Origin of the sequence: Microbacterium sp. TPD7012 (assembly GCF_003075395.1) — a bacterium.
Taxonomy (GTDB): domain Bacteria; phylum Actinomycetota; class Actinomycetes; order Actinomycetales; family Microbacteriaceae; genus Microbacterium.
Genome location: NZ_QDFV01000006.1, coordinates 1 through 54692, shown reverse-complemented (window position 1 = coordinate 54692; position 54692 = coordinate 1). Strand labels below are relative to the sequence as shown.

60 protein-coding genes, 1 rRNA gene and 1 riboswitch (1 of these 62 running past the window's edge) are annotated in these 54692 nt (G+C 69.8%); of the genes, 49 read left to right on the top strand and 12 right to left on the bottom strand.

The features are described 5' to 3' along the window. The 6 genes in view from DC434_RS16255 to DC434_RS16230 are tightly spaced (at most 37 nt apart) and all read left to right on the top strand, a layout consistent with a single transcriptional unit that may run on beyond the window. Window positions 1-296 carry the 3' end of a type II secretion system F family protein gene (locus DC434_RS16255; protein WP_116636361.1) on the top strand. Its footprint begins 643 nt before the window's first position, so 296 of the gene's 939 nt are visible here — the last part of the coding sequence; the start codon falls outside the window, past its left edge; the stop codon is at window positions 294-296. Window positions 297-316: 20 nt separating this feature from the next. Beyond that, window positions 317-544, top strand: coding sequence for a hypothetical protein (locus tag DC434_RS16250; RefSeq protein WP_243408975.1), 228 nt, complete (start codon window positions 317-319; stop codon window positions 542-544). A 1-nt stretch (window position 545) separates the two neighbouring features. Beyond that, a complete protein-coding gene (locus DC434_RS16245) occupies window positions 546-947 on the top strand; it encodes a TadE/TadG family type IV pilus assembly protein (RefSeq protein WP_116636360.1) in 402 nt (133 codons plus the stop codon). Then, on the top strand, window positions 916-1371 hold the full coding sequence (locus DC434_RS16240) for a TadE family protein (protein WP_116636359.1): 456 nt from the start codon (window positions 916-918) through the stop codon (window positions 1369-1371). The genes DC434_RS16245 and DC434_RS16240 overlap by 32 nt, the downstream gene beginning before the upstream one ends. Next, complete coding sequence (locus DC434_RS16235; protein ID WP_116636358.1) at window positions 1368-1793, top strand: pilus assembly protein TadG-related protein; 426 nt, start codon at window positions 1368-1370, stop codon at window positions 1791-1793. The genes DC434_RS16240 and DC434_RS16235 overlap by 4 nt, the downstream gene beginning before the upstream one ends. Before the next feature lie 37 nt (window positions 1794-1830). Continuing rightward, window positions 1831-2235 (top strand): hypothetical protein, encoded by a 405-nt coding sequence (locus DC434_RS16230; protein WP_116636357.1) that lies wholly within the window; start codon window positions 1831-1833, stop codon window positions 2233-2235. Here the strand turns inward: DC434_RS16230 and DC434_RS16225 are convergent. Continuing rightward, window positions 2232-2792 carry an NUDIX domain-containing protein gene (locus tag DC434_RS16225; protein WP_116636356.1) on the bottom strand — a complete coding sequence of 187 codons (561 nt, stop codon included), beginning with the start codon at window positions 2790-2792 and terminating at the stop codon, window positions 2232-2234. The two genes, DC434_RS16230 and DC434_RS16225, sit on opposite strands and share 4 nt — an antisense overlap. Beyond that, on the bottom strand, window positions 2789-4027 hold the full coding sequence (locus DC434_RS16220) for an MFS transporter (RefSeq protein WP_116636355.1): 1239 nt from the start codon (window positions 4025-4027) through the stop codon (window positions 2789-2791). Before DC434_RS16220 ends, DC434_RS16225 begins: the two co-directional genes overlap by 4 nt. Window positions 4028-4146: 119 nt before the next feature. On the opposite strand from DC434_RS16220, the gene prfB reads away from it, so the two are divergent. Further along, window positions 4147-5256 (top strand): peptide chain release factor 2, encoded by a 1110-nt coding sequence (prfB, locus tag DC434_RS16215; protein WP_116636354.1) that lies wholly within the window; start codon window positions 4147-4149, stop codon window positions 5254-5256. A 71-nt stretch (window positions 5257-5327) separates the two neighbouring features. Here the strand turns inward: prfB and DC434_RS16210 are convergent, their stop codons facing one another. After that, the gene (locus DC434_RS16210; protein ID WP_116636353.1) at window positions 5328-6338 is read right to left on the bottom strand and encodes a DUF2510 domain-containing protein; all 1011 of its coding nucleotides are present in this window, start codon (window positions 6336-6338) and stop codon (window positions 5328-5330) included. A gap of 34 nt (window positions 6339-6372) precedes the next feature. Next, complete coding sequence (locus DC434_RS16205; RefSeq protein WP_133192835.1) at window positions 6373-7752, bottom strand: DUF2510 domain-containing protein; 1380 nt, start codon at window positions 7750-7752, stop codon at window positions 6373-6375. Between the two features lie 176 nt (window positions 7753-7928). Between DC434_RS16205 and ftsE the strand changes: the two genes are divergently transcribed. From ftsE to smpB, 3 genes are read left to right on the top strand one after another with little or no spacing between them, the layout of a single operon-like run. Continuing rightward, window positions 7929-9026, top strand: coding sequence for a cell division ATP-binding protein FtsE (gene ftsE, locus DC434_RS16200; RefSeq protein ID WP_116636351.1), 1098 nt, complete (start codon window positions 7929-7931; stop codon window positions 9024-9026). Then, a complete protein-coding gene (gene ftsX, locus DC434_RS16195) occupies window positions 9023-9937 on the top strand; it encodes a permease-like cell division protein FtsX (protein WP_116636350.1) in 915 nt (304 codons plus the stop codon). Before ftsE ends, ftsX begins: the two co-directional genes overlap by 4 nt. A gap of 58 nt (window positions 9938-9995) precedes the next feature. Beyond that, window positions 9996-10472: an SsrA-binding protein SmpB gene (gene smpB / locus DC434_RS16190; RefSeq protein ID WP_116636349.1), complete on the top strand. Its 477-nt coding sequence runs from the start codon at window positions 9996-9998 to the stop codon at window positions 10470-10472. A 9-nt stretch (window positions 10473-10481) separates the two neighbouring features. Here smpB and DC434_RS16185 read toward each other — a convergent pair whose 3' ends face one another. Both DC434_RS16185 and lexA read right to left on the bottom strand, forming a co-directional pair. Beyond that, window positions 10482-12371, bottom strand: a complete 1890-nt coding sequence (locus tag DC434_RS16185; protein ID WP_116636348.1) for a prolyl oligopeptidase family serine peptidase — start codon at window positions 12369-12371, stop codon at window positions 10482-10484. Between the two features lie 92 nt (window positions 12372-12463). Then, window positions 12464-13150: a transcriptional repressor LexA gene (gene lexA / locus DC434_RS16180; protein WP_116636347.1), complete on the bottom strand. Its 687-nt coding sequence runs from the start codon at window positions 13148-13150 to the stop codon at window positions 12464-12466. 288 nt (window positions 13151-13438) lie between these two features. Here lexA and DC434_RS16175 point away from each other — a divergent pair, with 288 nt between their 5' ends. The 4 genes from DC434_RS16175 (at window position 13439) to hisH (ending at window position 16287) form a co-directional block, all read left to right on the top strand. Further along, the gene (locus DC434_RS16175) at window positions 13439-13819 is read left to right on the top strand and encodes a LysM peptidoglycan-binding domain-containing protein (protein ID WP_116636346.1); all 381 of its coding nucleotides are present in this window, start codon (window positions 13439-13441) and stop codon (window positions 13817-13819) included. Window positions 13820-13955: 136 nt separating this feature from the next. After that, entirely contained in the window at window positions 13956-15029 is a 1074-nt protein-coding gene (locus DC434_RS16170; protein WP_116636345.1) for a histidinol-phosphate transaminase, read from the top strand. 8 nt (window positions 15030-15037) lie between these two features. Beyond that, window positions 15038-15655, top strand: coding sequence for an imidazoleglycerol-phosphate dehydratase HisB (hisB, locus tag DC434_RS16165; protein ID WP_116636477.1), 618 nt, complete (start codon window positions 15038-15040; stop codon window positions 15653-15655). Next, the gene (hisH, locus tag DC434_RS16160; RefSeq protein ID WP_116636344.1) at window positions 15652-16287 is read left to right on the top strand and encodes an imidazole glycerol phosphate synthase subunit HisH; all 636 of its coding nucleotides are present in this window, start codon (window positions 15652-15654) and stop codon (window positions 16285-16287) included. The genes hisB and hisH overlap by 4 nt, the downstream gene beginning before the upstream one ends. 10 nt (window positions 16288-16297) lie before the next feature. Here the strand turns inward: hisH and DC434_RS16155 are convergent, their stop codons facing one another. Then, window positions 16298-17740, bottom strand: a complete 1443-nt coding sequence (locus DC434_RS16155) for an AAA family ATPase (RefSeq protein WP_243408974.1) — start codon at window positions 17738-17740, stop codon at window positions 16298-16300. A gap of 140 nt (window positions 17741-17880) precedes the next feature. Between DC434_RS16155 and priA the strand changes: the two genes are divergently transcribed. The 3 genes from priA to DC434_RS16140 are packed head-to-tail and all read left to right on the top strand — an operon-like array spanning window position 17881 to window position 19841. Further along, on the top strand, window positions 17881-18627 hold the full coding sequence (priA, locus tag DC434_RS16150) for a bifunctional 1-(5-phosphoribosyl)-5-((5-phosphoribosylamino)methylideneamino)imidazole-4-carboxamide isomerase/phosphoribosylanthranilate isomerase PriA (RefSeq protein WP_116636343.1): 747 nt from the start codon (window positions 17881-17883) through the stop codon (window positions 18625-18627). Next, the gene (locus DC434_RS16145) at window positions 18611-19420 is read left to right on the top strand and encodes an SseB family protein (RefSeq protein WP_116636342.1); all 810 of its coding nucleotides are present in this window, start codon (window positions 18611-18613) and stop codon (window positions 19418-19420) included. The genes priA and DC434_RS16145 overlap by 17 nt, the downstream gene beginning before the upstream one ends. Window positions 19421-19442: 22 nt before the next feature. Continuing rightward, the gene (locus DC434_RS16140; RefSeq protein ID WP_116636341.1) at window positions 19443-19841 is read left to right on the top strand and encodes a hypothetical protein; all 399 of its coding nucleotides are present in this window, start codon (window positions 19443-19445) and stop codon (window positions 19839-19841) included. A 114-nt stretch (window positions 19842-19955) separates the two neighbouring features. Here DC434_RS16140 and DC434_RS16135 read toward each other — a convergent pair whose 3' ends face one another. Next, window positions 19956-20354: a DUF1844 domain-containing protein gene (locus DC434_RS16135; protein WP_116636340.1), complete on the bottom strand. Its 399-nt coding sequence runs from the start codon at window positions 20352-20354 to the stop codon at window positions 19956-19958. A 253-nt stretch (window positions 20355-20607) separates the two neighbouring features. On the opposite strand from DC434_RS16135, the gene infC reads away from it, so the two are divergent. The 3 genes from infC to rplT all read left to right on the top strand — a co-directional run bounded on the left by infC (window position 20608) and on the right by rplT (window position 21921). Then, entirely contained in the window at window positions 20608-21234 is a 627-nt protein-coding gene (gene infC, locus DC434_RS16130) for a translation initiation factor IF-3 (protein ID WP_116636339.1), read from the top strand. Between the two features lie 73 nt (window positions 21235-21307). Further along, window positions 21308-21502, top strand: a complete 195-nt coding sequence (rpmI, locus tag DC434_RS16125; protein WP_017828564.1) for a 50S ribosomal protein L35 — start codon at window positions 21308-21310, stop codon at window positions 21500-21502. A gap of 32 nt (window positions 21503-21534) precedes the next feature. Beyond that, window positions 21535-21921, top strand: coding sequence for a 50S ribosomal protein L20 (gene rplT / locus DC434_RS16120; protein WP_116636338.1), 387 nt, complete (start codon window positions 21535-21537; stop codon window positions 21919-21921). Window positions 21922-21929: 8 nt separating this feature from the next. Here the strand turns inward: rplT and DC434_RS16115 are convergent, their stop codons facing one another. Next, a complete protein-coding gene (locus DC434_RS16115; RefSeq protein ID WP_116636337.1) occupies window positions 21930-22382 on the bottom strand; it encodes a DUF2809 domain-containing protein in 453 nt (150 codons plus the stop codon). Between the two features lie 57 nt (window positions 22383-22439). Between DC434_RS16115 and DC434_RS16110 the strand changes: the two genes are divergently transcribed. From DC434_RS16110 to argH, 23 genes are all read left to right on the top strand, one after another. Then, a complete protein-coding gene (locus DC434_RS16110; RefSeq protein ID WP_116636475.1) occupies window positions 22440-23252 on the top strand; it encodes an RNA methyltransferase in 813 nt (270 codons plus the stop codon). 38 nt (window positions 23253-23290) lie between these two features. Continuing rightward, window positions 23291-23962, top strand: coding sequence for a response regulator transcription factor (locus tag DC434_RS16105; protein WP_116636336.1), 672 nt, complete (start codon window positions 23291-23293; stop codon window positions 23960-23962). Window positions 23963-23965: 3 nt separating this feature from the next. Further along, window positions 23966-25339: a HAMP domain-containing sensor histidine kinase gene (locus tag DC434_RS16100; RefSeq protein ID WP_116636335.1), complete on the top strand. Its 1374-nt coding sequence runs from the start codon at window positions 23966-23968 to the stop codon at window positions 25337-25339. Next, a complete protein-coding gene (locus tag DC434_RS16095) occupies window positions 25336-26298 on the top strand; it encodes a TAXI family TRAP transporter solute-binding subunit (protein WP_116636334.1) in 963 nt (320 codons plus the stop codon). Before DC434_RS16100 ends, DC434_RS16095 begins: the two co-directional genes overlap by 4 nt. A gap of 270 nt (window positions 26299-26568) precedes the next feature. After that, window positions 26569-27315 (top strand): amino acid ABC transporter ATP-binding protein, encoded by a 747-nt coding sequence (locus tag DC434_RS16090; RefSeq protein ID WP_116636474.1) that lies wholly within the window; start codon window positions 26569-26571, stop codon window positions 27313-27315. Window positions 27316-27373: 58 nt separating this feature from the next. Continuing rightward, window positions 27374-28279: a glutamate ABC transporter substrate-binding protein gene (locus DC434_RS16085; protein ID WP_116636333.1), complete on the top strand. Its 906-nt coding sequence runs from the start codon at window positions 27374-27376 to the stop codon at window positions 28277-28279. A gap of 62 nt (window positions 28280-28341) precedes the next feature. Then, a complete protein-coding gene (locus tag DC434_RS16080) occupies window positions 28342-28989 on the top strand; it encodes an amino acid ABC transporter permease (RefSeq protein WP_116636332.1) in 648 nt (215 codons plus the stop codon). Then, window positions 28986-29918: an amino acid ABC transporter permease gene (locus tag DC434_RS16075; RefSeq protein ID WP_116636331.1), complete on the top strand. Its 933-nt coding sequence runs from the start codon at window positions 28986-28988 to the stop codon at window positions 29916-29918. Before DC434_RS16080 ends, DC434_RS16075 begins: the two co-directional genes overlap by 4 nt. 105 nt (window positions 29919-30023) lie before the next feature. After that, window positions 30024-30599: a hypothetical protein gene (locus tag DC434_RS16070; RefSeq protein ID WP_116636330.1), complete on the top strand. Its 576-nt coding sequence runs from the start codon at window positions 30024-30026 to the stop codon at window positions 30597-30599. A gap of 51 nt (window positions 30600-30650) precedes the next feature. Beyond that, the gene (gene pheS / locus DC434_RS16065; RefSeq protein WP_116636329.1) at window positions 30651-31691 is read left to right on the top strand and encodes a phenylalanine--tRNA ligase subunit alpha; all 1041 of its coding nucleotides are present in this window, start codon (window positions 30651-30653) and stop codon (window positions 31689-31691) included. After that, window positions 31691-34213: a phenylalanine--tRNA ligase subunit beta gene (gene pheT / locus DC434_RS16060; protein ID WP_116636328.1), complete on the top strand. Its 2523-nt coding sequence runs from the start codon at window positions 31691-31693 to the stop codon at window positions 34211-34213. The genes pheS and pheT overlap by 1 nt, the downstream gene beginning before the upstream one ends. Before the next feature lie 46 nt (window positions 34214-34259). Further along, window positions 34260-34979, top strand: coding sequence for a DUF402 domain-containing protein (locus tag DC434_RS16055; RefSeq protein ID WP_116636327.1), 720 nt, complete (start codon window positions 34260-34262; stop codon window positions 34977-34979). 46 nt (window positions 34980-35025) lie between these two features. Continuing rightward, window positions 35026-35259 (top strand): hypothetical protein, encoded by a 234-nt coding sequence (locus DC434_RS16050; RefSeq protein WP_116636326.1) that lies wholly within the window; start codon window positions 35026-35028, stop codon window positions 35257-35259. Between the two features lie 2 nt (window positions 35260-35261). Further along, window positions 35262-35576, top strand: a complete 315-nt coding sequence (locus DC434_RS16045) for a type II toxin-antitoxin system PemK/MazF family toxin (RefSeq protein WP_116636325.1) — start codon at window positions 35262-35264, stop codon at window positions 35574-35576. Between the two features lie 60 nt (window positions 35577-35636). Continuing rightward, window positions 35637-36605 (top strand): NAD-dependent epimerase/dehydratase family protein, encoded by a 969-nt coding sequence (locus DC434_RS16040; RefSeq protein ID WP_116636324.1) that lies wholly within the window; start codon window positions 35637-35639, stop codon window positions 36603-36605. Between the two features lie 6 nt (window positions 36606-36611). Next, window positions 36612-36705, top strand: a riboswitch (TPP riboswitch). After that, the gene (thiM, locus tag DC434_RS16035; protein WP_116636323.1) at window positions 36697-37545 is read left to right on the top strand and encodes a hydroxyethylthiazole kinase; all 849 of its coding nucleotides are present in this window, start codon (window positions 36697-36699) and stop codon (window positions 37543-37545) included. It overlaps the preceding riboswitch by 9 nt. Continuing rightward, a complete protein-coding gene (locus DC434_RS16030; RefSeq protein WP_116636322.1) occupies window positions 37542-39692 on the top strand; it encodes a bifunctional hydroxymethylpyrimidine kinase/phosphomethylpyrimidine kinase in 2151 nt (716 codons plus the stop codon). The genes thiM and DC434_RS16030 overlap by 4 nt, the downstream gene beginning before the upstream one ends. 271 nt (window positions 39693-39963) lie before the next feature. After that, window positions 39964-41031 carry an N-acetyl-gamma-glutamyl-phosphate reductase gene (gene argC / locus DC434_RS16025; protein WP_116636321.1) on the top strand — a complete coding sequence of 356 codons (1068 nt, stop codon included), beginning with the start codon at window positions 39964-39966 and terminating at the stop codon, window positions 41029-41031. After that, window positions 41028-42185, top strand: coding sequence for a bifunctional glutamate N-acetyltransferase/amino-acid acetyltransferase ArgJ (gene argJ, locus DC434_RS16020; protein ID WP_116636320.1), 1158 nt, complete (start codon window positions 41028-41030; stop codon window positions 42183-42185). The genes argC and argJ overlap by 4 nt, the downstream gene beginning before the upstream one ends. Next, on the top strand, window positions 42182-43099 hold the full coding sequence (gene argB / locus DC434_RS16015; protein WP_116636319.1) for an acetylglutamate kinase: 918 nt from the start codon (window positions 42182-42184) through the stop codon (window positions 43097-43099). The genes argJ and argB overlap by 4 nt, the downstream gene beginning before the upstream one ends. After that, a complete protein-coding gene (locus tag DC434_RS16010; RefSeq protein ID WP_116636318.1) occupies window positions 43096-44301 on the top strand; it encodes an acetylornithine transaminase in 1206 nt (401 codons plus the stop codon). Before argB ends, DC434_RS16010 begins: the two co-directional genes overlap by 4 nt. Beyond that, window positions 44298-45227, top strand: coding sequence for an ornithine carbamoyltransferase (gene argF / locus DC434_RS16005; protein ID WP_116636317.1), 930 nt, complete (start codon window positions 44298-44300; stop codon window positions 45225-45227). Before DC434_RS16010 ends, argF begins: the two co-directional genes overlap by 4 nt. Continuing rightward, a complete protein-coding gene (gene argH / locus DC434_RS16000; protein WP_116636316.1) occupies window positions 45227-46657 on the top strand; it encodes an argininosuccinate lyase in 1431 nt (476 codons plus the stop codon). Before argF ends, argH begins: the two co-directional genes overlap by 1 nt. A gap of 26 nt (window positions 46658-46683) precedes the next feature. On the opposite strand, the gene DC434_RS15995 is transcribed toward argH, so the two are convergent. Then, the gene (locus tag DC434_RS15995; protein ID WP_116636315.1) at window positions 46684-47268 is read right to left on the bottom strand and encodes a DUF1349 domain-containing protein; all 585 of its coding nucleotides are present in this window, start codon (window positions 47266-47268) and stop codon (window positions 46684-46686) included. Between the two features lie 59 nt (window positions 47269-47327). On the opposite strand from DC434_RS15995, the gene DC434_RS15990 reads away from it, so the two are divergent. Both DC434_RS15990 and DC434_RS15985 read left to right on the top strand, forming a co-directional pair. Beyond that, window positions 47328-47972, top strand: coding sequence for a SatD family protein (locus DC434_RS15990; protein WP_116636314.1), 645 nt, complete (start codon window positions 47328-47330; stop codon window positions 47970-47972). Then, window positions 47969-48859, top strand: coding sequence for a hypothetical protein (locus DC434_RS15985; RefSeq protein WP_116636313.1), 891 nt, complete (start codon window positions 47969-47971; stop codon window positions 48857-48859). The genes DC434_RS15990 and DC434_RS15985 overlap by 4 nt, the downstream gene beginning before the upstream one ends. A 16-nt stretch (window positions 48860-48875) precedes the next feature. Here the strand turns inward: DC434_RS15985 and DC434_RS15980 are convergent, their stop codons facing one another. Beyond that, complete coding sequence (locus DC434_RS15980; protein ID WP_116636312.1) at window positions 48876-49235, bottom strand: MerR family transcriptional regulator; 360 nt, start codon at window positions 49233-49235, stop codon at window positions 48876-48878. 54 nt (window positions 49236-49289) lie between these two features. Here DC434_RS15980 and DC434_RS15975 point away from each other — a divergent pair, with 54 nt between their 5' ends. The 3 genes from DC434_RS15975 to DC434_RS15965 are packed head-to-tail and all read left to right on the top strand — an operon-like array spanning window position 49290 to window position 52387. Next, window positions 49290-50243, top strand: coding sequence for an aldo/keto reductase (locus DC434_RS15975; RefSeq protein ID WP_116636311.1), 954 nt, complete (start codon window positions 49290-49292; stop codon window positions 50241-50243). 40 nt (window positions 50244-50283) lie between these two features. Further along, window positions 50284-51585, top strand: coding sequence for a tyrosine--tRNA ligase (tyrS, locus tag DC434_RS15970; protein ID WP_116636310.1), 1302 nt, complete (start codon window positions 50284-50286; stop codon window positions 51583-51585). A gap of 7 nt (window positions 51586-51592) precedes the next feature. Beyond that, window positions 51593-52387 (top strand): DUF4184 family protein, encoded by a 795-nt coding sequence (locus DC434_RS15965; protein WP_116636309.1) that lies wholly within the window; start codon window positions 51593-51595, stop codon window positions 52385-52387. Here the strand turns inward: DC434_RS15965 and DC434_RS15960 are convergent. Then, entirely contained in the window at window positions 52372-53679 is a 1308-nt protein-coding gene (locus tag DC434_RS15960; protein WP_243408973.1) for a CoA transferase, read from the bottom strand. The two genes, DC434_RS15965 and DC434_RS15960, sit on opposite strands and share 16 nt — an antisense overlap. A gap of 650 nt (window positions 53680-54329) precedes the next feature. Between DC434_RS15960 and DC434_RS15955 the strand changes: the two genes are divergently transcribed. Then, window positions 54330-54692: ribosomal RNA gene (locus DC434_RS15955) — 16S ribosomal RNA — on the top strand; the annotation flags it as partial.

Below are 54692 nucleotides of genomic sequence, written 5' to 3'. Positions count from 1 at the left end.
GAACGGGTTCTCCTCTCGCGGATGCGCTGAGCGAGATGGCGACGCGCCTGCAGCTCCCCGGACTCGCGCGCGCCGTGGATCAGGTCATCTCCGCGCTCGAGCACGGTGCGCCACTCGCCGGCGTGCTGCACGCACAGGCAGGCGATGCTCGCGAAGACGCGAAGCGCACCCTCATCGAGCAGGCGGGGCGCAAGGAGATCCTGATGCTCCTGCCGCTGGTGTTCCTCATCCTCCCGCTGTCGGTGCTCTTCGCGATCTACCCGGGACTCTTCATCCTCCGGCTCGGCATCGGCTGACCGTTCACGAAAGGACGACCATGACGATAGACACGCACGACCTCCGACGAGGGGATCACCACACGCGCTGGTGGCGCGGAACACGCGGCTGGTTTCGCGACCTCGCCCGGGATGAGCGCGGGGACGTCCCCGGCTGGGTGCTGGTCACATTGATGACCGCAGGACTGGTCGTGCTGATCTGGGCGGTCGCGGGGCCCGCGCTCACCGCGCTGTTCGAGCAGGCGATCCAGCGGGTGTCCGGTCTCTGAGATGTGTGGCCCTCGGGTGCTGCACGACGAGCGAGGTTCGAGCCCGGTCGAGTTCGTGCTGGTCGGCACGCTCCTCACCGTGCTCACGCTGGCGGTGCTGCAGCTGGCGCTGGCCGTGTACGTGCGCAACGTCGTCCACGATGCGGCCGTCGAAGGGGCGTATCACGCCGCACTCGCCGACACGAGCCTGGAAGAGGGCGCGGAGCGGTCGCGGTCGGTGATCACCCGGGCGGTCGGCGCAGCGTATGCGGGGGACGTCATCGTCGGCACCTCGGAGGAACTCGGCCACGAGACCGTCGATGTGCGCATCCGCACGTCTCTCCCCGTGCTCGGGCTCATCGGAGTCCCCTACGCGCTGGAGGTGGAAGCGCATGCACCGGTGGAGAGCCTGGGCGAGGAATGACGAGGGGTCTGCGGCGCTTGAGTTCATCACCGTCGGCGTCATCCTGCTCGTCCCGCTCGTCTACCTGGTGATCGCGCTGGGCGCGATCCAGGAGCAGACGCTCGGCGCGGAGGCGGCCGCACGCCACACGGCACGCGCGATCGCGATGGCGCCCGATGCCGCCGCGGCCGCGGCGAACGGAGAGGCCGTTCTGGCGGGGATCATCGCGGAGTACGGGCTCGACCCGGAAGCGGTCGACGTCTCGCTCTCCTGCTCGCCCGCGGGCGTCGGCTGTCCGTCGGCGGGGGCGACGCTCATCGTGACCGTCGCCGCTCGCGTGCGACTGCCGCTGGTGCCCCCGATCTTCGGCCTCGACCGCGCGGCTTCCGTCACCGTGCAGGCAGCAGCCGCGCAGAAGGTGTCCCGGCTGTGGGGTGTGGGATGACCGCAGATCGCGCTCGCCGTGAGGGTGAGGAGGGGAGCGTCCTGCTCCTCACCCTCGGCTACGTGCTCCTGGCGGTCGCCGTCGTCTTCGTCTGCGTGTGCGCGACCGACCTGTACATCGCCCAGAAGCGGCTGGACGCGCTCGCCGACGCGGCCGCGCTCGCCGGAGCCGACGGATTCACTCTGCAGGTGAGCGGTGAAGACGTGCGCGCGGAGTTGACGGATGCCGGTGTGCGCGAGCAGGCTTCGGCCCTGATGGACGCGCTCCCCGGTGACGCCGCGCTCGCCTCCGCCGGCACTCCCGACGGCGTCTCGGCTCGCGTCACGCTCACGACGACCTGGAATCCGCCGCTGCTCTCGCTCTTCGTGCCCGAAGGCGTGGAGTTGGCGTCGACGGCGACGAGCCGCACGGCACTCGAATGAGGCTTCCGGTCTTGCCTCGATCGCGACAGGATGAGGCATGGCCTTCCGTGCCCGCTCGTTCATCCGCTCGCTGACCTGTCTGCTGACGGCGGTCGTCCTGACGTCGTGCGCGGTGCCGGAGCCGGCTCCGACGCCCGAAATGGCGCCCCTTGCGGATCAGCTGGTCGGCGAATGGGTCGCGGAGACGACCGACGAGGCTCGATTGCGCATCGACGCCGACGGGACGTTCAGCATCGCCGGACTCTGCGTCGCCTCCGGAAACTGGTCGATCGGCGGCGACGAGGTCACGGCGACGACCACGAGCCTGCCGGACATCGGCGGGTGCCCCGACGCGTTCGCGATCGAACGGACGGGCATCACCTCGGTCGAACTGGTCGACGCCGATGAGCTGCGCATGCTCGACGACGAAGGCGCTCATGCCACCTTCCACCGCGCAGACTAGCGCTGCGATCGCAGCCGTTCGAGAAGTCCCGCCAGCCGCGGCTCGAGCTGCGGCGGCACCTCGGCCGGCAGTGCGTCGACAGGCCACCAACGCGCATCCTCCGACTCGTCGCTCACGCTCAGCGCGAGCTGCGGGTCGACGATCACCGCGATCCCGATGTCGAGGTGCGAGGCGCAGCGGCCGAACCGGGACGAGAGCCCGTGGTGGTCCAGGTCGTAGGCCAGGGGAGAGGTCGGCACGGCCGTCTCGATGCCGGTCTCCTCGCGCAGCTCGCGCAGCGCGGCCTCCATGATCGACGCGTCACCGTCTTCCGCGTGCCCTCCCGGTTGCACCCAGAACCGCCCCTTGCCGTGGAAGACGAGCAGCGTCTGCGTGAGCGTCTCGTCGAACACGACGCACGAGGCGGTCGCATGGTCGGGGCCGGACTCGCGCCGCACAGGCCCGTCGTCGCCGGAGAAGAACGAGGCGAAGTCCTCCTGCGCAGCGCGTTCCCGCTCCGACCTCGGCAGGTAATCGGCGACCAGCCGATGCACGTCGGCGGACAGCATCCGGCTCATTCGTTCTCCTTCTCCGGCCGCGCCCGCGGCACGAACTTCGGGATCCAGCGCAGGAATCCCGCAGCGCCGAGAAGGCTCACGACGCCCATCGCGGCAGCCGCGAACGGCAGCGCCGACACCGCGGTGATCGCGGCGACCAGGAGCGGAGCGATCGCTCCACCGGCATCCGTCAGCGTCCGCCAGGAGCCGAGGAACGCCGCCGGCTCGCGCTTCGGCGCGACATCGGCTCCGAGGGTCAGGAGGATCCCGCTCGACAGTCCGTTCCCCACGCCCAGCACTCCCGCGAACAGGCCGAACCAGAGCACCGACGCCTCGAGGTCATGCGTGAACGACATCGCGAGGAACCCCGCGCCCATCAGCACCATCGCCGGCATCGCCGCCCACAGGCGGCCAAAGCGGTCCATCACCTGGCCGCTGGCGTAGAAGAGAGCGAAGTCGATCGCGCCGGAGACACCGACCACGATCGCGATCGTCGAGGCGTCCAGCCCGAGCGACAGCCCCCACAGGGGGAGCACGACCTGCCGTGCCGACCGCACCGCCGACAGCGAGGCCGCAGCCAGCCCGAGACGCCCGAGCACGGCGCGCTGCCGCCACATGGTCTGGAAGATGCCGGCGCGCTCGATCGTGGGGATCGATCCGCTCACCGCCTCACCGGAATCCTCCGCGTAGCGCACGGGTGTCGTCGTCGTGACCGGCGGGATCGTCTTCTCGGGGTCGGGACCGAGCAGCACGAGCAGCACCATCGCGACCAGGCAGCCCAGGAAGAACCAGATCGCCGCCTGCTCGCTGCCGAAGAGCTGCAGGAGGCCGGCGGCCACGAACGGGCCGATGAAGATGCCCAGACGGAAGCTCCCGCCCAGCAGCGAAAGCGAACGCGCCCGGAATGCCACGGGCACGCGCGTGGTCATGAAGGCGTGCCGCGCGAGACCGAACGCCGCCGCGCACATGCCCAGCACGAAGACGGATGCTGCGAGCACGCCGAGCGACGGGGCGAGCACCATGCCGACAGCGGCGAGGATAGAGATGACCCCGGCGATCACCATCGTGAACCTCTCGCCGATGCGGCCGACCGCCCAGCCGGCGGGGAGATTGCCACACAGCTGACCGATCACGAGGGCAGACGCGACGAGCGCCGCGAAGGCGACATCCGCTCCCATCGAGGCGGCGATCACCGGGATGAGCGGGATGACCGCGCCTTCGCCGAGCGCGAAGAGGATCGTCGGCAGGTACACCATCGGCCCGAACTGTCGAAGGACGGTCGATGCACTGCTCACGCACTCACGCTACCCCCGTCCGCGGACGCTCGAGATGCGGCGTCCCCGCGCGAGCAGGCGGCACGTTAGGCTGAGGTGTCATGCTCGAACTAGATCTCTCCGCCGAAATCCAGGCGCTCAGGCACACCTTCGGCGACATCAGCGAGGTCGTCGATGTCTCCCACCTCCGCGACGAGATCGCGAGGCTCAGCGAGGAAGCCGGCGCACCCGACCTCTGGGACGACACCGAGCGCGCGCAGAAGGTGACCAGCGCCCTCAGCCACCGTCAGTCGGAGCTCGCCCGGATCACCGGCATCGCGTCGCGGCTCGACGATCTCGAGGTGCTCGTCGGCCTCGCGAATGAGATGGGTGACGAGGAGTCGGCGCAGGAGGCTCGCACCGAGCTCGCCGCGCTCACCGACGTCATCAACCAGCTCGAGGTGCAGACACTGCTCGACGGCGAGTACGACGAGCGCTCCGCGATCATCACCATCCGCTCGGGTGCCGGCGGCGACGACGCCACCGACTTCGCCGAGATGCTGATGCGCATGTACCTGCGCTGGGCCGAGCGCCACAAGTACCCCGTCAAGGTGATGGACACCTCCTACGCCGAGGGTGCGGGCATCAAGTCGGCGACCTTCGAGATCGATGCGCCCTACGCGTTCGGCACCGTGTCGGTCGAGGCCGGCACGCACCGTCTCGCCCGCATCAGCCCCTTCGGCTCCGCCGACAAGCGCCAGACGTCGTTCGCCGCCGTCGAGGTCATCCCGCTCATGGAGGAGGCGACCGAGGTCGACATCCCCGAGAACGACATCCGGGTCGACGTCTTCCGCTCCTCGGGCCCCGGTGGCCAGTCCGTCAACACGACCGACTCCGCCGTGCGCCTGACCCACCTCCCGACCGGCATCGTCGTGTCGATGCAGAACGAGAAGTCGCAGATCCAGAACCGCGCGGCCGCCATGCGCGTGCTGCAGACGCGCCTCCTGCTGCTGCAGAAGGAGCAGGAAGCGGCGAAGAAGAAGGAGCTCGCGGGCAACATCACCGCAAGCTGGGGCGACCAGATGCGCTCGTACTTCCTCTACGGCCAGCAGCTCGTCAAGGACCTGCGCACCGGGCACGAGTCGGGCAACCCCGCAGCCGTGTTCGACGGCGACCTCGATGGCTTCATCTCGGCCGGCATCCGCTGGCGCAAGCGTCCGGACCAGGACTGAGTATCGGCGACTGAGCCGATGAAGAAAGGCCCCGGAGGATTCCGGGGCCTTTCTTCATGAAACTGATGCTCTCAGCGCGCCGTGCCCCGGAGCGAAGTGGTCACGTCTTCGTAGCTGTAGATGATGCAGTGGACAGTGCGGTCGTCCATCCGGGTCCACGACGCCTTGGTCGGCGTGTAGTTGTAGATGTCGAACTCGGACTCCTCATAGGGAAGCCCGACGAACCCCTCGAACTGCGCGGCGCAGCCGTCCCAGGCGAGCTCGTAGATCGCGTCATCGCCGGGATAGTCGCCGTCGTCGAGCTGGTAGATGAAGTAGACCTCGTCGGTGTGCGGCTGATCGCAGGGCACGACCGGCACCTCGAAGATCTCCTCCTCCGGGTCGTACTCCACGAGGGGTATGCAGTCGCCGACGGCGAGGTCCGCGAAGGGGACCATCTCGGCGCCCTCGATCTCGGAGGGGTCGGTCGTCCCCTCCGTCGAATCATCGACCGGAGGCCGCTCGCTCGGGGTGGCGATCGGGACCGGATCGGCCTCCGCGGTCGAGTCGATCCCGAGAGTGAGGAGAGCCACCCCGAGCGCCAGCACCGTGCCGAAGACGGTCACGCCCATGCCGGTGATACCCGGCCACTTCGCGCCGCGGAGGAACAGCGAGACGAGCGAGGTGACGAAGCCGAGACCGAGCACGACCCAGCCGATGGCCGCGACCGGCGGAACACAGGCGAGGACGACGCCCAGCACCGCGACGGCGAGGCCGATGATCCCGAGGACGGAGACCTTGCGAGCGGGTGCCGGCGACGGCAGGTGCGTGGCCGCGCCGGGATACCCGGGCGCGGATGCCGCCGGGTACGTCGGAGCGGATGCCGCACCGGGATACCCGACCTGCGCGGGTATGGCGTAGGGCGGCACGAACGGCTGCGGTTCGGCAGCGACGGGGCTCGGCGTCACCGCCTCGACGGGCGCGACCGGTTCCGCAGGCGCACTCGGCTGCGGCTCTGTGCGCACGTGCGCGGTCCACTGCTGCCCGTCCCACCACCGCAGCGTTCCGGAACCGTCGTCGTACCAGCCGGCAGGTGTCGTCATCGATCTTTCCTGTTGTCTTCTCTGTGGTCGGCGGTCAGCCGGCCGAGGGCTCCACCGTCACCCGTGCGACCTCCTGCAGGAGCTCATCCGTGATGATGATGACGTACGAACCGCTCTGCGCGACGTCGAACGAGACCGTTCCCTGTGTCGTCTGCCCGGCGGGAAGCTCGCTGGACTCGAGGGTCGCGTCGCCGAAGATGTCGTAGTCGCCCGCCGCGCCCTCGGCGGTCTCGATCGAGAAGTAGAGCGGGTTCACGTAGGTCGTGCCGTCGAGCGTCTTCCACGTCAGGTCGACGAGCAGGTAGCCGCCGTTGGTGGGGTCGAAGCCGGAGTCATTCGTCGGGCTCCAGGTCGCGGAATTCACCGTCACCTCTCCGGTGCCGGACATCTGCTGCACGGTGACGGGTTCACCCATGCTGCCCTCGGCGACATCGGCGGGCGGTGCGCTCTCGTCGGTGCCGTCATCGGTTCCTGAGTCGGAGGTGGGGATCGGATCCGGGATCGCGTCCTCGATCTCGTTCGCGAGAGCGAAGAGGAAGACGAAGCCCATGATGAAGGCGACGATGGCGCCGACGATGGAGACGCCGAGACCCGTGAAGCCCGGCCACTTCTTTCCCTTGAGGAACAGGGAGATGAGCGACACGATGAAGCCCGCGGCGAGCAGGACCCACGCGAACGGCAGCGTGAACGGGATGAAGGCGAGGATCAGGCCGAGCGCGGCGAGGCCGAGTCCGACGAGTCCGAGGATCGACATCTTCTGCGGTCCCGTCGGAGCTGGGGCCGCATACGGAGCCGATGCCGGGTACCCGCCCGCGGCGTATGCGCCGGCCGCGGGATAGGCGCCACCGGTGGCCGGGTAGACGCCGGGAGCAGCCGGGTATGCCGGAGCCGTGGCGCCGGGGTACACCGGTGCGCCGCCCTGGGGGACAGGGGGGACGGGCGGGACGACCGGGGTCGATCCCGGGTGCGCCGAGGCTCCGTACGGAGCTGCGGGAGCCGCCGGAGCCGCGGGGGCCGCGGGAGCGGCCCAGTCCTGCGGTGCCTCGGGAGCGACGACCGTTTCCTCGACGGCATGCGGAGCGGACTCCACGGCCGCATCGTCGGGGGTGATCGGGGTCTCCGCGGGAACGACGACATCCGCTGCCGGGGTCTCGTCGACAGCAGGAATCTGCTCGACGACCGGGGTCTCGGCGACGGGCGTCTCGGCGACGGGCGCCTCGGTAGCAGCCGGCGCCTCGGTTGCAGCGGGCACCTCGGTTGCAGCGGGCACCTCGGCAGCAGCGGGAATCTCCGGAACAGCGGCGACCTCAGGAGCGGCCGGGGCCTCGGGGGCGAAGTGCTCCGTCCACTGCTGGCCGTCCCACCAGCGCTGGCGTCCGGATCCGTCGTCGTACCAACCGGCAGGTGTCGTCATGGTGTCCCCCTCGAAGTTCTCGGCGCGCGGAATCGCGTGTGTCGCCACTCCATGTATAGCAGTGGAGTGCGACGTCGATCAGGTCCATATCGCGGGGACGATCGCCCATGGCGGCGTGCGCCGCGCGGGGTGTCGCTCGCGGCATGACGAGAGGCGGCGCTTAGGCTCGTAGCGCCATGATTCGGTTCGAGAACGTCACGAAACGCTACCGCGGAACGTCGAAGCCCGCGCTGTCCGGTGTCGACTTCGAAGTGCAGCGCGGGGAGTTCGTCTTCCTCGTCGGCGCTTCGGGTTCCGGCAAGTCCTCCTGTCTGCGGTTGATCCTGCGCGAGGACGTGCCCACATCGGGCCGCGTCGCCGTGCTCGGGCGCGACCTGCGCTCCCTCGCCAACGGGAAGGTGCCGTACTTCCGTCGCCACATCGGCTCGGTGTTCCAGGACTTCCGGCTCCTGCCGTCGAAGACGGTGTACCAGAACGTGGCCTTCACGCTCCAGGTGACCGGATCGTCCCGTGGGTTCATCCAGCAGGCGGTCCCCGAGGCACTCGCCCTCGTGGGGCTCGACGGCAAGCAGAAGCGGATGCCGCACGAGCTGTCCGGCGGTGAGCAGCAGCGTGTCGCCATCGCCCGCGCCCTGGTCAACCGTCCGCAGGTGCTTCTCGCCGACGAACCGACCGGAAACCTCGACCCCGGGACCTCGGTCGACATCATGCAGCTGCTCGCCCGCATCAACGCCGGAGGCACCACTGTGCTGATGGCGACGCACGAGGCCGGCTTCGTCGACGCCATGCAGCGTCGCGTGATCGAGCTCAGCGACGGCGAGATGGTGCGCGACGAGGTGCACGGCGGTTATGGCGACACATCGAACATCCCGCGGCTCGTGCCGGAGGAGGTGCGCGGCGCCGCGGCGGCCGCCGCGCTGACGGCCGTGCAGGAGGTGCAGCGGCAGACCGCCGACCTCTCCGTGGTGCGAGCCGCTCTCGCCGAGGAGCTCGACGCGCAGCGCAAGGCCGCGGCATCCGCTCCCGCCCCCGTCGCGCAGACGGCGCCCGCCTTCACACGGCCGACGGAGCCCGGAGCGCAGAAGGCGGATGCCGCTGCCCCCAGTGCACCGAGCGAGGCTCGGCGCGAACCCGTCGAGGAGCAGACGCCGGCCGCTGTCGGTCCGCGCACGCACCCGATCGTCCTCCCGCAGGTCGACGTCGCGGAGCTCGGCGTCGCCGATCGCCTCGGCCTGTCCGACGACGATGCCGAGGAAGTGGGCCCGACCTCATGAGAATCGGACTGATCCTCACCGAGGCCCTGGGTGGCCTTCGACGCAACATCTCCATGGTGATCTCCGTCGTACTCGTCACGTTCGTGTCGCTGACCTTCGTCGGCGCGGCGATCCTGATGCAGTCGCAGATCGGCGTCATGCGCGGCTACTGGGCCGAGCGCGCCCAGGTCGCGGTGTACATGTGCTCGGCGGTCTCCGAAGCGGAGACATGCATCGACGGGACGGCGAGCGAGGAGCAGGTCGAGGCCGTCCGCGCGCAGCTGGAAGGCGAGGCGCTCGCTCCGCTGATCAGCTCGATGACCTTCGACACGAGGGAAGAGACGTACCAGAAGCTCGTCGACCAGCTCGGCGCGGATCAGGCGAGCGTGCTGACGCCCGACCAGGCGTTCGAGGTGTTCTTCGTGACGATGAAGGATCCGGGTCAGTCGCAGGTGCTCGCCGAGGCCTTCAGCGGACAGGCCGGTGTCGAGCAGGTGCAGGACCAGCTCCAGTACCTCGAACCGCTCTTCTCCGCGTTGACCGTCGCGACCTACATCGCGGTCGGCATCGCCGTGCTGATGCTCATCGCGGCGACGCTGCTGATCGGCACGACCATCCGGTTGTCGGCGTACGCACGGCGGAAGGAGATCGGCATCATGCGCCTCGTCGGCGCCTCGAACCGATTCATCCAGACGCCGTTCGTGCTGGAGGGCGTGTTCGCCGCGTTCCTCGGCTCCGCCCTGGCCAGCGCGGCCGTGGTCGCAGGTGTGCACTTCGGCGTGAACGGCTATCTGCGCGGGCGCGTGCCCTTCATCACGACGTGGATCACGATGGGGGACGCCGCTCTGGTGGTGCCCGTCCTCATCGGCATCGGCGTGATCCTGGCCGCCCTCTCGGCCGGCTTCGCGATCCGTCGCTGGCTGCGCACCTGATCCGGCCTCGCACCTGATGTAGGCTGGTGGGCTGGCCACAACAGAGAGCAGGAGCACCATGCCCAGGGAACGCGGGGAGAAGGTCGTCGCGACCAATCGTCGCGCACGTCACGACTACAACATCGAGAAGTCGTACGAGGCGGGAATGGTGCTCACCGGCACCGAGGTCAAGTCGCTGCGCCAGGGGCGCGCCAACCTCAGCGACGGCTATGCGTTCGTCAAGGGCAACGAAGTGTTCCTCGACTCCGTGCACATCCCGGAGTATTCGCAGGGACACTGGACCAACCACTCCGCGAAGCGCATCCGCAAGCTTCTGCTGCACCGAGCGGAGATCGAGAAGATCGCGCACGCCGTCTCGGCCGGCGGCTACACGCTGATCCCGCTGAAGCTGTACTTCTCCGACGGCAGGGCCAAGGTCGAGATCGCCCTCGCGAAGGGCAAGCGCGAGTACGACAAGCGGCAGACCCTCCGCGAGCGCCAGGACACCCGCGAGGCCGACCGCGCCATGCGTCTGCGCAACCGCGTCGGCGAGTAGTCGTCGGTCTCAGAGGCTCGGAGTGAAGGCGAACACCCGCCCCAGGAAGGCCAGTTCGCGTTCCAGGGCGTTCACGATCGTCGTCCCGCTGCGGAACCCGTGACCCTCGCCGGGGTAGACGACGTACTCGTGCTCGACGCCGTTCGCCGCCAGAGCATCGCGGATGGCCTCCGACTGCGACGGCGGCACGACCCGGTCCTCGGCTCCCTGCATCAGCAGCACGGGCACATCTATCCGTTCCGCATGCGTCAGCGGTGAACGCTCGATGTAGAGGGCCTCGGCCTCCGGGAGCGGTCCGACGAGCCCGGTGATGTAGTGCTCCTCGAAGCCGTGCGAGTGCTCCGCCAGCATCCGGAGGTCCGCGACGCCGTAGCGGCTGATCCCCGCGGCGAAGGTGCCGCCGCGCACCAGCGCCGAGAGGACGGTCCAGCCCCCTGCCGAGCTTCCGCGGATCGCGATGCGCGAGGCATCGGCGAGACCCGCGTCAGCGAGGCCGCGCGCGGCGGCGATCACGTCGTCGACGTCGACGATTCCCCATTGCCCGTGCAGGCGGTCGCGGTAGGCGCGACCGTACCCGGTGGAGCCGCCGTAGTTGACATCGAGCACGCCGATGCCCCGGCTGGTGTAGAACGCGATGGCGGCGGATGTCGCGCCGGTGACGTGTGCGGTGGGGCCGCCGTGGACGAAGACCACGTACGGAGGCAGCTCGCCTTCCGGCGCTGCGGCTTCGGGGTTGGCCGGAGCATAGGCGAACGCATGCACCGAGCCTTGGCCTCCGTCCACGAGGATCGCGGTGGCGGGCGGCATCCAGGCGGTGTCGACCGGTTCGCCGCCGGCGACCGTGATCGTCTCGCCGGAATCGAGGTCGACGCACCAGACACCGGGTGCGCTCGTCGAGCTGCTGCCGGAGAGCAGCACGCGAGAGCCGGACACGTCGTCGACGCTCACATGGCCGTCGCAGGGGACGTCGAGGGTGCGGGTCGAGCCGTCGGCAGCGATCTCGACGACGTCGTCGCGGCCGTTGGTGCGCACCGCGACGATGCGGCCGTCTGCGAGGGGCTGGTACCAGCGGTTGCCCAGCACCCAGAGTCCATACCCCGTGTCGGCGTCGCTCGAGGTGATCGCCTCCGGAGCGCCGTCACGTGTGCCGGGTACCAGCGACAGGCGCTGGAGCTGCCAGCGGCCGGTCGGGTCGTCGGCGTAGAGCAGCTCGGTGTCGCTCACCCATTCGGGCTGGAGGGCGGCGCGCGTGGCGACCCAGGGGCCCGCCTCGCCTTCCGCGCCTTCGTCGTCTGCTTCGTCGATCTCGGAGATGACCAGCGTCGCGCTCTCCCACGGCATCCGCGCGCCGTCCCACGCGACCCAGGCGATGCGCGAGCCGTCGGGCGAGAGCGCGGGATGTGCGACGAAGGCGTCGCCCTGCGTGAAAGCACGGATCGCGGCGTCATCCGCTGCCGCTGAACCGTCGGTCGGGATCTCCACGATCCCTCGGATCTGCGCTGCTCCGCGGAGGTCCTCCCGCACGGCGAGGAGCCGTCCCTGCTGCAGACGGAGTCCGCCGTGCGAAGGACCTGCGGGGGTGAGCGGGACAGGACCTGCACCGGGCGAGAGCCGGTACACGCGCTGGTCTCCCGCGTCGACGAAGTACAGCGTGCCGTCGGCATCCGCGGTCCAGGCGCCGCCGCCGTACTCGTGCACGCGCGACCGCGCGCTCCACGGCGCGGGGAGGATCACCGCGCCGCTCGAGCTGCGGACCGTCACGCGCCCTCCCTCGGACGGCACCGACTCGCCCCACCAGATCTCCGAGCCGACGAATCGCGCCCCATCGATCCGAGGGGCGGAGGCCGCGACCGAGGCGGCGGAGAAGGGCGATGGCCAGGAACCGTACGGGGACGACATGGTTCGAGCCTAGGCGGCCGTCGAAGCACGGCCTCCCGAAACCGGGAGGACGGCTCTCATGCCGGCGGACGGCGGATGCCGAAGGGGCGCGGTCAGACCGCGCGGAGCACCGCCACGACCTTGCCGAGCACCGTGGCCTCGTCGCCGAGGATGGGCTCGAAGGCGGAGTTGCGCGGGAGCAGCCAGGTGTGGCCGTCGCGGCGGCGGAATGTCTTCACGGTGGCCTCGTCGTCGAGCATCGCTGCGACGATCTCGCCGTTCTCCGCGCTGTTCTGCGAACGGATGACGACCCAGTCGCCATCGCAGATCGCCGCATCGATCATCGACTCCCCGGACACCTTGAGCATGAACAGATCGCCCTTGCCGACCAGCTGGCGGGGGAGCGGGAAGATCTCCTCGACCTGTTGCTCCGCCGTGATGGGCACGCCGGCCGCGATCCGGCCGACGAGCGGCACGAGAGCGGCATCGCCGACCGGTGTGGCCACGTCTGCCGGGTTCTCGCCGCTCGTGCCGGGAAGGTCGATCAGCACCTCCATCGCGCGGGTCTTGCCCGGATCGCGGCGCAGGTAGCCGCTCAGCTCGAGCTGTCCGAGCTGGTGGGTCACGCTCGAGAGCGACTTGAGTCCGACCGCATCGCCGATCTCGCGCATGCTCGGCGGGTAGCCGTGGTGGGCGATGGAGGTCTGGATGACCTCGAGGATCGCCATCTGCTTCGGGCTGAGGCTCTTCCGACGGCGCGTCCGAGGGGCCTCCTGCTCCGGGGCTGAGTTCTCGCTCATGGTGCTCCTTCAGTACGCGATCCGACGTTCCTCTTCGAATGTCGGAGGCCCGTGGTGGGGTGTTCTTATCGAAACCGTATCCGAGAATCGGCCTGATCTGGAAGATCTGTTCGAGCGTGTCGGAAGATTCGGGGGTCCGATTTCGAAGAACAGTTGACAGATGTTCGAACTCGAAGATATCTTCGGAACGTAGCTTCGCATTCACGGCTCCCGGCCGAGACGCGAATGCGAACGCTACGCCAACTTCACCGCCGGCCTCGCCGACGGGGACAGGGTAAGGAGCCCGACATGAGCAGCATCAGCATCAGCACCGCAGCGGTCATCCCGGCACGCCCGGCGACCCGGTCGCGACTGCGACTGACGGCTCGTGGTCGTGGTGTGCTGCTCGCCCTCTCCGCGGTTCCACTCGCAGTCGGCATCGCCTTCGCGGCGATCAGCGGAGGCAGCGCCATCGCCGCGGGCGACGACACCGCCGGCAGCTTCAGCAGCGCGGACTTCCAGACCGTGACGGTTCTCCCCGGTGACACGCTCTGGTCGATCGCCAACACGGTCGCCCCCACCGCCGACCCGCGCGACGTGATCGGCGAGATCAGCCGTCTCAACATGCTGCGCGGCGGGGCCCTGCAGATCGGCCAGGAGCTCGCGATCCCTGCGCAGTACTCGAACTGACCCTTCGGCAGGCTCAGTCCTTCGACGAGTTCAGGAACCCATCCTTCGGCAGGCTCAGGAACCCATCCTTCGGCAGGCTCAGGAACCCAAGGGGAGGGGTGCGTCACGCGGAGGGCGCGCGGCCTAGCATGGAAGGGTGACTTCCTCACTCGATGCCCTCCCGCTCCGTGACGATCTTCGCGGGCTCACCCCGTACGGTGCGCCGCAGGCGCCGCTGCCCATCGCGTTGAATGTCAACGAGAACACGCATCCCGTGCCCGATGCGGTCGCGAGCGACATCCTCGACGACATCGCCGTCGCGCTGCGCGATGTGAACCGGTACCCGGATCGTGAGTTCACGACACTGCGCGAGGGATTCGCCGAGTATCTCGGTCACGGCCTCACACCGGATCAGATCTGGGCGGGCAACGGCTCGAACGAGGTCCTCCAGCACATCCTGCAGGCGTTCGGCGGCCCTGGGCGCACGGCGTTCGGCTTCGCGCCGACGTACTCCATGTACCCGCTCATCTCGCAGGGAACGGGGGCGCGCTGGATCGCGGGCAACCGTCAGCCCGACTACACGATCACGCCCGACGAAGCGGCGGAGCAGGTCCGTGCGGTCGATCCCGACGTGATCCTGCTCTGCTCGCCGAACAACCCGACCGGCACGCCGCTCGGACTCGACGTCGTCGAAGCGGTGTACGAAGAGGCGCGCGGCATCGTGGTCGTGGACGAGGCGTATCAGGAGTTCGCGCCGCGCGACGCGGCATCCGCTCTGACACTCCTCGAAGGACGCCCGCGTCTGGCCGTCTCCCGCACCATGAGCAAGGCGTTCGCCTTCGCCGGCGCGCGCGTGGGCTACCTCGCAGCGGACCCCGCCTTCATCGACGCGCTGCGCCTGGTGCGGCTGCCGTACCACCTCAGCGCCCTCACCCAGGCGGCGGCGGTCGCCGCGCTGCGCAACTCCGACGTCATGCTCGGCATGGTCGAGGAGATCGTCGAGCAGCGCGACCGCATCTCGGCGACGCTCGAGGCGCTGGGTTACACGCCCCACGAATCCTGGTCGAACTTCGTCTTCTTCGGCGGCGTCGCCGACCCGCGCGCGACGTGGCAGCAGCTGTACGAACGCGGCGTGCTCATCCGCGACGTCGGCATCCCGGGTCACCTCCGCGTGACGGCGGGCACCGAGGCCGAGACCACCGCATTCCTCGATGCCCTGGCCTCGATATGATCGGCATCATGAGCACTCTCGCCCAGAACCCGCGCACCGCGAGCCGTGTGCGCAGCACGTCGGAGTCCACCGTCGAGCTCGAGCTGAACCTCGACGGCACCGGAGCCTCGCGCATCGACACCTCCGTGCCGTTCTTCGACCACATGCTCACCGCCTTCGCGAAGCACTCGCTGACCGATCTCACCGTCCGCGCATCGGGCGACACGAACATCGACGCGCACCACACCGTCGAAGACGTCTCGATCGTGCTCGGTCAGGCGATCCTGCAGGCGCTCGGCGACAAGTCGGGCATCTCGCGCTACGGCGACGCACTCGTGCCGCTCGACGAAGCTCTCGCGCAGGCCGTCGTCGACATCTCCGGACGCCCGTACCTCGTGCACGAGGGGGAGCCGGCAGGGTTCGAGCACCACCTCATCGGAGGACACTTCACGGGTTCGCTCGTGCGGCACGTGTTCGAGGCCATCGCCTTCAACGCGGCGCTGACGGTGCACGTGCGCGTGCTCGGTGGTCGCGATCCGCACCACATCGCCGAGGCGGAGTTCAAGGCCTTCGCCCGTGCGTTCCGCCAGGCCAAGGCCCTCGACCCGCTGGTCGACGGCGTTCCGTCCACCAAGGGCGCGCTGTGAGCCGAGCGCCCAGGGTCGCCGTCTTCGACTACGAGTCGGGCAACGTCCACTCGGCGGTCAAGGCGCTCGTCGCGGCCGGTGCAGATGCCATCCTCACGCGCGACCGCAAGGAGGCGCTCGAGGCCGACGGTCTGCTCGTGCCCGGCGTCGGCGCGTTCCAGGCCGTGCGCGACGCGCTGCATGCGCACGGCGGAGACGAGATCATCGACCGTCGCCTCGCCGGCGGTCGCCCGGTACTCGGCATCTGCGTCGGCATGCAGGTGCTGTTCGCGCACGGAGTCGAGCGGGGTCACGACACCGAGGGCCTCGGGGAGTGGCCGGGCGCCGTCACCGAGCTCAACGCGCCCGTGCTGCCGCACATGGGCTGGAACACGGTCGAGCCCGGCGCCGACAGCGTCCTGTTCCGCGGGATCGAGCAGGAGCGCTTCTACTTCGTGCACTCGTACGCCGCCCAGTCCTGGGAACTCGACGTCATCCCGCCGTTCCCGCAGCCCGTGCTCACGTGGTCGACGTACGGCGATCCCTTCCTCGCCGCCGTGGAGAACGGGCCCCTGTCGGCCACGCAGTTCCATCCCGAGAAGTCGGGCGAGGCCGGAATCCAGCTGCTGCGGAACTGGGTCGAGAGCCTCTGACGCCTACGGCTCAGAACCCTCGGGCGACCGACGCTCCGGCGGCCAGCCAGGCGCGCTGCGTGCGCTTCGCGAGCGCGCCGTAACGCAGGTGCCCGTCGACCATCTCGTGGTCGAACGGGATGCTGACGACATCGCGGGCCAGCGACTGGTAGCCGCTCACGACGTGCTCGACCTCGGTCGGGGTCGCCTTGGGGTCGGCTTGGGAGACCACGACGACCGAGCTCCTCGCGAGCCGTGCGGAGCGCTCGTCGCGATCCTCGAGAGCCTCGAGGAGCAGTGCGCCGGCCTCGGCGTGATCGGCGCGCGTCGTCGTCGCGACCACCAGCTGGTCGGCATGATCGATCATGCGCAGCCACATGGGGTCGGATTCGTCGTTGCCCGAGTCGATGATGATGAGCCGGTAGAACTTCGCGGCGACCGCGTGGATCGCGTCCACGTCGGCGGGGCTCAGACGGTTCTCATGCGCGAGCCGGATCGGCTTCGAGCGCAGCACGTCGTACTTCTCCCGCGGCTGGTGGTGCATGAAGTGCGCGAGGTCGGCGGACTGGGCGCCGGTTCCGAGCAGCCGCCCGACGTCGGGGAGCAGCTCGAGCAGTGTGCGGTCGTGCGGTCCCGTGTCGGTCCGCCAGCCGAGAGTGCCCCGGGTCTGATTGTTGTCCCAGGCCAGCACGCCCGCGCCGCCGTACCGTGCGAACACGGCGGAGAGCAGGATCGTCGTCGGGGTCTTGCCGGCGCCGCCCTTGCCGTTCACGACGGCGATCGTGCGGGGGCCCGGCCAGTGCTGGCTCACGGCGAGCTCGTCGTCGCGTGCCGACTGCTCCTGGGCGGAGGGGCGCACGCGGAAGCCGATCCGGTTCAGGACACCGCGCGCTCCATCGCGTGCCGGCTCCTCCGGACGCTCCGTCTGCAGGAAGGAGTTCCGCTCGCGCAGCTCGCGACGGGATGCCGGCTCGACGGCGGCAGGCGCACCAGGCGTCGGAGCGAAGACAGGGTGCGGGGTGGCCGGGGGCACGGCGAAGGCGGGTGGCGGACCGGCGGGTGCGGGTGAGACAGGGGTGGAGGAGACGGGCGACGACGCGACGACCGGAGGCGCGGCAGGTGCCGACGGGGCGACCGCAGGTGATGACGGCGGAGGCGGCGCGGATGCCGGGACCGCCGGCTGCTCGGGCGCGGATGCCGCACGCGACGGACTCGCAGGAGGGGGCGCGGCCGCGGCCGGCCTCGGCACGGTGTCCTCGGGGAACTGGTCGTCGCGGTCCTCCGCCATCCGCACTTCGCGGGCCTCGGCTCGCGTGCGCCGATAAGGCGGCTGCGGCGCGGACGCGGTCGTCGGCAGCGGCGGCACCGGGGGGACGTCCGCGGGGAAGAGTGGGACCGACTCGACGAGCGGCGGCTGGTCCCCGTGCGCGGGCGGGGCCGCGGAGGGTGTGGCGTCTTCGTGCGGTCCGGACATGATCCCTCAGCCTAGCTCCTGCATTTCGCGTGCATTTCTCGCGCATTTGGAGGCCGCCCACGGGAGCGGTACCCTCAGTTCTCGTGCGTCCGAGACGGGTGTGCCGGACCACGGATCTGATATTCCGAGCTTAGGAACCCATGAACGACTTCGCGCAGTCCCCCTCGCTCACGCTCCTCCCCGCGGTCGATGTCGCCGGCGGCAAGGCCGTTCGTCTGACACAGGGCGAGGCCGGCACGGAGACGAGCTACGGCGACCCTCTGGACGCGGCAGGGGAGTGGGTGTCGCAGGGTGCGCAGTGGATCCACCTCGTCGATCTCGACGCGGCCTTCGGTCGTGGCAGCAACGCGCCGATCCTCCGCAAGGTCATCAAGCAGTTCAAGCAGGTCAACGTCGAGCTGTCCGGCGGCATCCGCGACGATGCGACCCTGGAGGCGGCCCTGGAGAGCGGTGCGACCCGCATCAACCTCGGCACCGCCGCGCTGGAGAACCCGGAGTGGGCCGCCGACGTGATCGGCCGCTACGGCGAGGCGATCGCGGTCGGCCTGGACGTGCGTGGCACGACGCTCGCCGCCCGCGGCTGGACGAAGGAGGGCGGTGACCTCTGGGAGGTGCTCGACCGCCTCGAGGATGCCGGATGCAGCCGCTACGTCGTCACCGATGTGACCAAGGACGGCACGCTGCGCGGCCCGAACCTGGAGCTGCTGCGCGAGGTCGCCTCGCGCACTCCCAAGCCCGTCGTCGCCTCGGGCGGCATCTCGAACCTCGATGACATCGCCGCGCTCCGCGAGCTCGTGCCGCTCGGCATCGAAGGCGCGATCGTCGGCAAGGCGCTGTATGCCGGGGCGTTCACGCTGGCTGAGGCGCTGGATGTCGCAGGGGACTGACGACGCCTGCGGGCACGGCGACGGCGCCGCCCACGCGGAGAACCGTGCCGACTCCGCCGGCGTGCCCTGGGAAGGGCGCAGCTTCGAGCCGAATCCGCACACTGCCGACGACGGCTCCGCGGACCCAGCCCTGCTCGACGCCCTGCTGCGCTTCCGCGCCGGAGACGGGTCGCAGGTCGAGGTCGTCGACGCGTTCCGCTCCGCACGCGTCCTGATCCCCTTGGTCGCCGAGAAGGGCGACGAGGGCGTCGGCCCCACTGGCCTCACGGTCGACAAGACCCAAGAGCTCTCGATCGTCACGGTCGCAGCCCCCGACGGTCGCCGGGTGCAGCCGGTCTTCTCCTCGGTCGAGTCGATGCAGCGCTGGGATGCCGCGGCGCGTCCGATCCCCGTGGAGGCCACGAGAGCCGCTCTCGCGGCATCCGCGGATGACACCGACCTCATCGTGCTCGATCCGACATCCGACACCGAGTTCGTCATCCGTCGACCCGCGGTGTGGGCGATCGCGCAAGGGCACGCGTGGGAGCCGAGCTTCCTCTCGCCCGAGGTGTTCGGCGCCCTCCAGGCGAGTGTGGCGCACGAACTCGCCGTGATCGACGTCGCGGTCGCCGCCGGCGATCCCGACGCGCGCCTGCGCGGACCGGAGCTGATCGTCATCCTCGAGCTCGTCGACGGCATGGAGCGCGAGGTGCTCGACGCGGTCCTCGCACGTCTCGCGCAGCGCTGGGCATCCGACGACCGCATCGCCGTGCTCGCCGACTCGCTCACGGTGAAGCTCCGCCGCAGCGTCTGATCAGGTTCGTTAGGGTGGCCGCATGCGCAGAGCGGCGACCACGATCCTGACGGCAGCGCTTCTGCTTCCGGCTCTGACCGGCTGTGCGATGAACGCCTGCCCGGCGATCGGCTACGTCAGCGTCCTGACGGTGGATGCCGGCGCCTACGGTGACGACGTCTGGGTGCAGCTGTGCGTGCCCGGCGGCTGTTCCGTCGGCCCCGACGGCCAGGAGACTCCGTCCACCGATCCGACCGTCCCGTTCGTGGGGGAGGAGCCCGGCGAGTTCCTCTTCCTGGCCGTTCCCGACGCCGTCACCGCGCACGTCTTCGCCGCCGACGGCACTCTCCTCGCCGAGAACGAGCACGACATCACCTGGACTCACTCCACCGCCCAGTGCGGCGGCCCCTCGACGACCCCGCCCCTCGTCCTGGAACCCTGACCCCGCGAAGGCGCACGTACTTCCCCGTCGCCCTCAACGAATCCGCGTCAGTGCTCCGAGACCTGCGGGATCGCTGCGCCTGCCCCGCAGATTCTGCCTACCCCACCACGAGAACTAGTTGACCGGCCCCGTCCACTTCTCCCCGGGCCCCTTGCCGATCGGGTCGGGGATGGAGGAGGCCTCGCGGAAGGCGAGCTGGAGGGAGCGAAGCCCGTCGCGCAGGGAGCGCGCGTGCATGTCGCTGATCTCGGGGGCGCCGGCGGTGATGAGCCCGGCGAGGGCGTTGATGAGCTTGCGGGCCTCGTCGAGGTCGAGCTGTGCGGCCGCGTCGGGGTCATCGGCGAGGCCGAGCTTCACGGCTGCCGCGCTCATGAGGTGCACGGCCGCGGTGGTGATCACCTCGACGGCCGGGACGTCCGCGATGTCCCGGGTGGCGGATGACGCTGCCTCCTCCTGTCGTGCCCAGCGCTCTTCGCGCTCGCGTGCAGCCTCGTCCGGTGCCTGGTTCGTCACTTCGCCTTGCCTTCTGTTAGACTTTGGCGGGCTCCGGAGCGTCATGCTCCGGTACGAAAGAGGATTCACTTCCCACCCGCGCTTGCCGTTCAAGGCTACCGGGTCCAGCACTCCGCCGGCTCCGATCGTGAGATCGAGCCGGTAGCAGGGTGCGAGCCGGCGTCTGAATGCCGGTGGGTGGGGGACGATTCCGAATTCGCCTGTGACGCATCCAGCGTCGCGGTGGCCGAATCACATCGTCTAAGGAGCACCTATCAGCGATCCCCGCACCAATGAGCGCATCCGCGTCCCCGAGGTCCGCCTCGTCGGCCCCGCGGGTGAGCAGATCGGCGTCGTCCGCATCGAGGCGGCGCTGCGCCTTGCGCAGGAAGCCGACCTCGATCTCGTCGAGGTCGCGCCCAACTCGAAGCCGCCCGTGGTCAAGATCATGGACTACGGCAAGTTCAAGTACGAGGCCGCGCAGAAGGCGAAGGAAGCTCGTCGCAACCAGGCGAACACGATCCTCAAGGAAGTCCGCTTCCGTCTGAAGATCGAAGCTCACGACTACACGACCAAGCTCAAGCGCGCCGAGGGCTTCCTCAAGGCCGGTGACAAGGTCAAGGCCATGATCCTGTTCCGCGGTCGTGAGCAGTCGCGCCCCGAGCAGGGTGTCCGTCTCCTCCGCAAGTTCGCCGAGGACGTCGCCGAACTCGGCACGGTCGAGTCGAACCCGACGATCGACGGTCGCAACATGGTCATGGTGGTCGCACCGCTGAAGAACAAGTCCGAGGCCAAGGCGGAGCAGAACGCCGTCCGCGACGCGCAGCGCGCCGCGAACAAGCAGGCCTCGCGCGAAGCCAAGAGCGAGTCGGAAGCTCCGGCTGCCGCTCCGGCGGAGTGACATCCGCCCCCAGAACTCCCGCACCGCGGGTTGACACCGTCGCCTGAGAAGGCGCCATACGAAGGAAGAGAAGATGCCGAAGCAGAAGACCCACTCGGGTGCTAAGAAGCGCTTCAAGATCACCGGCAGCGGCAAGCTGAAGAAGCAGCAGGCCGGGATGCGCCACAACCTCGAGCACAAGTCGAGCCGTCGCACCCGTCGTCTGAACCAGGACCAGGTGCTCTCGAAGGCTGACACCAAGGTCGCGAAGAAGCTTCTCGGCCGCTGACGCGCCGAACGCACGAATAGGAACCCAGGAAAATGGCAAGAGTCAAGCGGGCAGTAAACGCCCACAAGAAGCGCCGCGTCATCCTCGAGCGCGCGTCCGGATACCGTGGACAGCGTTCGCGCCTGTACCGGAAGGCCAAGGAGCAGGTCATCCACTCCCTGGTCTACTCGTACCGGGACCGTCGCAAGCGTAAGGGCGACTTCCGTCGTCTCTGGATCCAGCGCATCAACGCTGCGGCACGCCAGAACGGCATCACGTACAACCGCTTCATCCAGGGCCTCGGCCTCGCGGGTGTCACGGTCGACCGTCGCATGCTCGCCGAACTCGCGGTCAACGACGCAGCGACGTTCACGACGCTGGTCGAGACGGCGAAGAAGGCTCTGCCCTCCGACGTCAACGCACCGAAGTCGGCTGCGTAAGCACCTCTTCAGACAGGGCGCTCTCCTTCGGGAGGGCGCCCTTCGTCGTTCTCGGATGCGGTGCCGACGCGGATTCGCGTGATGGCGATGTCGATGACGGATGCCGCGGCGACGGCCGCCGCGTAGACGACGATGTCCCGTGCGTCGAAGCCGGATCCGAGGACGAGTTCGATCGGCGGGAACACCGACGCCGCTTCGCGCGGGAGCGCGGTGAGCTGCAGCAGTTCGACGGCGGTGCACACCGCGAACGCGAAGGCCGCGACCAGCGGACGAGGCGCCCGCGGTGCGACGAGGGCTGTGAGCAGGTAGATGAGCACGGCGTAGAGGGCGTCGCCGGAGATGTCGCCGACCGTTCCGCCGACGCTGCGATGGATGAACAGTCCGAGACCGATCGTCGTCGCGGCGAGGACGGCGAGTGCGATCCGCCGGCGGGCACGGGTCGCCGGGGGATCGTTCGCCATGGACGCACCTTATCCCGATGGTGCGGGAAGCGGCCGTGCGCCTCCTAGACTGTGATCGTGCTGGAGAACCCCCGCTCCCCCCGAGTCCGCGCCGTGGCGAAGCTGACCAAACGCAGTGCTCGCACCGAGACGGGCCTGTTCCTTCTCGAAGGTCCGCAGGCCGTCCGTGAAGCGCTCACCTACCGTCCCGAGGCGATCGTCGAGCTCTTCGCGACCCCGAACGGCTGGGAGAAGCATCCCGACATCCGCGCGAAGGCCGGAGAGGCCGACGTCGACGTCGAGTACGTGACGGAATACGTGCTCAACGCCATGGCAGACACGGTCACCCCGCAGGGCCTCGTCGCGGTCGTCCAGCAGACGCCGACGTCGGTGCGCGACATCTTCGCCGCGTCCCCTCGTCTGGTCGCGATCTGCGAGGAGGTGCGGGATCCCGGGAACCTCGGCACGATCATCCGCGCCGCGGATGCCGCGGGTGCGGATGCCGTCGTGCTGACCGGACGCACTGTCGATCCGTACAACCCGAAGGTCGTCCGCGCCACGACCGGATCGCTCTTCCACCTGCCGGTCTCGGTGGCGGGAGACCTCGCCGATGTGGTGAAGCGCGCGCATGACGCGGGTCTGCGCATCCTGGCCGCCGACGTGAAGGGCGATGACCTGCTCGAGGCGCGAGCGCAGGGCCTCCTGGCCGAGCCCACGGGCTGGCTGTTCGGCAACGAGGCCCGTGGTCTGGAAGACGACGCTCTCGCCCTCGCGGACCGGGTCCTCAAGCTGCCCATCTTCGGCCGCGCCGAATCGCTGAACCTCGCGACCGCCGCCAGCGTGTGCCTCTACGAGAGCGCCTTCGCCCAGCGGGCTTCGTCGCCGGGCTGACGCGGTGGGCTGATGCGGGATCGCGGGGAGCAGAGTCGATGCGGATTCTGATCGTGGAGGACGACGAGCGGGTCGCTGCTGCGCTCGAGGCGTTCCTGGCGCGCTCCGGCTACGCCACCGTCCGCGCGTCCGACGGCGCCGCGGCGCTCGACCTGCTCGGCGTCGACACCGAGGTCGTGCTGCTCGACCTCGGTCTGCCGGACGTCGACGGGATCGACCTGTGCCGTCGCATCCGGGGCAGGTCGGATGTGCCGATCGTGATCGTCACGGCCCGCAATCAGGTCACCGAACGCATCAAGGGGCTCCGCGCCGGAGCCGACGACTTCGTCGTGAAGCCGTATGACGTGCACGAGCTCCTGGCGCGGATCGAGGCGGTGACGCGGCGCTCACGACCGATGCGCGCCGAGTCGGAGGCACGGGTGCTGCTCGACGGGGGCGACGTGCAGATCGACCTCGTGGCCCGTCAGGTGCTCGTCGAGGGCGGTCCGATCGACCTCACCCGCAAGGAGTTCGACATCGTGGCCGTGCTCGCGCGGTATCCCGGCGTTGCCGTGCCGAAGGAGCGTCTGATCCGCGAGGTGTGGAACACCGACTGGCGGGGCTTCGGGCACTCGCTGGAGGTCCACGTCGGCGCGATCCGCCGGAAGACCGGGGACCGTCGCCTCATCGAGACGGTGCGCGGCGTCGGCTACCGGCTCGCGGGGTCCTGAGCGATGCGCCGACGCCTGGTCATCGTGTTCCTCGTGCCCCTGGTCGCGATCCTGCTCACGCTCGGCGGTGCCGCCGGGTGGGGTGCAGCGCGCAGCATCCAGCAGGCGTTCTATGCCGAGCAGCTCGGCGACCTCGGCTACTTCGTCACGAGCGCCCGCCAGTCGCTCCGCTCCGGCAGCTCCGCGGTGGTCGACGCCGAGGTCCTGAGGTTCCAGGAGGTCTACGGCATCGACGTGATGGTGTTCGACCTCGCCGGCAGCGTGTGGGCGGGGGAGCACGACGGAGCGGTGCTCTCCGACGCTGACGCGGAGCGCGTGCGGCTGGCGCTGTCGGGTCGACGGGCCGAGCCGCCGGGGACGGTCTTCCCGTGGGTCGTCGCCGACGCGGCGCTCGTCGAGCCCGTGTTCGACGACGGCGATGTCATCGGAGCGGTGCTGGTGTCGGCCGACGTCGCCGCGCCGCGCGCCGCGATCCTGCAGCAGGCCATCGTGTTGTCGGTGATCGCCGTGGCGCTGATCGGACTGGGTGTGCTCCTGGTCTTCCGACTCGCCCGCTGGGTGCTCTCGCCGGTGCGCCGCCTCGACGAGGCGATGGTGGCGATCGAGCGCGGGGAGATGGACACCCGCGTCGCCGAGGACACCGGCCCGCCGGAGCTGCGGCGCATGACGAGGGTGTTCAACGGCATGGCCGATGAGATCGAGCGGGTGATGACGCGGCAGCAGGAGTTCGCGCTGAACGCCTCGCACGAGCTGCGCAATCCGCTGAACGCCCTGCTCCTGCGCGTCGAGCATCTCGCCACCGGTCTCGGCGCCGAGTGGCGGGACGACGTCGAGGAGACCAGGGAGGAGGGGCGCAGGATGGTCCGCATCCTCGAGACCCTGCTCGGTCTCGCTCGAGGAGGGCGCAGCGATTCGACGATCTCCGCGGTCGACCTCGCGACGCTGGCCGCCCGACGGACCGAGGCGTGGCGCGATGTCGCCGGTCAGCGCGGCATCGCGCTGCAGAGGGCCGGACAGAGCTCGGTGATGAGCGTCACCGACCGGACGATCGTGGAGAGCGCGCTGGATGCGGTCATCGACAACGCGGTGAAGTTCTCGCCGTCCGGCTCCACGGTCGAGATCGGCGCGGGACGCGAGGGCGAGATGTGCCGGATCACGGTGCGCGACCAGGGGCCGGGGCTGACCGAGGAGCAGGCGGCATCGGCGGCCGACAGGTTCTGGCGCAGCGACGACAGCCGGAGCGTGCCCGGCTCGGGCCTCGGGCTCGCGATCGCGACCGACCTGCTGGCCTCGGTCGGCGGCGAGCTGGCCGTCACGTCGACCGAGGGGGACGGACTGACCGTCTCCCTTCTGATCCGCGACGGAGCGGCCTCATGATCCCGCGCCGCCGCCGTGCCGTCGCCGTTCTCGCCGTGCTCGCGCTGCTCGGAGGGTTGACCGGCTGCACGTCGCGGGCAAGCGAATGGACGGGCGAGGAGTACGCGATCGCGGGCGGCGGGTCGACAGGTGTCTACTTCGACTACGGCGGACACCTCGCCGCGGAGCTTTCACAGTCCCTGGACATCCGGATGTCGGTCGACGAGACCGCCGGATCCGTCGACAACCTCCTGCGCGTGAGCGCGGGAGAGGCGCTGATCGGCTTCGCGCAGGGAGACGCGGCAGCCGACGCCGTGGCTGGAGCAGGGGCGTTCCCCGAACCTCTGGACATCGAGGCCGTCGCCCGGCTGTACGACGAGTACCTGCACGTGGTCGTGCGCGGGGACTCCGAGATCGAGGGGATCGCCGATCTGGCCGGGCGGGACGTCTCCCTGGGGGCGGAGAACTCCGGGGTCAACGTCATCGCGGGGCGGGTCCTGGATGCCGCGGGCGTCGCAGCGGCATCCGTCCGCAACCCGCAGCTCGACCTGAGCGGATCGATCGAGGCGATGGAGAACGGAGAGATCGACGGCTTCTTCTGGGTGGGTGGGCTGCCGACCCCCGGAATCGCGGAGCTGTCCGAGCGGATGCCGGTGCGCCTGCTCCCGATCGAGCAGGACTGGGTCATCGAGGTGAACGAGCAGTACTCGCACGCGTACCGCCCGGCGGACGTCCCGGAGGGCATGTACGGCCTCGAGGAGGGGGCGCCCACCATGGCGGTGCCCAACTATCTCGTCACCTCGGCCGCCACTCCGGACGGCATCGTCCGCGACGTGCTGTCCGGTCTCTTCGACGCGCGTCCGCGGATCGCGGAGCAGGTTCCGGCGGCGGCGCTGCTCGATCGGCGTCAGGCGATCTTCACCGGTCCCGTCGCGCTGCATCCCGGGGCCGTCGAGTACTATCGCGACCTGCGCGACTGAGCCGTCGAGCGAGTCTCAAGAAATCCTCAAGAACTCTGACAGAGGATCGGCGCTCTGCCAATCTGAGGTCGATCGTGCACGATCGACGGTCCCGCTGCTCGCAGTCGTCGGGCGGGAGCGCAGCGGCAGGACCCGATCCACGGCCCGCGGGGGCGGGCCGTGGATCACCCGCGCAGAGACGCCGGGTGGGCACGGTCCCGTGTCACGAACGTGTAAATACTGTCCCGGTGCCTGGAGCCCCGCGAACGACCTGGCTAGCTTGGAGAAATGATGACCTCTGATACACCCCTCGTCGTGGTCGACAACGTCCAGAAGCACTACGGCGACTTCCAGGCGCTGACCGACATCGATCTGACCGTCGACTCGGGTGAGGTCGTCGTGGTGATCGGCCCGTCCGGCTCCGGCAAGTCGACGCTGTGCCGCACGATCAACCGTCTCGAGACGATCACCAGCGGCAGCATCAGCATCGACGGCAAGGCGCTCCCCGCCGAGGGCAAGGGGCTCGCGCACCTCCGCGCCGACGTCGGCATGGTGTTCCAGTCGTTCAACCTCTTCGCCCACCTCACGATCCTCGAGAACATCACACTCGGTCCGATCAAGGTCCGCGGGCTGAAGAAGGCGGATGCCGAGAAGGAGGCCATGGCCCTCCTCGAGCGCGTGGGCGTGGCCCAGCAGGCGTCCAAACTCCCTGCGCAGCTCTCCGGCGGTCAGCAGCAGCGCGTGGCCATCGCCCGAGCGCTGGCGATGCACCCGAAGGTCATGCTCTTCGACGAGCCCACCAGCGCGCTCGACCCCGAGATGATCAACGAGGTCCTCGACGTGATGGTCGAGCTCGCCCAGGAGGGCATGACGATGATCGTCGTGACCCACGAGATGGGCTTCGCGCGGAAGGCCGCCGACCGCGTGGTCTTCATGGCCGACGGCCGGATCGTGGAGGAGGCGACTCCGGAGGAGTTCTTCACGAACCCGAAGAGCGATCGCGCCAAGGACTTCCTCTCGAAGCTCCTCACCCACTGAGCTTCTGCACCAGAAACCACCACAGACCCTGCACACACAGCAACTGAAGGAGACGCACATGCGACGCACACGGACACTGGCAGGCATCGGAATCGCGGCGGTGGCCCTGCTGGCGCTCACGGCCTGCAACAGCGGCAGCCCGTCCGACCCCGGCGCCGGCACCGGCGAAGAGGGCGGCGAGGAGTCGACCTGGTTCGAGGTCGCCACCGATGTCGAGCTCGAGGGCAGCCCGACGTTCGACGCCATCAAGGAGCGCGACAAGGTCGTCATCGGCGTCAAGGAGGACCAGCCCGGTCTCGGCTACCTCGATGTGACGACGAACGAGCGCACCGGCTTCGACGTCGACATCGCCCGCTGGATCGCCGCCTCCCTCGGCTACGACGAGGACAAGATCGAGTTCAAGCCGATCGCCTCCGCCAACCGCGAGCAGGCGCTCGTGAACGGCGACGTCGACTACTACGTCGGCACGTACTCGATCACCGACAAGCGCAAGGAGCAGATCGCCTTCGCCGGTCCGTACTTCATCACCGGTCAGGGCCTGCTGGTCGCGGCCGACAACGAGGACATCAAGAGCGAAGCCGACCTGTCGGCCGACACCACGGTGTGCTCGGCGACCGGCTCGACGCCGATCCAGAACATCCGGACCAACTTCCCGGAGGTCCCCACCAAGGAGTTCGACCTGTACTCGGCCTGCGTCGAGGCGCTGCTCTCCGGTGAGGTCCAGGCGGTCACGACCGACCAGGCCATCCTCATCGGCTACGCGGCTCAGGACCCCGACAACCTGAAGGTCGTCGGCGAGCCCTTCACCGAGGAGCGCTACGGCGTCGGCCTGGCCAAGGACGACGCGGCTCTCCAGGAGCACATCAACACGCTGTTCACCGACGGCGGTGACATCTGGCAGGCGATCTTCGACAAGAACCTCGGTTCGTCGGGCATCGAAGTCTCCCAGCCCACCGTCGACTGATCGGCTCGAGGGGGCGGCCGTCCGCGGCCGCCCCCTCCTCGGAACCGGAAGGGGAGGGCGGCGTGGACGTCATCTTCGGAAACCTCGATCTCTGGGGAACAGCGGTGCGCAACACGCTGCTGATCTTCTTCGGCGGCGGTGTGCTCGCACTCGTCCTCGGGATCATCGTCGGAGCGGCGCGCGTCGCGCCCGTGCCGATCGCCCGCGCTGTCGGCACGGTGTACGTGAACCTCATCCGCAACACCCCGCTGACCCTCGTCTTCTTCTTCTTCATCTTCGGCTACCCCCAGCTCGGGCTGCCGAAGCTGAGCACCACGGTGCTCGGCATCCTCGCGATCGGCATCTACACGGCGACGTACGTCGCCGAGGTGATCCGCGCGGGCATCAACACCGTTCCGGTCGGCCAGGCCGAAGCAGCTCGCGCCATCGGCCTGCCGTTCGGCCAGGTGATGTCGCTCGTCATCCTGCCGCAGGCCTTCCGCTCGGTCGTCCCGCCCATGATGAGCGTCTTCATCGCTCTCCTGAAGAACACCACGGTCGCCGCCGGATTCTCGGTGGTCGAACTCGGAGCCATCCGCTCCTACCTCAGCGAGCGCGGGGAGAACGCGCTCGTCGTGCTGCTCTGGGTCGCCCTCATCTTCGTCGCCCTGGTCATGCTGCTCAGCTGGCTTCAGCGCTATCTCGAGAACAAGTGGAGGATCGCGCGATGACTTCCGTCCTGTACGACGTCCCCGGTCCCCGGGCGATCCTGCGGAACCGCCTGATCGGTGTCGGCACCGTCGTGGTGGTGCTCGCGCTGCTCGCCTTCATCGGCTACCGCTTCTACGAGAGCGGCCAGTTCGACGCCTCACGCTGGTACGTGTTCACGTTCAGCGCCGTCTGGACGCAGATCTTCGGAGCCCTGGGCCGCACCCTCGCCGCCTTCGCGCTGGCCGGCATCCTCGCGATCATCCTCGGTTTCGTCCTGGCGATCGGTCGGCTCTCCGACCACGCCTGGATCCGCGTCCCGGTGACCGTCGTCACCGAGTTCTTCCGCGCGGTTCCGGTGCTCGTCTTCATGATGCTGCTCTACTACGGCCTGCCCGTGCTCGGCATCAAGATGGAGCCGTACTGGGCTGTGGTCCTCGCGCTCATGGTCTACAACGGCTCCGTGCTGGCCGAGGTCCTCCGCGCCGGTGTGGAATCGCTGCCGCGCGGTCAGAGCGAGGCCGGCTACGCGATCGGCCTGCGCAAGAGCGGCGTCATGCGGCTGATCCTCATGCCGCAGGCGATCAGGGCGATGCTCCCGGTCATCGTCGCCCAGCTGGTCGTGACCCTCAAGGACACGGCGCTCGGGTTCATCATCACCTACCCCGAGCTGCTCTACTTCGCGAAGCAGCTCACGTCTCAGCAGGGCCGACCGGTCCTGCAGTCGGCCTTCGTGATCGGCGGCATCTACATCATCATGTGCCTGATCCTCTCCGGCGTCGCGAAGTGGCTGGAGATCCGCACTCGTCGTTCGCCGCGGCTGCAGGGCGGCACGCCGGTGGGCGGCGGGGACGATCCGCGTCTCCACGGCGGAGGCACGGACACCGAGCTCATCGCCATGCAGGGCGGCGCGGGTAGATTCCACCCCGGCAACAGCTCAGGCGGCGTCTGAGCCCGAAGGCGTGCACGAGACGTCCCGTCTGGCAGGCTTGACCTCGTGCACGTCGAACCGGTCCCGACTCATCCTCCTGCGAGCAGCCGGACCCTCTCGGAGTGGTTGGATCCGGAACTCGCTGAGCGATACGGCGTCGAGTCGCGCACCCGGTTGCGTGAGATCGCCGCGGCGCGGGCGATGCGCCGCGGCATGTGGGGGGCCTTCGTGTCGCTCGGCGCATCGTCGACGATCGTCGGGATCGGCATTCTCGCCCTCGGCGTGGCGCCGTCCGCATCGGTGCCGTGGGTGATCGCCGGCGTCCTCGTCGTCGCCGCCGCCGCGCTGTTCCTGCGGCGCGAACGCGACTGGATCCCGAGACCGGGGAAGTCCTACACGACTCGTGGTGCGGGGGACCTGCGCGGCGGTGCCATCGCCGCGCTGAGCATCTTCCTCGTCTTCAACGTCTTCCTCGTCCCTGCGATGATGTCGGGCGCCGATCCGATGCCGCTCCTCGTGCTCGACGGTGCCTTCGCCCTGCTGCTCGTCTCCGGGTTCGTCGTCCCGGCCGCGATCCTCGGCCGGGGGAGGGCGACGCTGCGTCGGCAGGCGCTCCGCGACCCGCGACTCGCGGCCGCGCTGGAGGCCGAGCGCCTCACCTGGATCGCCGGCACAGCGGTGCCGATGTTCGGCCCGCTCTGACAGCGCCACCGGTGAGAGACCGCCGCGCGACCCCCGGTAGACTCGTCTCTCGTGTCTGAGTCTCCTGAAATCACCCCGGAAGCGGTCGAAGCAGCCGTCGCGGCGGCGCTTGCCGCGATCGCCGCAGCCGCCGACACCGCCGAGCTGAAGGCCGCCCGCGCGGCCCATGTGGCGGAGGGCTCGCCGCTCGCCGTCCTCAACGCCTCGATGCGCCAGGTCGCCCCCGAGAACAAGGCCGCGTTCGGCAAGCTCGTCGGCCAGGGCCGCGGTCAGGTGACGCAGGCCCTCGCGGCCAAGGAGTCCGAGCTCGCGGCCGCCGAGGTCGCCGCGCGCCTCGAGGCGGAGCGGGTCGACATCACCGCCGTCCCCTCGCGCACGCGTGTCGGCGCACGGCATCCGCTCACGCTGCTCCAGGACCAGGTCTCCGACATCTTCGTCGGCATGGGGTGGGAGATCGCGGAGGGCCCGGAGCTCGAGCACGAGTGGTTCAACTTCGATGCCCTGAACTTCGACGTGGACCACCCCGCCCGTCAGGAGCAGGACACCTTCTACGTCGACCCGACCTCGCGTCACCTCGTCATGCGCACGCACACGAGCCCGGTGCAGGTGCGATCGATGCTCGACCGCGAGGTGCCGATCTACGTGCTGTGCCCCGGCCGGGTCTACCGCACCGACGAGTTCGACGCCACGCACCTGCCGGTGTTCACGCAGTTCGAGGGTCTCGTGATCGACAAGGGCATCACGATGGCGCACCTCAAGGGCACGCTCGACCACTTCGCGAAGCAGCTCTTCGGGCCCGAGGCCAAGATGCGCTTCCGCACCAACTACTTCCCCTTCACCGAGCCGTCCGCCGAGCTCGACCTGTGGCACCCGACCTTCAAGGGCGGCGCGCGCTGGATCGAGTGGGGCGGCTGTGGCATGGTCAACCCGAACGTGCTGCGTGCGGCGGGGATCGACCCCGAGGTGTACAGCGGCTTCGCGTTCGGCATGGGCATCGAGCGGGGACTGATGTTCCGCAGCGATGTGCAGGACATGCGCGACATGGCCGAGGGTGATGTCCGTTTCAGCGAGCAGTACGGGATGGTGGTGTGATGCGCGTCCCGCTTTCGTGGTTGCGTGAGTACGTCGATCTGGCAGCGGATGCCACGCCCGAGGATGTCCTCGCGGCGCTGGTGACCGTCGGCTTCGAAGAGGAGGACGTGCACCGGTTCGAGATCTCGGGCCCCGTCGTCGTCGGACAGGTCGTCTCGCTCGAGGCCGAGCCGCAGTCGAACGGCAAGACGATCAACTGGTGCCAGGTCGACGTGGGCGAGGCGCAGGGCGGCGTCCGTGGGATCGTCTGCGGCGCGCACAACTTCGTCGCCGGCGACAAGGTCGTGGTCACGCTTCCCGGTGCCGTGCTGCCCGGTCCGTTCCCGATCGCGGCGCGCAAGACCTACGGCCATGTCTCGGACGGGATGATCGCCTCGGCGCGCGAACTCGGACTGGGCGACGAGCACAACGGCATCGTGGTGCTCTCGGATCTCGGCATCGACGCACCCGTCGGCACCGACGCGATCGCGCTGCTCGGACTCGACGACGTCGCCGTCGAGATCAACGTCACGCCCGACCGCGGCTACGCGTTCTCGCTGCGCGGCGTGGCTCGCGAGTACTCGCACGCGACCGGTGCGGACTTCCGCGACCCGGCCGAGCGCGACTTCGCCGAGCTCCAGCCCGGCGCCGGACACACGGCCGTCGTCGACGACCAGGCGCCGGTGCGCGGCCGCGTCGGTGCGAGCGAGTTCGTCACGCGCGTCGTGCGCGGCGTCGATCCTTCGCGTCCGACACCGCCGTGGATGATCGCGCGGCTCAGCCTCGCGGGCATGCGCTCGCTCGGCGTGCTGATCGACATCACCAACTACGTGATGCTCGAGCTCGGGCAGCCGCTGCACGGCTATGACCTCGACAAGCTCGCCGGAGGCATCACCGTCCGCCGCGCGACGCCGGGGGAGAAGATGAAGACCCTCGACGGCGTCGAGCGCGCCCTGCACGTCGAAGACCTCCTCATCACCGACGACTCCGGTCCGATCGGCCTCGCCGGCGTCATGGGCGGCGGCACGACCGAGATGAGCGAGACCACGCGCAACGTGCTCATCGAGGCCGCGATCTTCGACCCGACGACCATCGCGCGCTCGGCCCGCCGTCACAAGCTGCCCAGCGAGGCGTCCAAGCGCTTCGAGCGCGGCGTCGACCCGCTCGTCCCGTTCGTAGCGGCCCGCCGCGTCGCCGACCTCATGGTCGATCTCGCCGGTGGCACGCTCACGGAAGAGGGCGGCGCGCTGTTCACCGAGGTCTTCGTCTCGGAGATCGAGCTTCCCGCCGGTTTCGTGCAGGGCCTGATCGGCGTCGACTACACGGATGCCGAGATCACCGGCGCGTTGACCACGATCGGCGCGGAAGTGTCCCCTTCGACGGGCTCAGGGACCGAGGGGGCCGGCTGGACGGTCATCCCGCCCACCTGGCGGCCCGACCTCACCGACAAGTGGACGCTCGCCGAGGAAGTGGCCCGCATCCACGGACTCGACCGCATCCCGTCGGTGCTGCCCACGCCGCCGTCGGGTCGCGGACTCACGGCTCACCAGCAGGGCCGGCGTCGCGTGGCCGACGCGCTGGCCGCCGCCGGTCTCGTCGAGACGCCGGCATTCCCGTTCACGACCGAAGCGCAGAACGACCTCCACGGGTCGGCATCGGGGGAGCACCTCCCGAGCATCCGCCTGGCGAACGCGCTCGACGGCCAGGCGCCGTACCTGCGCCGTTCCCTCATCCCCGGCCTGCTGCAGACCGCGCACCGCAACATCGCGCGCGGGCTCACCGACCTGGCGATCTTCGAGACCGGTGTCGTGTTCCTCCCCGAGCCCGGTGTGGAGTACGGCACCGACGACGTGCCGCCGCTGGGTGCCCGTCCGTCCGATGAGAAGCTCGCAGAGCTGAACGCCTCGATCCCTCCGCAGCATCGGCACGTCGCGGCCCTCCTGACCGGCAACGTCTCACCGCGTCAGCCAGGACGGGCCGCCGAGCTCGCCGGACTCGCCGAGGCGCTGGACGCGGTGCGCGTGATCGCCGCCGCTGCGGGCGTCGACATCGACGTCGTCCAGTCCGAGCGCGCGGCGCTGCATCCGGGTCGCACGGGCGCTCTCCGCGTCGGCGGAGAGGACGTCGGCTACGTGGGTGAGCTGCATCCCGCCGTGGCGGAGGACGCTGACCTGCCCGGTCGTGCGACCGTGCTCGAACTCGACCTCGATCGCGTCCTCGCGCTCGCGGGCGGACGCATCGTCGCGGAGTCGCTCTCGACCTTCACCGCTGCCACGCAGGACGTCTCGCTCACCGTCGCCGCGGATGTTCCCGCCGGCGACGTTCGCGCGGCGCTGGTCGAGGGAGCGGGCGCCCTGCTCGAATCGGTGCGACTCGTCGACGACTACCGCGGTGAGGGCGTGCCCGAGGGATCGAAGAGTCTGACCTTCGCGCTGCGCTTCCGCGCCGACGACCGCACGCTCACCGCGGCCGAGGCCACCGAGGCCAAGCTCGCGGGAGTCGCGGTCGCCGCCGAGCGCTTCGGCGCCGCGCTGCGCGACTGAGCGCAGGTTCCGCCGGACGGTGGCGGGGCCGGAGTACCGTGGCGGGATGAGCATCCTCCCCCAGGGCACTCCGGCCGCCGTCCCCGACGGCGCGCGACCGCTCGGCGAAGGGCCCTTCCTTCCCCCGGGCGCGCAGATCGACTGGCATTACCGCAAGCCCGGGTGGCAGCCGGGGGAGCCGTCGACGATCTCGCCGATGCGCGTGGTGCGCGACGACGAGCACGGTCTGGTCGCGTGGCTCGCGCCGGGAACGCTGCAGGAGTCGCAGGGAGCGCCCGACGGGCAGCGTGTACGCACCGTGCCGCTCGAGCGCCGCTGGCTGGAGGAGCGCACGCGCATCGTGGAGGAGTGGTGGGGCAACGGCGTGCTGCGCATCGCTCCGGCCGGGCTCCCGTGGTCGGTGTGGCTGTTCTGGAGCGAGACGACCGGGTCGGAGTGGACGTTCGCCGGGTGGTATGTGAACCTCGAGAACGCGCATCTGCGCACCGATCACGACACCTACTCGTCGGATCACATCCTCGACGTCGAGATCGACCCCGACGGCATGATCCACCTCAAGGACGAGGACGAACTGGCGGCGGCGATCGAACAGGGGCGGCTCAGCCCCGAGCAGGCCGCGCAGATCGAACGCCACGCGGATGCGGCGATCGCCTCGTTCGAGGCAGGTGACTGGCCCTTCGACGCCGAGTGGCGCCGTTGGCGGCCGGATCCGGCGTGGACGACCCCGGAGCTGGCCGGGCTCGGGGAGCTGCGCCGCAAGGCCTGAATCCCGTGCATCCCAAAGTGGGATGCATTCGCAGTAGAGTAGCCGTATGAGCACGCAGATCGCCCTCAGGCTGTCCGACGAGATGGTCGCAGAACTCGACGCCTTGGTCTCCGCCGGAGCGGCTCCCAGCCGCACGGCGCTGGTCTCCGTGGCGATCGCCCGCGAACTCCGACGGCGGGCAGCCGAGCATGACGTAGAGATCCTGAACACACGAGGTGCGGGCGACGACCTCGACTCGCTCGTGGACTGGACCATCGGTCACATCGCGATCGAGCGTTGACGGTGCGCGAGATCTGTCTGGCGCGGCTCGACAAGACCCGTCCGGTGGTGATCCTCACGAGAGACGCGGCTCGCCCGGCGATGACGAAGGTCACGGTGGCGCCGATCACCTCCACGGTGAAGGGCCTGAGCAGCGAAGTGCCGTTGGGGCCTGCCAACGGTCTCGATCACGAATGCGCGGTATCGATCGACAACGTCCTCACGATTCCCGTCTCTGCGCTGGGACGCACGATCGGCTACCTCTCCGAGAAGCAGGAGACGCAGTTGGCCACGGCCGTGATGCTCGCCTTCGATCTCGACTTCTCCCTGCCTCGCTGACCTGCCTGCTCTGAGCGGAGACACCTTCCCACCGGAGCCGGATGCTGGTGACATGGACCCATGACGGACGTGCTGATCCTGGGTGGGACGGGCTGGCTCTCGGGGCGCATCGCCCGACGATGGCTGGATGCCGGTGCGGCGGTGACCTGCCTCGCGCGTGGTGAGAGGGCTGCGCCGGATGGTGCGGCGCTCGTACGGGGTGATCGCGATGATCCCGTGGTCTACGCAGCCCTCGCCGCACGGGACTGGGATCAGGTGGTCGACATCTCCTCGCAGGCCGCGCATGTCGCCGGTGCGGTGAACGCGCTCGGCGATCGCGCCGCACGCTGGACGTACGTCTCGTCGATGTCGGTGTACTCCGACGACGAGACCGCCGGGGCCGACGAATCCGCGCCGCGGCATCCGCCCGCTCAGCGCGGCGACGAGTACGAGTACGGCGCACAGAAGGCCGCGGCGGAGGACGCCGTCGCGACGCTCGGGCCGCGCGCGCTCATCGCGCGGCCCGGCCTCATCGTCGGCGAGGGAGACCCGAGCGACCGGTTCGGATACTGGGCGGCGGCCTTCATCCGTGCCGGTGCGGAGCCCGTGCTGCTCCCGCCGACGGACGGCCGCGCGACGCAGGTGATCGATGTCGACGACCTCGCCGACTATGTGGTCACGACGTCGGCGACCGGCCCGGTCAACACGATCGGGGACGTGCATCCGCTGGCCGAGGTGCTGGACGCTGTTTGTACCGCCGCGGGGCATACGGGAGACACGGTCGTCGCGACCGAGGACTGGCTCGTCGGGCAGGGCGTCGAGTACTGGATGGGGGAGCGCTCGCTGCCGCTCTGGCTCCCCGCGGAGATGACCGGATTCATGACGCGGTCGAACGCGCGATTCCACGCGACCGGCGGGTCGCTCCGGCCGCTCGTCGAGACGATCGCCGATGTCGTCGCCGACGAGCGGGCTCGCGGGATCGACCGCGTCCGCCGTGCCGGACTCACCAGGGCGGAGGAGCGCGCGCTGCGGGCCGAGCTCGGTCGCTAGACTTCGAGCAGTGACACGGGGTGCCGCATCCGCGGCTGAGAACAGACCCGTCGAACCTGATCTAGTTCGTACTAGCGAAGGGATGTCGCCCATGAGCGATCGTCTGCGTCCTGATTCCACCATCGATCTCGCGGCTTCGGCCGGGACACTGCTGGGGGTGCTGCGCGAGGCTCCGCCGCTGACGCACTGCATCACGAACGCCGTCGTCACCGGCTTCACGGCGAACGTGCTGCTCGCCGTGGGGGCGGCTCCCGCCATGGTCGACATCGTCGACGAAGCCGGCATGTTCGCCGGCGTGGCCTCCGGTCTGCTGGTGAACCTCGGCACTCCGACGCCCGAACAGCGCGCGGCGAGCGTCGAGGCGGTCACGGGCGCCGTCGTCGCAGGAACACCCTGGGTGCTCGACCCGGTCGCGATCGGCGCGTTGCCGGTGCGCACCGCGCTCGCACACCAACTGGTCGCGCAGCGCCCCACCGCGATCCGCGGCAACGCCTCGGAGATCCTCGCGCTCGCGGGTCTCAGCGCGGGTGGACGCGGCGTGGATGCGACGGACACCACGGATGCCGCGGCCGACGCGGCCGTGTCGCTCGCCACGCGCTTCGGGAGCGTGGTGGCCGTCTCCGGCCCCGTCGACCTGATCACCGACGGGCAGCGTGTGCTGCGCATCGCGAACGGCGATGAACTGCTCACGAGAGTCACCGGCGGCGGCTGCGCACTCGGCGCGGTGATGGCCGCGTTCCTCGGAGCGGCCAGGCCCGCAGGCGTCGATGCGCTCACCGCCGTCGCCTCGGCGAGCCTCGTCTACACCATCGCGGCGGAGCAGGCCGCGCTCCGGTCGACGGGGCCGGGCAGCTTCGCCGTCGCGCTGCTCGACGCGCTCGCCGCGGTGGATCCCGCGGACCTCACCGCCGGCGCCCGTGTCGAGAGCGGTGTCCTGTGAACGCCGATCTCTCGCTCTACCTCGTCACCGATCCCGAGCTCTGCGGTCCGCGGGGAGTCGTCGAGACGGTGCGTCAGGCGGTCGACGGAGGCGTGCGCATCGTGCAGCTGCGCGACAAGTCGGCGACCGATGCCGAGATCGTCGAGCAGCTGGTCGAACTCTCGCACGTGATCGCCGGGCGCGCGCGCCTCGTCGTGAACGACCGCCTCGACGCCGCCCTCGCGGCGCGCGAACGCGGAGCCCGGGTGGATGGGGTGCACCTGGGGCAGGGCGACGCCTCCGTCCTCCGGGCCCGCGAGGCGCTCGGACCCGATGCGCTCATCGGCCTGACGGCGAACAGCGCCGCGCACCTGGATGCCGTGCGCGCGCTGCCGCCCGGCACCGTCGATCACCTCGGCGTCGGCGTCATCCGCCCCACCCTCACGAAACCCGACCACCCGCCAGCTCTCGGTATCGACGGCTTCCGTGCCTTCGCGGAGGCGAGCCCCCTCCCATGCGTGGCGATCGGGGGCGTCGGGATCGACGACACCGAGGCGCTGCGAGAGGCGGGCGCGGCCGGCCTCGCCGTCGTGTCGGCGCTGTGCGCGGCTGACGACCCCGGCCGGGTCGCCGCGGAGTTCCGACGGCGCTGGCGATCCGGCACGGCCCCGCGCATCCTCAGCATCGCCGGCAGCGACCCGTCGGGGGGTGCGGGGATCCAGGCCGATCTGAAGTCGATCGCCGCGAACGGCGGCTACGGCATGGCCGCGATCACGGCCCTGACGGCCCAGAACACCGAGGGCGTCCGCGGCGTGCACGTGCCGCCGACGGACTTCCTGCGGGCTCAGCTGGAGGCGCTGTCGGACGATGTCACGATCGATGCGGTCAAGATCGGGATGCTGGCCGACGCCGAGGTCATCCGCACCGTGGGAACCTGGCTCGACGCCGCGCGGCCGCCCATCGTCGTCCTCGACCCCGTGATGGTCGCGACCTCGGGAGACCGTCTGCTCGATCCCGAGGCGGAGGGCGAGCTGCATCGGCTTCTCCGTCACGCCCACCTCATCACGCCGAACCTCGCGGAGCTCGCCGTGCTGGTCGGCCGCGTGCCCGCCGACTGGCCGGACGCACTCGCCGCAGCCGAGGAGCTGTCGTCCGAGGTCGGCGCGATGGTGCTCGTGAAGGGCGGGCATCTGCCAGGGGAAGAGGCGCCGGATGCGCTGATCGACGCGCGGCGACGGCTCCGGGAGGAGTTCACCGGCCCGCGGATCGCCACCCGGAACACGCACGGCACCGGGTGCTCCCTGTCATCGGCGCTCGCCACCCGGCTCGCGCAGGGAGAGGATGCGACCACGGCCGTGGCCGGCGCGCGCGCCTGGCTCCGCGAGTCGCTGCGCGAAGGGGAGTCGCTGCGCGTCGGGCGAGGGCAGGGGCCGATCAGCCACTTCGCCGGCCTCTGGATCCGCGGCGGTCTGGAGACCCGACCGGCGGCCGCGGAGATCGAGGCGGACTGGTGGCGGCAGATCGCCGACACCCGTGCGGCGATCGACGAGCTGCCGTTCATCCGCGCACTCGCGGACGGGACACTCGCGCGCGAGCCGTTCCTGTTCTACCTGGCGCAGGACGCCCTCTACCTGCGGGACTACGCGCGCGTGCTCGCCGAGGCGGCACGGCTCGCGCCCACCTCCGTGGAGCAGGCGTTCTGGGCGAACTCCGCGCACGGCTCGATCGTCGGCGAGCTCGAGCTGCACGCCGCATGGCTGTCGCCGTCGCAGGGCGTGGGGGCGGCGACCTTCACCGCCGAACCCGCACCCGCGACGATCGCCTACCTCGACCATCTGCGCTCGGTCGCCTTCGGCGGCGACTACCGCGAGCTCATCGCCGCGCTCCTCCCGTGCTTCTGGCTCTACACCGACCTCGGGCAGCGGCTGCACGCGGGGGAATTCGGTGCGCACGCGCGCGACCCGCGGCATCCGTACGCATCCTGGCTCGCGACGTATGCCGACCCCGCCTTCGAAGACGCGACGCGTCGAGCGATCGAGGTCGTGGCCGCCGCGGCTGCGGCGGCGGAGCCTGCGACGAGGGCGCGGATGCTCCGAGCGTTCGAGACGTCGAGTGCGCACGAACTCGCCTTCTTCGCCGCGCCGACGGAGGTGCATCCGGTCGTGTGACGGCGCGGATTTGCGGATGCCGCGCCGCCCGCGCTACTGTCGCGACATGCCTTCGGCCGTCCTCGCTCCCGCTACGCGGTTCCTGAGCGAGCGCAGCGAGACGAAGGGTGTCACGGGCGTCATCGTCGTGCGCCGACGCCGCGGCGGCCGCCGACTCTAGGCGACCCCGGATTCCTGCCTGCGCACGCGCGGCGGTCGAGTGCCGGTGTCGCCGCTCCGGCCCCGACCATGGTCCCCGATTCCTCGAGGGCCCGACCGTTAAGGTAGAAGCATGACGTATACCGTCGCCGTCTCCGGCGCATCCGGCTACGCAGGCGGCGAGATTCTGCGCCTCCTGGCCGATCATCCCGACATCGAGATCCGCACAGTGACGGCTCACTCGAACGCCGGCCAGCCGCTCATCGACCATCAGCCGCACCTGCGCTCGCTGGCCCACCTCACCCTTCAGGACACGACGCCGCAGATCCTCGCCGGTCACGACATCGTGTTCCTCGCGCTGCCGCACGGGCAGTCCGGCCAGTACACGGATGCGCTCGGCGACGTGCCGCTCGTGATCGACGCCGGTGCCGACCACCGGCTCACGTCGCCGTCCGCGTGGGACGCCTTCTACGGCGGCACGTTCCACGACGCCTGGACCTACGGCGTGCCGGAACTCCTCGTCGACGGCGTGAAGCAGCGCGAGCACCTCCGCGGAGCGAGCCGTATCGCGGCGCCGGGGTGCAACGCGTCCACGGTGAGCCTCAGCCTCGCGCCGGGTATCGCCGCCGGGGTCATCGACCCGTCCGACATCGTCTCGGTCCTCGCGGTCGGCCCCTCGGGCGCGGGCAAGAGCCTCAAGAGCAATCTGCTCGCCAGTGAGATCCTCGGCACCGCCAACCCCTACGCGGTCGGGGGCACGCACCGGCACATCCCCGAGATCCGGCAGGCGCTCGCCGCGGCGATCCCCTCGACAGGCTCAGGAACCCAGGGCGGCGACGTCCGCATCTCGTTCACCCCGGTGCTGGTGCCGATGTCCCGCGGAATCCTCGCCACCTCCACCGCACCGATCGTCGAAGGAGCCTCCGACGCGCAGATCCGCGACGCGTGGGAGAGCGCCTACGCCGGCGAGACCTTCGTGCAGCTCCTCCCGGAGGGACGCTTCCCGCGCACCGCCGACGTGCTCGGGGCCAACACCGCCCTGATCGGCCTCGCGATCGACCGTGCCGCGAACCGAGTCACGGTCGTCACCGCGGTCGACAACCTCGTCAAGGGCACGGCGGGCGCCGCCATCCAGTCCATGAACCTCGCGCTCGGCCTCCCCGAAGGCCGCGCCCTCTCAGTGAACGGAGTCGCGCCGTGAGCGTCACCGCCCCCGCAGGATTCGAGGCGGCCGGTGTCGCCGCAGGGCTCAAGTCCACCGGCAAGCCCGACGTCGCCGTCGTCGTCAACCGCGGACCGCGCAAGGTCGGAGCCGCGGTGTTCACGAGCAACCGCGCCAAGGCCAACCCGATCATCTGGTCGCAGCAGGCGGTCGCCGACCGCGTCGTCGAGGCGGTCGTGCTCAACTCCGGCGGTGCGAACTGCTTCACCGGCGCCTTCGGATTCCAGACCACGCATCAGACCGCCGAGAAGGCCGCCGAGCTCCTCGGCGTCAGCGCCGGCGACGTCCTGATCTGCTCCACCGGCCTGATCGGCGTCGGCGACGAGGTGTTCCGCGGCAAGGTGCTCGACGGCACCGCGCAGGCGATCGCCGAGCTCAGCGCCGACGGGGGACAGGCAGCTGCCGAGGCGATCATGACCACCGACTCCGTGTCGAAGACGGCGGTCGTCTCCCGGGACGGCTGGACGATCGGCGGAATGGCGAAGGGCGCAGGCATGCTGGCGCCCGGGCTCGCCACGATGCTCGTGGTGATCACGACCGACGCGGTCGTCGAGCCGCTCGACGCCGACGCGGCCCTCCGCCGTGCGACCGGGCAGACCTTCGATCGGCTCGACTCGGACGGCTGCATGTCGACCAATGATCAGGTGACGCTGCTCGCCAACGGCGCCTCGGGGATCGTCCCCGACCTCGACGACTTCGCCGCCGCGCTGACCGAGCTCTCCCAGCAGCTCGCGGTGAAGCTGCAGGGCGACGCCGAGGGCGCGAGCCACGACATCACGATCGAGGTGCAGCACGCGGCATCCGAGCAGGAGGCCGTCGAGGTCGGCCGCTCCGTCGCCCGCAACAACCTCTTCAAGGCGGCGATCTTCGGCAACGACCCCAACTGGGGTCGCGTGCTGGCGGCGATCGGCACCACCAGTGCGCAGTTCGATCCGTACGACGTCGACGTGTGGATGAACGGCGTCCGGGTGTGCAGCGAGGGGGGCCCCGACCGCCCCCGCGAGGAGGTCGACCTGACCCCGCGCGCCACGCACCTGATCATCGACCTGAAGTCGGGCGACGCGACGGCGACGATCCTCACCAACGACCTCACCCACGACTACGTGCACGAGAACAGCGCCTACGCCTCATGACCGACATCCAGGACACCCCCGCCGAGGTCGCCGCGCAGAAGGCGACGACCCTCATCGAGTCGCTGCCGTGGCTGAAGAAGTTCCGCGACCAGATCGTCGTCATCAAGTACGGCGGCAACGCCATGGTGTCGGACGAGCTGCAGGATGCCTTCGCGCAGGACATCGCCTATCTCCGCAACGTCGGCGTGCAGCCGGTGGTCGTGCACGGCGGCGGTCCCCAGATCTCCGACATGCTGCAGCGGCTCGAGATCCCCAGCGAGTTCAAGGGCGGCTACCGCGTCACCAATACCGAGGCGATCAGCGTCGTGCGGATGGTGCTCACCGGTCAGGTGAACCCGCAGCTGGTCTCGAAGATCAACTCGCACGGACCCATCGCGACCGGACTCAGCGGTGAGGATGCCGGACTCTTCGGCGGACGCCGCCGCGGCGTGGTCATCGACGGGCTCGAGGTCGATCTCGGCCGCGTCGGCGACGTCGTCGAGGTCGACCCGACTCCCGTGCTCGACCACCTCGCGGCGGGTCGCGTGCCGGTGGTCTCGAGCATCGCCCCGGATCTCGATCACCCCGGCCAGTCGCTCAACGTCAACGCGGATGCCGCGGCGGCGGCACTCGCCGTCGCCCTCAAGGCCCGCAAGCTCGTCGTGCTGACCGACGTCCCGGGGCTCTACGCGGACTGGCCCAATCGGGACTCGCTCGTGTCGCATCTGACATCGGAGGATCTCATCCGGATGCTGCCGACGCTCGAGTCCGGGATGATCCCCAAGATGCGCGCCTGTCTCGACGCCGTCGAGGGGGGCGTCGACGCAGCGGCCATCATCGACGGACGGGTGCCGCACTCGGTGCTCGTCGAGCTCTTCACCAGCAAGGGAATCGGAACCGAAGTGGTTCTGGGAAAGACGGAGGTGACGGCATGACCGTCTGGCAGGACGATGTGGCGCGCGATCTCGTGCAGAACGCCGGAGCCCGGCTTGCTCTGCTCACCAGGGGTGAGGGCTCGTACCTGTGGGATGCCGATGACCGACGCTATCTGGACTTCCTGGCCGGCATCGCCGTGACCTCGCTCGGCCACGCGCACCCCGTGTTCGTCGAGGCCATCTCGAAGCAGGCCGCGACGCTCGCACACGTGTCGAACTACTTCGCGACCCCGCCGCAGCTGGCACTCGCCGCCCGCCTCAAGCGTCTCGCCGGCGCGGGCATCGACGGACGGGTGTACTTCTCGAACTCCGGGGCCGAGGCGAACGAGGCGGCGTTCAAGCTCGCCCGCCTGCACGGCGGCGCCGAACGTCCGCGGATCATCGCCCTCGAGAACGGCTTCCACGGCCGCACGATGGGGTCGCTCGCCATGACGGCGAAGGCGTCGATGCGCGCCCCGTTCGAGCCGATGCCGGGCGGGGTCGAGCACATCCCCGCGACGATCGAAGCGCTCGAGGCGGCCATGGATGACCGCGTCGCCGCGGTCATCGTCGAGCCCATCCAGGGCGAGGCCGGTGTGGTCGAGCTGCCGGAGGGCTACCTGGCCGCCGCACGCTCGCTGACGCTGGCGCACGGCGCCCTGCTGATCGTGGACGAGATCCAGACCGGGGCCGGACGCACCGGCGCCTGGTTCGGGTTCAGCCACGAGGGGATCACCCCCGACGCGATCACCCTGGCGAAGGGCATCGGCGGCGGCTTCCCGATCGGCGCCCTGGTCACCTACGGTGCGGCCAGCGATCTGTTCACGCCCGGGTCCCACGGTTCCACCTTCGGCGGCAACCCGCTCGCGACCGCGGTGGCCGATGCGGTGCTGACCGAGATCGAGCGCGCCGGACTCGTCGAGAACGCCGCACGCCGCGGGGAGGAGCTGCGCGAGCTGATCCTCGGCCTCGACTCGCCGCTGATCTCCGCCGTGCGCGGCCGCGGCCTCCTGATCGGTGTCGCGCTGAGCGCACCGGTCGCCGGCGACGTCGTCGCCGCGGCGCAGGAGCGCGGCCTCATCGTGAACGCCGCGAACCCCGAGACCGTGCGCATCGCACCCGCCCTCACGATCGGCGACGACGAGCTCGCCGAGTTCCGCGAGCTGTTCGCCGCTGCTCTCGCCGATGTCTCGGCATCCGTCTCTGGAAAGGTTCCCGCATGACCCGCCACCTGCTGCGTGACGACGACCTCACGCCCGCCGAGCAGGCGGAGATCCTCGATCTCGCCATCGAGCTGAAGAAGGACCGCTGGGCCGACAAGAGCCTGGCCGGTCCGCAGACCGTCGCCGTGATCTTCGACAAGTCCTCGACCCGCACCCGGGTGTCGTTCGCGGTGGGCATCGCGGACCTCGGCGGCTCGCCGCTCATCATCTCGACGGCGAACAGCCAGCTGGGCGGCAAGGAGACGCCGTCCGACACGGCGCGCGTGCTCGAGCGGCAGGTCGCGGCGATCGTGTGGCGCACCTATGCGCAGGCCGGGCTCGAGGAGATGGCGGAGGGCACGCGTGTCCCCGTGATCAACGCGCTCTCGGACGACTTCCACCCCTGCCAGCTGCTGGCGGACCTGCTCACGATCCGCGAGCACAAGGGAGAGCTCAAGGGCCTCACCCTCACGTTCTTCGGCGACGGGCAGAGCAACATGGCGCACTCCTACGCGCTGGCCTGCGTCACCGCCGGCATGCACGTGCGCATCGCCTCCCCGGCCGACTACGCGCCGCGTGCCGACGTGATCGAGGCGGCGGACCGCCGTGCCGCGGAGACCGGAGGATCGATCGCGCTCTACACCGACCCGGTCGAGGCCGCCGCGGGCGCCGACGTCGTGGTCACCGACACGTGGGTGTCCATGGGCAAGGAAGAGGAGAAGATCGCGCGCATCCGCGATCTCGGCGGCTACAAGGTGACGCCGGAGACGATGGAGCTCGCCGACTCCGAGGCGATCTTCATCCACTGCCTCCCGGCCGACCGCGGCTACGAGGTCGACTCGACCGTGATCGACGGACCGCAGAGCGTCGTGTGGGACGAAGCCGAGAACCGCCTGCACGCGCAGAAGGCCCTGCTGGTCTGGCTGCTCGGCAAGAAGGACGCGTGATGACCGACTCGACGCACGAAGGCACCAACGAGGGAGCACTCTGGGGCGCCCGGTTCGCGACGGGCCCGTCGCCCGAGCTGGTGGAGCTCAGCCGCTCGACGCACTTCGACTGGATCCTCGCGCCCTACGACATCGCCGGCTCGCACGCGCACGCGACGGCGCTCGCCGCCGCCGGATATCTCGAGCCCGACGAGGCCGAGCGGATGCACGCCGGGCTCGATGCCGTGGCCCGCAGGGTCGCGGACGGCACGCTGCTCCCGGTGCCGACGGACGAGGACGTGCACGGCGCGCTCGAGCAGGCGCTCATCGTGGAGCTCGGCCCCGAGCTCGGCGGACGGCTCCGGGCGGGCCGCAGCCGCAACGACCAGATCGCGACCCTCGTGCGCATGTACCTGATCGATCACGCGCGGGTGATCGCCCGCGACATCCTGCGGGTCATCGATGCGCTCGTCGCGCAGGCCGAGGCGCACCCCGACGCGATCCTCCCCGGACGCACGCACCTGCAGCATGCGCAGCCCGTGCTGCTCGCCCATCACCTCCAGGCGCACGGCTGGCCGCTGGTGCGCGAGCTCGAACGGCTCGTCGACTGGCGTCGTCGCGCCGGGGTCTCGCCCTACGGCGGGGGAGCGCTGGCCGGCTCCACGCTCGGTCTCGACCCGGCGCTCGTGGCGACCGAGCTCGGGCTCGACCGCCCGGCCGAGAACTCGCTCGACGGCACCGCGGCACGCGACGTCGTGGCGGAGTTCGCCTTCATCACCGCCATGACCGGAGTCGACATCTCCCGCCTGGCGGAGGAGATCATCCTCTGGAACACCCGCGAGTTCGGTTTCGTCACGCTCGACGACGGCTATTCGACCGGCTCCAGCATCATGCCGCAGAAGAAGAACCCCGACATCGCCGAGCTCGCACGCGGCAAGTCCGGTCGGCTCATCGGCAACCTGTCCGGCCTGCTGGCGACCTTGAAGGGATTGCCGCTCGCGTACAACCGCGACCTGCAGGAGGACAAGGAGCCGGTGTTCGACTCGGTGCAGACCCTCGAGGTGCTGCTCCCGGCCTTCGCGGGCATGATCGCGACGCTGCGCTTCGACACCGAGCGGATGGCGGAGCTCGCACCGCAGGGCTTCTCGCTCGCGACCGATGTGGCCGAGTGGCTCGTGAAGCAGCGGGTCCCGTTCCGTGACGCCCATGAGATCTCCGGCGCGCTCGTGCGCGCGTGCGAAGAGCAGGGGATCGGTCTCGAGGACGCGTCAGACGAGCTGCTGCTGTCGGTCTCGCCGCATCTGGTCCCGGCAGTGCGCGAGGTCCTCACGATCGAGGGCTCCGTGGCGTCGCGGACCGGTGCCGGCGGCACCGCTCCGGTACGGGTGACCGAGCAGCGCGCGGAACTCGTCGCCCGGGCGCAGGCCGCGGCTCACGCCCTCGGTCTGTAGCCGACGCCGCGTCAGCGCACGCCCGTTCAGTGCAGGTCGGTGTCGGCCTCGGAACGGGTCCAGCGGGTGAACCGCACGGTGAAACCGGCACGGGTCGGGGAGGCGAGGAGGGGACCGGCGGATGCCGTGGCCGCGCCGTCGAACGGAGCGACCCGCACGAGTCGCCACGGGCCGTCGTCGGCGCGAGCGCGGACGATCAGGGCATCCGCCCACCGGCTCACTCGCACCGTGATCTCGCTCTCGAGCCATTCGTCGACATGGCCGACCGACCAGTCCGAGCCGCCCGCCGTGACGACCGCGCCGAGTCCCAGGTGGTCGTCGGCGTACTCGACACCGGCTTTCATCCAGTGCTCGGCGTCGATCCGGACGAAGATGCCGGCCTGATCGAACTGCCCGTCCCACGGCGCGCGGAAGGCGACCTCCATCGCCTCTCCCACGCCCAAGGGGGCGAGGAGAGCATGCTCGGTGTCGTGGACGAAGCCGTAGGCGGTGTGCCGCCAGGCGTCGCTGCCCTCGACGGCGGTGACCTCGAGCTCGTCGGTCTCGATCGCTGTCTGCGGGGCGGTGGTCCAGGTTCCGGCGTTCCACGGGATGATGTGCGATTCAGGCATGTTCTCAATATATAGCCATTGAAGGCATAAAGTGAAGTTATGCGTGGTATGGTTATGGCATGGTCATCGCCGTACTCGCCGACATCGTGGGCTCTCGCAAGCTCGACGATCGCACCGCCGCCCAGCAGGTGCTGGACGAGACGATCGCGCGGGTCGAAGCCGACCTCCCGCTCGCCGCTCAGCCGCTCACGCCCACGGTGGGCGACGAGCAGCAGGGCGTCTATCGCGACCTCGGCGAGGCCCTGATCTCGCTGCTGATGATCCAGCTGCGGCTGCCCGACGGGATCGGCTTCCGCTTCGGCATCGGGGTGGGGGAGGTGTCCGCCGTCGAATCCGTGCACGGCGAGCTGGCCGACGGCCCGGGGTGGTACGCCGCGCGAGCGGCGATCGACACCGTGCACGCCCGCGAAGGACGCGCCATCCCGCGCGCGCGCACCTGGATTGTCGGAGCCCCGGGGCAGGATGAGGTCATGGAGAGCACGATCGCGGCGTCGAACGCCTACCTGCTCGTACGCGACGAGCTGGTCGGCGCGATGAGCGAACGCGAACGCCGCCTGACCTACGGCCGCCTGATCGGCAGGTCGCAGCATGAGCTCGCCGAAGAAGAGGGCATCTCGCAGCCGAGCGTCTCGAAGTCGCTGCGCAGCGCAGGGGCCGCGGCGCTCCTCGAGGGAGTCTCCGTCCTGCGAGGAGGGTCCGCATGATCATCGCCGGATTCGTCCTCCTCGCCGTCGGCGCCGTCGACCTCGTCCGCCAGTTCGCTCCGCGACGCTGGATCGGGTACCTGACCGTGGCCGTGCTGCTCCTGCTCCTCGGCAGCGTCAGCGATGCGCTGCTGCCGATGATCGCCGCCCTCGTGGTGGGTGCGCTCTGGGTCTGGTCCATGCCTGACGAACGGCGGGCTCCGCTGGGCTTCTGGCCGGCCGTCCTTCTCGGCGTCCTGAGCGTCGGCGCTGTCGTGTCGCTCGGCGCGCGGGCGGATGCCGGACTCATCGGCGCTGTCTGGAGCCTGCGCTCGCCCTTCGGCGATGTCTCGTTCGATCTCGCGATGCTCGTCCTCGGCGCGGGCGTCTTCCTGCTGGAGTCCGCGAACCTCGTGGTGCGGGCGGCGCTCGACGGCGAGCACACCTGGCGACCCGCCGAGGCGGAGCAGTCCGCGCCCGAGCCTGCCGCTTCCGAGCCTGTCGCATCCGAGCCTGTCGCATCCGAGCCTGTCGCATCCGAGCCTGTCGCTTCCGAGCCTGTCGCATCCGAACTTGCCGCGCCCGAAGCCGCCGTCCTCGAGCCCGATGCCGCCCCCGCGACGCCGGCAGTCGCGGCCACGACCATGCCCGCCGACGGTCGCGGCGGCTTCAAGGGCGGTCGCCTGATCGGCCCGCTGGAGCGCACGATCGTGATGATCCTCACCCTTGCGGCGGCCTACCCGGTCCTCGCTGCGATGCTCGCGGCGAAGGGCATCGTCCGCTTCCCGGAGATCTCCCGCGACGGCGAGACCGGCGCCCGCGCCGAGTACTTCCTCGTCGGCAGCCTCGTCAGCTGGGTGATCGCGTTGAGCGCGGCCTTCCTGGTCTGGTGGGCGGCCCACAGCTGACCGCGCCGGCCGAGGATCAGCCGAGCTGCGTGCGGTACCAGGCGAGCTTCTCGGCAAGGCGCTGCTGCTGCGCCAGCACCTCCGCGAGCTGACGCTCCACGGTCTCGGCGTGCTCTTCGAGCAGTGCGATCCGCTCCGGGACGGTGTCGTCCCTCTGACACAGCTGGCCGTAGCGACGCAGCCGCTCCACCGGCATCCCGGTCTCGCGCAGGCACTTGAGGAACTCGAGCAGCCCGAGCTCGACATCCGTGTACGCCCGGTGTCCGCCGGAGGTGCGTCGGACTCCGGGAAGGATTCCCTCGCGCTCGTAGTACCGCAGAGTGTCGATGCTGAACCCGGAACGGGCCGCGGTCTCCGCGGGTGTGTACGTCGTCATGCGCTCGATCCTAGAGCTTGACCTGGAGTGCGCTCCAGGTTGCACAGTGGGCTCATGACACATCTCGACACCCCTGTCTCCCCGATCGTCCTCGGTGCGATGTCGTTCGGCACCCTCGTCGACGAGGACACCTCCTTCGCGCTGCTCGACCGCTTCGTCGAGCGCGGCGGCGTGTGGATCGACACCGCCGACTGCTACAGCTTCTGGGCCAGTGAGAGCGGGCACGGCGGTGCATCCGAGGCGGTGCTCGGCCGATGGTTCGCCGCGCGGCCCGGCGTGCGCGACCGGATCCGCCTCTCGACGAAGGTCGGTGCGGAACCGCTGTGGCCGGGATCCTGGCCCGAGCACCGCGCCGGTCTCTCGCCGCGCGCGATCCACGACGCCGTGAGTGGCAGCCTCGATCGCCTCGGCATCGACACGATCGATCTGCTCTGGCTGCACCAGGAGGACCGTGCCGTTCCGATCGAGGAGACGGTCGACGGCCTGGCCGTCCTCACCGGCGACGGCATCGTGCGCCGCGTCGGCGCCTCCAACCACCCCGCCTGGCGCATCGAGCGCGCCAGGGCGCACGCCCGCACGATCGGCAGCATCCCGATCGACGCCTTCCAGCTCAACAGCACCTACCTGCGGGTTCGTCCCGGCACGCGCCCGCCCGGCGTCATCCATCGTTTCGGTGTGATGAGCGACGAGCAGCACGACTACGCGGTCGAGAACGGACTGGAGACCTGGGCCTACACGCCGCTGCTCTCCGGCGCCTACGACAACGACGCGAAGCCCGTCCCCGAGGAGTACGACCACCCCGGGAGCGATCGGCGCCTGCGGGTGCTCACCGAGATCGCGGCGGATCGCGGTCTCGAGCGCGGGCAGGTCGTGCTGGCGTGGCAGCTGGCCCGCGGCATCCGTCCCATCCTCGGCGGGAGCAGGCTCTCGCAGCTGGACACGGCGATTGATGCGGCATCCGTGATCCTGACGGAGGACGAGCGCTCCCGTCTCGACGCGGCCGTGTGATGCGCGGAGCGGGAGTGCGCGCGCTGATAGCCTGGAGCGCGTGTCAACTCCCGCTCTGACGACCGCGACTCCGGCGATCGACCCCACGTTCGAGAACGTGTGGGACGAACTGCTGTGGCGCGGGCTCGTCCACGTGTCCACCGACCAGGAGGCGCTCCGCGCCCTTCTCGCGGGAGACCCGATCACGTATTACTGCGGGTTCGATCCGACGGCGCCGAGCCTGCACCTCGGGAACCTCGTGCAGCTGCTGACGATGCGGCGCCTCCAGCTGGCGGGTCACAAGCCGCTGGGACTCGTGGGCGGGTCCACCGGTCTCATCGGCGACCCGCGGCCCACGGCGGAGCGCACGTTGAACACGCGCGAGACCGTCGCCGAGTGGGTCGACAGGCTGCGCACGCAGGTGGAGCGGTACCTCAGCTTCGACGGCGACAATGCCGCGCGCATGGTGAACAACCTCGACTGGACGGCGCCGATGTCGGCGATCGACTTCCTGCGCGAGATCGGCAAGCACTACCGCGTCGGCACGATGCTGAAGAAGGATGCCGTCGCTGCGCGCCTCGCGTCCGACGAGGGCATCAGCTACACCGAGTTCAGCTACCAGATCCTGCAGGGCATGGACTACCTCGAGCTGTACCGCCAGTACGACTGCGTGCTGCAGACCGGCGGCTCGGACCAGTGGGGCAACCTCACGAGCGGCACCGACCTCATCCGTCGTGCGGAAGGCGTGTCCGCCCACGCGATCGGCACGCCGCTGATCACGAACAGCGACGGCACGAAGTTCGGCAAGAGCGAGGGCAACGCGATCTGGCTCGACGCCGAGATGTGCAGCCCGTACCGGATGTACCAGTTCTGGTTGAGCACGGCCGACGCCGACGTGATCGAGCGGCTGAAGGTGTTCACCTTCCTCAGCCGCGCCGAGATCGATGAGTACGCCGCGCTGGTCGAGACGGAGCCGTTCCGCCGTGCCGCGCAGAAGCGTCTCGCCCTCGAGGTCGTCGCCACGGTGCACGGGATCGATGCGACCGCCGCCGTGATCGCGGCATCCGAGGCGCTGTTCGGGCAGGGCGACCTGACCGCACTGGATGCATCGACGCTGCGCACCGCGCTCGAAGAACTCCCGAACGCGACGGTGGCCGCCGGCACGCCGGTGGTCGAAGCCCTGGTCGCGACCGAGCTCGTGACGAGCCTGGGCGAGGCCCGGCGCGCGATCGCCCAGGGCGGTGTCTCGCTCGACGGTGAACGCGTCGAAGACGAGGCGGCCACGGTCCAGGGTTCTCTCCCCGGGGGAGTCTCCGTGCTCCGCCGCGGCAAGAAGACCCTCGCGGGCGTCTTCATCGGCTGAGCAGCGGATGCCGTTCACGCCGAGCCACGCGGTCGTCGCGCTGCCGTTCATCCGCACGCCGCTGGTGCCGGCGGCGATCGCGATCGGTGCGATGACCCCTGATCTCCCGCTGTTCGTGCGCGGCATCGGGCTGGACTACTCGTTCACCCACACCTTCGCGAACGTCGTGTGGACGGCGGTCGTGGCCTTCGTGCTGTTCCTCGTGTGGCGCGCCGTGCTGCGTCCCGCCGTGCCGGAGCTCGCTCCGCGGTGGCTCGCGCGACGGCTGCCCGAGGAGTGGAACGTCGGTGCCGTCGAGGCGGCCGGACGAGCGGTGGGCGTGGGGGAGAAGCGCGTCTATCCGCTGCTGCTCGGCGTCTCGCTCATCCTCGGAGTGCTCTCGCACATCGTCTGGGACCTGTTCACGCACGAGGGGCGATGGGGCGTGCAGGCGCTCCCGGCCCTCGACGAGATGTGGGGCCCGCTCACCGGATTCAAGTGGCTGCAGCACGGGTCGAGCGTGCTCGGACTCGTGATCATCGGCGTGTGGGGACTGCTCTGGCTGCGTCGCCAGGATCCGCGTCCGGAGTTCTCGCAGCGGCTGCCGCACGGTGTCCGCGTGACGTGGTGGCTGTCGCTGCCGGTGGTCCTGGTCGCGGCATGGGTCGTGGGCCTGGCCGTTCTCGGGCCGCTCGACGCGGAGTTCACCGTGCAGCACCTCGCGTATCGGGTGCTTCCGCCGGCGTGCGCGCTGTGGGGCGCCGTCACCCTGGTGCTGTGCATTGTCCTGTCGGTGGGTCGACGATCTCACCAGCGGGGCTGATCCGCTCCCCAGGGGTGAGGCGCCGCGAACTCGAAGCCCGGGAGCGCGGGCCGCGCCGTCACCAGCTCGGTGTCGCCGACGGGGAACCGCGCGACGTGCGGCGCCGGGTCGAGCGCGACCTCGTCGTCCGGCTCGGCACGGCGAGGCATGCCGAGAAGCTCGGCGGCGACGCGTCTCAACGAGGTCTGCACCCACCACGAGCCGCCTTCGCGGGCGCGGCGGCGCAGCAGCATCGTGACCGCGGCGGCCAGCAGATACCCTGCACTGTGGTCGAGCGCCTGAGCGGGGAGTGCTCCGGGTCGCTCTCCGTCGGGAGATTCGATGAGCGCGATCCCCGACTCGGCCTGCACGAGGCTGTCGAAGCCCGCCCGCTGCGGGTGATCCATGCCCCAGGCGCTGAGCTGGGCGACGATCAGTCCGGGATGCCGCCGCGCGAGTGACGGCGGATCGAGTCCGAGGCGGGCGAGTGCGGCGGGCCGGTATCCGAGAACCACCACGTCCGCGCCGGCGAGTAGCTCCTCGAATCGCGCGGAGCGCGCGTCCAGCAGGGTCGAGCGCTTCCCGTGGCCGGTGTCCAGGTGCTGCCACTCCGGCTCAGGCAGCCCCGGCGGGTCGACGCGCAGCAGGTCGGCGCCGAGCAGCGCGAGCGTGCGGGTGCAGACCGGGCCGGCGATCACCCGCGTGAGATCGAGGACGCGGATGCCGGTGAGCGGATGCGACGACGATCCGGAGAGGACGTCGCGCCGAGGGTCTGCGGTGCCGATCGGACGGATGTCGAGGAGCGCCGTCTGCCGGAGCCGCGCATCGGCGGCCGGATCCTCGTCCGACACCGCGACGGCGAGGCCGCCTGCGGTGCTGATCGACTCGATGGCCTCCGCGGATGTCCGTCCGGCGAGGGCATCGCGCACGTCGGCGGCGTCGGCTGTGCTGCCGAGCCGGAGCCCCGCGCGCAGGCCGGTGGCGTGATGGGGGTAGTTCCCGTGGGTGCGGATCCATCCGTCTGCTGTCCGCCAGAACCCGGAGAGCGCGGCCCAGACCGGGGGAGCGGTGCCGTCGATCGTCAGGACACGATCGCTCCGGTACGCCATGGCGATGCGGGCCGGATCCATCGCCGACGGATGCCGGCCTGCCGCGAGCGTCGCCAGACCGACGCTCGCCCAGGCGAGGTCGCCGGTGGCGACTCGAGAAGGGAGCGGGACTTCGCCGGCGCCCGAGGCGAGCTCGCCGAGGATGCGGGGGTCGCCGCCGAGCTCGGTCCAGACACGGGAGAGGAGGGCGAGGCCGGCACTCATCCGGCGTCCTCGTCGGAGCATCGGCGGGCACTGCGGACGGACGGGATGAGCATGGCGCGATCGTACTCCTGGCGTCTCCGCAGACGGAAAACCGCCCTGATCCGGGCAAACCGCCGGAGGACGACGGACGACACGCCCGGGCGTACCGCCTCGATTTGCCAGAACCCCGGAATCCACGTAACTTATTACTTGTTCGCCCCACAGGGAAGCGGAGAAGCCCAGAGCTTCACCCCCCTCAAGCGGAGAACCACTCCCGATCCTCTCTCTTGAGAGATCAGACGCTTGCGTCTAGGATGGGAGGTCCACCCCTTCTGCAGCTGGAATCGGCTGCGCAGCGGATCTTCGATCCGCGCCGCGCGCTGATTTGACAAGCGAGTCGGGATGGCTAAGATAGAGAAGTTGCCCTTCGGGCCTGGCTGTGATGGCTGGGTCGTGGGAGCATCCGATCCTTGAGAACTCAACAGCGTGCACTTGTCAAATGCCAAATTATCCTCGTTCAGTCGTTTTTCGGCTGGGTGAGAATTCCTTTGGATCAAAGACCAGCCCCTTTTGGGGGTTGGCATTCGGATGAAGTCAGCAATGAATTTGTCTCTTTGGTCAGCATCAAACTCGCTGCGTCATCGTTTTCCCGATGGGGTATGCATTTCTTTTTTACGGAGAGTTTGATCCTGGCTCAGGATGAACGCTGGCGGCGTGCTTAACACATGCAAGTCGAACGGTGAACACGGAGCTTGCTCTGTGGGATCAGTGGCGAACGGGTGAGTAACACGTGAGCAACCTGCCCCTGACTCTGGGATAAGCGCTGGAAACGGCGTCTAATACTGGATATGTGACGTGACCGCATGGTCTGCGTCTGGAAAGAATTTCGGTTGGGGATGGGCTCGCGGCCTATCAGCTTGTTGGTGAGGTAATGGCTCACCAAGGCGTCGACGGGTAGCCGGCCTGAGAGGGTGACCGGCCACACTGGGACTGAGACACGGCCCAGACTCCTACGGGAGGCAGCAGTGGGGAAT

Coding starts and splice junctions, on each gene's coding strand:
- DC434_RS16250 (WP_243408975.1), top strand. CDS start 317: ATGACGATAGACACGCACGACCTCCGACGAGGGGATCACCACACGCGC.
- DC434_RS16245 (WP_116636360.1), top strand. CDS start 546: ATGTGTGGCCCTCGGGTGCTGCACGACGAGCGAGGTTCGAGCCCGGTC.
- DC434_RS16240 (WP_116636359.1), top strand. CDS start 916: ATGCACCGGTGGAGAGCCTGGGCGAGGAATGACGAGGGGTCTGCGGCG.
- DC434_RS16235 (WP_116636358.1), top strand. CDS start 1,368: ATGACCGCAGATCGCGCTCGCCGTGAGGGTGAGGAGGGGAGCGTCCTG.
- DC434_RS16230 (WP_116636357.1), top strand. CDS start 1,831: ATGGCCTTCCGTGCCCGCTCGTTCATCCGCTCGCTGACCTGTCTGCTG.
- DC434_RS16225 (WP_116636356.1), bottom strand. CDS start 2,792: ATGAGCCGGATGCTGTCCGCCGACGTGCATCGGCTGGTCGCCGATTAC.
- DC434_RS16220 (WP_116636355.1), bottom strand. CDS start 4,027: ATGGTGTACCTGCCGACGATCCTCTTCGCGCTCGGCGAAGGCGCGGTC.
- prfB (WP_116636354.1), top strand. CDS start 4,147: ATGCTCGAACTAGATCTCTCCGCCGAAATCCAGGCGCTCAGGCACACC.
- DC434_RS16210 (WP_116636353.1), bottom strand. CDS start 6,338: ATGACGACACCTGCCGGCTGGTACGACGACGGTTCCGGAACGCTGCGG.
- DC434_RS16205 (WP_133192835.1), bottom strand. CDS start 7,752: ATGACGACACCTGCCGGTTGGTACGACGACGGATCCGGACGCCAGCGC.
- ftsE (WP_116636351.1), top strand. CDS start 7,929: ATGATTCGGTTCGAGAACGTCACGAAACGCTACCGCGGAACGTCGAAG.
- ftsX (WP_116636350.1), top strand. CDS start 9,023: ATGAGAATCGGACTGATCCTCACCGAGGCCCTGGGTGGCCTTCGACGC.
- smpB (WP_116636349.1), top strand. CDS start 9,996: ATGCCCAGGGAACGCGGGGAGAAGGTCGTCGCGACCAATCGTCGCGCA.
- DC434_RS16185 (WP_116636348.1), bottom strand. CDS start 12,371: ATGTCGTCCCCGTACGGTTCCTGGCCATCGCCCTTCTCCGCCGCCTCG.
- lexA (WP_116636347.1), bottom strand. CDS start 13,150: ATGAGCGAGAACTCAGCCCCGGAGCAGGAGGCCCCTCGGACGCGCCGT.
- DC434_RS16175 (WP_116636346.1), top strand. CDS start 13,439: ATGAGCAGCATCAGCATCAGCACCGCAGCGGTCATCCCGGCACGCCCG.
- hisB (WP_116636477.1), top strand. CDS start 15,038: ATGAGCACTCTCGCCCAGAACCCGCGCACCGCGAGCCGTGTGCGCAGC.
- DC434_RS16155 (WP_243408974.1), bottom strand. CDS start 17,740: ATGTCCGGACCGCACGAAGACGCCACACCCTCCGCGGCCCCGCCCGCG.
- priA (WP_116636343.1), top strand. CDS start 17,881: ATGAACGACTTCGCGCAGTCCCCCTCGCTCACGCTCCTCCCCGCGGTC.
- DC434_RS16145 (WP_116636342.1), top strand. CDS start 18,611: ATGTCGCAGGGGACTGACGACGCCTGCGGGCACGGCGACGGCGCCGCC.
- DC434_RS16140 (WP_116636341.1), top strand. CDS start 19,443: ATGCGCAGAGCGGCGACCACGATCCTGACGGCAGCGCTTCTGCTTCCG.
- rpmI (WP_017828564.1), top strand. CDS start 21,308: ATGCCGAAGCAGAAGACCCACTCGGGTGCTAAGAAGCGCTTCAAGATC.
- rplT (WP_116636338.1), top strand. CDS start 21,535: ATGGCAAGAGTCAAGCGGGCAGTAAACGCCCACAAGAAGCGCCGCGTC.
- DC434_RS16115 (WP_116636337.1), bottom strand. CDS start 22,382: ATGGCGAACGATCCCCCGGCGACCCGTGCCCGCCGGCGGATCGCACTC.
- DC434_RS16105 (WP_116636336.1), top strand. CDS start 23,291: ATGCGGATTCTGATCGTGGAGGACGACGAGCGGGTCGCTGCTGCGCTC.
- DC434_RS16100 (WP_116636335.1), top strand. CDS start 23,966: ATGCGCCGACGCCTGGTCATCGTGTTCCTCGTGCCCCTGGTCGCGATC.
- DC434_RS16095 (WP_116636334.1), top strand. CDS start 25,336: ATGATCCCGCGCCGCCGCCGTGCCGTCGCCGTTCTCGCCGTGCTCGCG.
- DC434_RS16090 (WP_116636474.1), top strand. CDS start 26,569: ATGACCTCTGATACACCCCTCGTCGTGGTCGACAACGTCCAGAAGCAC.
- DC434_RS16085 (WP_116636333.1), top strand. CDS start 27,374: ATGCGACGCACACGGACACTGGCAGGCATCGGAATCGCGGCGGTGGCC.
- DC434_RS16075 (WP_116636331.1), top strand. CDS start 28,986: ATGACTTCCGTCCTGTACGACGTCCCCGGTCCCCGGGCGATCCTGCGG.
- pheT (WP_116636328.1), top strand. CDS start 31,691: ATGCGCGTCCCGCTTTCGTGGTTGCGTGAGTACGTCGATCTGGCAGCG.
- DC434_RS16055 (WP_116636327.1), top strand. CDS start 34,260: ATGAGCATCCTCCCCCAGGGCACTCCGGCCGCCGTCCCCGACGGCGCG.
- DC434_RS16050 (WP_116636326.1), top strand. CDS start 35,026: ATGAGCACGCAGATCGCCCTCAGGCTGTCCGACGAGATGGTCGCAGAA.
- DC434_RS16040 (WP_116636324.1), top strand. CDS start 35,637: ATGACGGACGTGCTGATCCTGGGTGGGACGGGCTGGCTCTCGGGGCGC.
- thiM (WP_116636323.1), top strand. CDS start 36,697: ATGAGCGATCGTCTGCGTCCTGATTCCACCATCGATCTCGCGGCTTCG.
- argC (WP_116636321.1), top strand. CDS start 39,964: ATGACGTATACCGTCGCCGTCTCCGGCGCATCCGGCTACGCAGGCGGC.
- argB (WP_116636319.1), top strand. CDS start 42,182: ATGACCGACATCCAGGACACCCCCGCCGAGGTCGCCGCGCAGAAGGCG.
- DC434_RS16010 (WP_116636318.1), top strand. CDS start 43,096: ATGACCGTCTGGCAGGACGATGTGGCGCGCGATCTCGTGCAGAACGCC.
- argF (WP_116636317.1), top strand. CDS start 44,298: ATGACCCGCCACCTGCTGCGTGACGACGACCTCACGCCCGCCGAGCAG.
- argH (WP_116636316.1), top strand. CDS start 45,227: ATGACCGACTCGACGCACGAAGGCACCAACGAGGGAGCACTCTGGGGC.
- DC434_RS15995 (WP_116636315.1), bottom strand. CDS start 47,268: ATGCCTGAATCGCACATCATCCCGTGGAACGCCGGAACCTGGACCACC.
- DC434_RS15990 (WP_116636314.1), top strand. CDS start 47,328: ATGGTCATCGCCGTACTCGCCGACATCGTGGGCTCTCGCAAGCTCGAC.
- DC434_RS15985 (WP_116636313.1), top strand. CDS start 47,969: ATGATCATCGCCGGATTCGTCCTCCTCGCCGTCGGCGCCGTCGACCTC.
- DC434_RS15980 (WP_116636312.1), bottom strand. CDS start 49,235: ATGACGACGTACACACCCGCGGAGACCGCGGCCCGTTCCGGGTTCAGC.
- DC434_RS15975 (WP_116636311.1), top strand. CDS start 49,290: ATGACACATCTCGACACCCCTGTCTCCCCGATCGTCCTCGGTGCGATG.
- DC434_RS15965 (WP_116636309.1), top strand. CDS start 51,593: ATGCCGTTCACGCCGAGCCACGCGGTCGTCGCGCTGCCGTTCATCCGC.
- DC434_RS15960 (WP_243408973.1), bottom strand. CDS start 53,679: ATGAGTGCCGGCCTCGCCCTCCTCTCCCGTGTCTGGACCGAGCTCGGC.